General features: G+C 68.7%; 57 protein-coding genes, 2 tRNA genes and 1 pseudogene (2 of these 60 only partly in view). 42 read left to right on the top strand and 18 right to left on the bottom strand.

The genetic code is table 11. The features are described 5' to 3' along the window. The 13 genes from ABD287_RS10870 to ABD287_RS10810 form a co-directional block, all read left to right on the top strand. Nucleotides 1-47, top strand: partial view of a nitrate reductase subunit alpha gene (locus ABD287_RS10870; protein WP_344171859.1) — the end only. Its footprint begins 3,643 nt before the window's first position; the window shows 47 of its 3,690 coding nt (coding positions 3,644-3,690); the start codon falls outside the window, past its left edge; the stop codon is at nt 45-47. Nucleotide 48: 1 nt separating this feature from the next. After that, nucleotides 49-1,803, top strand: coding sequence for a nitrate reductase subunit beta (gene narH, locus ABD287_RS10865; RefSeq protein WP_344171857.1), 1,755 nt, complete (start codon nt 49-51; stop codon nt 1,801-1,803). Then, nucleotides 1,796-2,416, top strand: a complete 621-nt coding sequence (gene narJ / locus ABD287_RS10860) for a nitrate reductase molybdenum cofactor assembly chaperone (RefSeq protein WP_344171855.1) — start codon at nt 1,796-1,798, stop codon at nt 2,414-2,416. The genes narH and narJ overlap by 8 nt, the downstream gene beginning before the upstream one ends. After that, nucleotides 2,413-3,165, top strand: a complete 753-nt coding sequence (gene narI, locus ABD287_RS10855; protein ID WP_344171853.1) for a respiratory nitrate reductase subunit gamma — start codon at nt 2,413-2,415, stop codon at nt 3,163-3,165. The genes narJ and narI overlap by 4 nt, the downstream gene beginning before the upstream one ends. A gap of 22 nt (nt 3,166-3,187) precedes the next feature. Beyond that, on the top strand, nt 3,188-4,579 hold the full coding sequence (locus tag ABD287_RS10850) for an MFS transporter (protein ID WP_344171851.1): 1,392 nt from the start codon (nt 3,188-3,190) through the stop codon (nt 4,577-4,579). Then, nucleotides 4,576-5,922: an MFS transporter gene (locus tag ABD287_RS10845; protein ID WP_425565592.1), complete on the top strand. Its 1,347-nt coding sequence runs from the start codon at nt 4,576-4,578 to the stop codon at nt 5,920-5,922. The genes ABD287_RS10850 and ABD287_RS10845 overlap by 4 nt, the downstream gene beginning before the upstream one ends. 105 nt (nt 5,923-6,027) lie before the next feature. Beyond that, nucleotides 6,028-6,486, top strand: a complete 459-nt coding sequence (locus ABD287_RS10840) for an NfeD family protein (protein ID WP_344171847.1) — start codon at nt 6,028-6,030, stop codon at nt 6,484-6,486. Next, nucleotides 6,483-7,532 (top strand): SPFH domain-containing protein, encoded by a 1,050-nt coding sequence (locus ABD287_RS10835; RefSeq protein ID WP_344171845.1) that lies wholly within the window; start codon nt 6,483-6,485, stop codon nt 7,530-7,532. The genes ABD287_RS10840 and ABD287_RS10835 overlap by 4 nt, the downstream gene beginning before the upstream one ends. Nucleotides 7,533-7,534: 2 nt before the next feature. Continuing rightward, on the top strand, nt 7,535-8,335 hold the full coding sequence (locus ABD287_RS10830) for a TrmH family RNA methyltransferase (protein WP_425565591.1): 801 nt from the start codon (nt 7,535-7,537) through the stop codon (nt 8,333-8,335). Between the two features lie 168 nt (nt 8,336-8,503). Continuing rightward, on the top strand, nt 8,504-9,313 hold the full coding sequence (locus ABD287_RS10825) for a metal-dependent hydrolase (RefSeq protein ID WP_344171843.1): 810 nt from the start codon (nt 8,504-8,506) through the stop codon (nt 9,311-9,313). Between the two features lie 110 nt (nt 9,314-9,423). Continuing rightward, complete coding sequence (locus ABD287_RS10820; RefSeq protein WP_344171841.1) at nt 9,424-10,443, top strand: iron ABC transporter substrate-binding protein; 1,020 nt, start codon at nt 9,424-9,426, stop codon at nt 10,441-10,443. Between the two features lie 80 nt (nt 10,444-10,523). Continuing rightward, nucleotides 10,524-12,047: an ABC transporter permease gene (locus ABD287_RS10815; RefSeq protein WP_344171839.1), complete on the top strand. Its 1,524-nt coding sequence runs from the start codon at nt 10,524-10,526 to the stop codon at nt 12,045-12,047. Then, nucleotides 12,047-13,078 carry an ABC transporter ATP-binding protein gene (locus ABD287_RS10810; RefSeq protein ID WP_344171837.1) on the top strand — a complete coding sequence of 344 codons (1,032 nt, stop codon included), beginning with the start codon at nt 12,047-12,049 and terminating at the stop codon, nt 13,076-13,078. Before ABD287_RS10815 ends, ABD287_RS10810 begins: the two co-directional genes overlap by 1 nt. Nucleotides 13,079-13,111: 33 nt before the next feature. Here ABD287_RS10810 and ABD287_RS10805 read toward each other — a convergent pair whose 3' ends face one another. Further along, nucleotides 13,112-13,348 (bottom strand): hypothetical protein, encoded by a 237-nt coding sequence (locus ABD287_RS10805; RefSeq protein ID WP_344171835.1) that lies wholly within the window; start codon nt 13,346-13,348, stop codon nt 13,112-13,114. Nucleotides 13,349-13,467: 119 nt separating this feature from the next. Between ABD287_RS10805 and ABD287_RS10800 the strand changes: the two genes are divergently transcribed. Beyond that, nucleotides 13,468-14,328 carry a sensor histidine kinase gene (locus ABD287_RS10800; RefSeq protein ID WP_344171833.1) on the top strand — a complete coding sequence of 287 codons (861 nt, stop codon included), beginning with the start codon at nt 13,468-13,470 and terminating at the stop codon, nt 14,326-14,328. Here ABD287_RS10800 and ABD287_RS10795 read toward each other — a convergent pair. The 5 genes from ABD287_RS10795 to ABD287_RS10775 form a co-directional block, all read right to left on the bottom strand. Further along, nucleotides 14,275-16,539 (bottom strand): transglutaminase TgpA family protein, encoded by a 2,265-nt coding sequence (locus tag ABD287_RS10795; RefSeq protein WP_344171831.1) that lies wholly within the window; start codon nt 16,537-16,539, stop codon nt 14,275-14,277. The genes ABD287_RS10800 and ABD287_RS10795 overlap by 54 nt on opposite strands. Further along, on the bottom strand, nt 16,533-17,657 hold the full coding sequence (locus ABD287_RS10790) for a DUF58 domain-containing protein (protein ID WP_344171829.1): 1,125 nt from the start codon (nt 17,655-17,657) through the stop codon (nt 16,533-16,535). Before ABD287_RS10790 ends, ABD287_RS10795 begins: the two co-directional genes overlap by 7 nt. A gap of 44 nt (nt 17,658-17,701) precedes the next feature. Beyond that, nucleotides 17,702-18,679, bottom strand: coding sequence for an AAA family ATPase (locus ABD287_RS10785; RefSeq protein WP_344171827.1), 978 nt, complete (start codon nt 18,677-18,679; stop codon nt 17,702-17,704). A gap of 15 nt (nt 18,680-18,694) precedes the next feature. Continuing rightward, a complete protein-coding gene (locus tag ABD287_RS10780) occupies nt 18,695-21,208 on the bottom strand; it encodes a fibronectin type III domain-containing protein (RefSeq protein WP_425565590.1) in 2,514 nt (837 codons plus the stop codon). Nucleotides 21,209-21,455: 247 nt separating this feature from the next. Then, complete coding sequence (locus ABD287_RS10775; RefSeq protein WP_344171825.1) at nt 21,456-22,574, bottom strand: fibronectin type III domain-containing protein; 1,119 nt, start codon at nt 22,572-22,574, stop codon at nt 21,456-21,458. Between the two features lie 212 nt (nt 22,575-22,786). Between ABD287_RS10775 and ABD287_RS10770 the strand changes: the two genes are divergently transcribed. From ABD287_RS10770 to ABD287_RS10760, 3 genes are all read left to right on the top strand, one after another. Further along, nucleotides 22,787-22,874 (top strand) — tRNA-Leu (locus ABD287_RS10770). A gap of 308 nt (nt 22,875-23,182) precedes the next feature. Then, complete coding sequence (locus tag ABD287_RS10765) at nt 23,183-23,467, top strand: AbrB/MazE/SpoVT family DNA-binding domain-containing protein (RefSeq protein ID WP_344171823.1); 285 nt, start codon at nt 23,183-23,185, stop codon at nt 23,465-23,467. Continuing rightward, nucleotides 23,464-24,504, top strand: coding sequence for a tyrosine-type recombinase/integrase (locus ABD287_RS10760; RefSeq protein ID WP_344171821.1), 1,041 nt, complete (start codon nt 23,464-23,466; stop codon nt 24,502-24,504). The genes ABD287_RS10765 and ABD287_RS10760 overlap by 4 nt, the downstream gene beginning before the upstream one ends. Nucleotides 24,505-25,136: 632 nt before the next feature. Here ABD287_RS10760 and ABD287_RS10755 read toward each other — a convergent pair. Continuing rightward, nucleotides 25,137-25,985 carry a hypothetical protein gene (locus ABD287_RS10755; protein ID WP_344171819.1) on the bottom strand — a complete coding sequence of 283 codons (849 nt, stop codon included), beginning with the start codon at nt 25,983-25,985 and terminating at the stop codon, nt 25,137-25,139. 632 nt (nt 25,986-26,617) lie between these two features. Here ABD287_RS10755 and ABD287_RS10750 point away from each other — a divergent pair. Then, nucleotides 26,618-27,655, top strand: coding sequence for an HNH endonuclease (locus ABD287_RS10750; protein WP_344171817.1), 1,038 nt, complete (start codon nt 26,618-26,620; stop codon nt 27,653-27,655). Here the strand turns inward: ABD287_RS10750 and ABD287_RS10745 are convergent. Beyond that, nucleotides 27,648-28,774, bottom strand: a protein-coding gene (locus tag ABD287_RS10745; RefSeq protein ID WP_425565589.1) for an IS3 family transposase whose coding sequence is annotated in 2 segments (ribosomal slippage) — nt 27,648-28,510 and nt 28,510-28,774 — 1,128 coding nt in all. Because the reading frame shifts where the segments join, the coding sequence is not laid out codon by codon here. The genes ABD287_RS10750 and ABD287_RS10745 overlap by 8 nt on opposite strands. Nucleotides 28,775-29,218: 444 nt before the next feature. On the opposite strand from ABD287_RS10745, the gene ABD287_RS10740 reads away from it, so the two are divergent. The 5 genes from ABD287_RS10740 to ABD287_RS10720 all read left to right on the top strand — a co-directional run bounded on the left by ABD287_RS10740 (nt 29,219) and on the right by ABD287_RS10720 (nt 35,989). Next, nucleotides 29,219-32,254 (top strand): hypothetical protein, encoded by a 3,036-nt coding sequence (locus ABD287_RS10740; RefSeq protein WP_344171815.1) that lies wholly within the window; start codon nt 29,219-29,221, stop codon nt 32,252-32,254. Nucleotides 32,255-32,421: 167 nt separating this feature from the next. After that, nucleotides 32,422-33,363, top strand: a complete 942-nt coding sequence (locus ABD287_RS10735; protein ID WP_344171813.1) for a hypothetical protein — start codon at nt 32,422-32,424, stop codon at nt 33,361-33,363. 221 nt (nt 33,364-33,584) lie between these two features. Beyond that, nucleotides 33,585-34,289 (top strand): GAP family protein, encoded by a 705-nt coding sequence (locus ABD287_RS10730; protein WP_344171811.1) that lies wholly within the window; start codon nt 33,585-33,587, stop codon nt 34,287-34,289. 804 nt (nt 34,290-35,093) lie between these two features. Then, the gene (locus ABD287_RS10725; RefSeq protein ID WP_344171809.1) at nt 35,094-35,468 is read left to right on the top strand and encodes a hypothetical protein; all 375 of its coding nucleotides are present in this window, start codon (nt 35,094-35,096) and stop codon (nt 35,466-35,468) included. A gap of 299 nt (nt 35,469-35,767) precedes the next feature. Further along, nucleotides 35,768-35,989: a DUF7660 family protein gene (locus tag ABD287_RS10720; protein WP_344171807.1), complete on the top strand. Its 222-nt coding sequence runs from the start codon at nt 35,768-35,770 to the stop codon at nt 35,987-35,989. 23 nt (nt 35,990-36,012) lie between these two features. Here ABD287_RS10720 and ABD287_RS10715 read toward each other — a convergent pair whose 3' ends face one another. The 3 genes from ABD287_RS10715 to ABD287_RS10705 are packed head-to-tail and all read right to left on the bottom strand — an operon-like array spanning nt 36,013 to nt 37,791. After that, on the bottom strand, nt 36,013-37,044 hold the full coding sequence (locus ABD287_RS10715; protein ID WP_344171805.1) for a tyrosine-type recombinase/integrase: 1,032 nt from the start codon (nt 37,042-37,044) through the stop codon (nt 36,013-36,015). Then, nucleotides 37,022-37,597: a hypothetical protein gene (locus tag ABD287_RS10710; protein WP_344171803.1), complete on the bottom strand. Its 576-nt coding sequence runs from the start codon at nt 37,595-37,597 to the stop codon at nt 37,022-37,024. The genes ABD287_RS10715 and ABD287_RS10710 overlap by 23 nt, the downstream gene beginning before the upstream one ends. Further along, nucleotides 37,594-37,791: a helix-turn-helix domain-containing protein gene (locus ABD287_RS10705; RefSeq protein WP_344171923.1), complete on the bottom strand. Its 198-nt coding sequence runs from the start codon at nt 37,789-37,791 to the stop codon at nt 37,594-37,596. Before ABD287_RS10705 ends, ABD287_RS10710 begins: the two co-directional genes overlap by 4 nt. Before the next feature lie 113 nt (nt 37,792-37,904). Here ABD287_RS10705 and ABD287_RS10700 point away from each other — a divergent pair, with 113 nt between their 5' ends. Then, on the top strand, nt 37,905-38,549 hold the full coding sequence (locus ABD287_RS10700; protein ID WP_344171801.1) for a helix-turn-helix domain-containing protein: 645 nt from the start codon (nt 37,905-37,907) through the stop codon (nt 38,547-38,549). Between the two features lie 618 nt (nt 38,550-39,167). After that, complete coding sequence (locus ABD287_RS10695) at nt 39,168-39,707, top strand: DUF4241 domain-containing protein (RefSeq protein WP_344171799.1); 540 nt, start codon at nt 39,168-39,170, stop codon at nt 39,705-39,707. A 32-nt stretch (nt 39,708-39,739) separates the two neighbouring features. Here the strand turns inward: ABD287_RS10695 and ABD287_RS10690 are convergent, their stop codons facing one another. Next, the gene (locus tag ABD287_RS10690; RefSeq protein WP_344171797.1) at nt 39,740-40,087 is read right to left on the bottom strand and encodes a hypothetical protein; all 348 of its coding nucleotides are present in this window, start codon (nt 40,085-40,087) and stop codon (nt 39,740-39,742) included. 135 nt (nt 40,088-40,222) lie between these two features. Here ABD287_RS10690 and ABD287_RS10685 point away from each other — a divergent pair. From ABD287_RS10685 to ABD287_RS10670, 4 genes and pseudogenes are all read left to right on the top strand, one after another. Beyond that, nucleotides 40,223-40,355: transfer RNA gene (locus ABD287_RS10685), tRNA-OTHER, on the top strand. 54 nt (nt 40,356-40,409) lie between these two features. Beyond that, on the top strand, nt 40,410-42,569 hold the full coding sequence (locus ABD287_RS10680) for a TerD family protein (protein ID WP_344171795.1): 2,160 nt from the start codon (nt 40,410-40,412) through the stop codon (nt 42,567-42,569). 231 nt (nt 42,570-42,800) lie between these two features. Then, nucleotides 42,801-43,685, top strand: a pseudogene (locus ABD287_RS10675) (ADP-ribosylglycohydrolase family protein); the annotation flags it as partial. A 353-nt stretch (nt 43,686-44,038) separates the two neighbouring features. After that, the gene (locus tag ABD287_RS10670) at nt 44,039-45,133 is read left to right on the top strand and encodes an NUDIX domain-containing protein (RefSeq protein WP_344171791.1); all 1,095 of its coding nucleotides are present in this window, start codon (nt 44,039-44,041) and stop codon (nt 45,131-45,133) included. 85 nt (nt 45,134-45,218) lie between these two features. Here ABD287_RS10670 and ABD287_RS10665 read toward each other — a convergent pair whose 3' ends face one another. Further along, nucleotides 45,219-45,605, bottom strand: coding sequence for a hypothetical protein (locus ABD287_RS10665; protein WP_344171789.1), 387 nt, complete (start codon nt 45,603-45,605; stop codon nt 45,219-45,221). Nucleotides 45,606-45,670: 65 nt separating this feature from the next. After that, the gene (locus tag ABD287_RS10660) at nt 45,671-45,928 is read right to left on the bottom strand and encodes a VOC family protein (RefSeq protein WP_344171787.1); all 258 of its coding nucleotides are present in this window, start codon (nt 45,926-45,928) and stop codon (nt 45,671-45,673) included. Between the two features lie 88 nt (nt 45,929-46,016). Between ABD287_RS10660 and ABD287_RS10655 the strand changes: the two genes are divergently transcribed. Continuing rightward, a complete protein-coding gene (locus ABD287_RS10655; RefSeq protein ID WP_344171785.1) occupies nt 46,017-46,790 on the top strand; it encodes a DUF932 domain-containing protein in 774 nt (257 codons plus the stop codon). Between the two features lie 175 nt (nt 46,791-46,965). Further along, nucleotides 46,966-47,652: a GGDEF domain-containing protein gene (locus ABD287_RS10650; RefSeq protein WP_344171783.1), complete on the top strand. Its 687-nt coding sequence runs from the start codon at nt 46,966-46,968 to the stop codon at nt 47,650-47,652. Nucleotides 47,653-47,700: 48 nt separating this feature from the next. Here ABD287_RS10650 and ABD287_RS10645 read toward each other — a convergent pair whose 3' ends face one another. Beyond that, nucleotides 47,701-48,081, bottom strand: a complete 381-nt coding sequence (locus ABD287_RS10645) for a hypothetical protein (RefSeq protein WP_344171781.1) — start codon at nt 48,079-48,081, stop codon at nt 47,701-47,703. A 403-nt stretch (nt 48,082-48,484) separates the two neighbouring features. Here ABD287_RS10645 and ABD287_RS10640 point away from each other — a divergent pair, with 403 nt between their 5' ends. Next, on the top strand, nt 48,485-48,835 hold the full coding sequence (locus ABD287_RS10640) for a hypothetical protein (protein ID WP_344171779.1): 351 nt from the start codon (nt 48,485-48,487) through the stop codon (nt 48,833-48,835). A gap of 32 nt (nt 48,836-48,867) precedes the next feature. Continuing rightward, nucleotides 48,868-49,011, top strand: a complete 144-nt coding sequence (locus ABD287_RS10635; protein WP_344171777.1) for a hypothetical protein — start codon at nt 48,868-48,870, stop codon at nt 49,009-49,011. A 9-nt stretch (nt 49,012-49,020) separates the two neighbouring features. On the opposite strand, the gene ABD287_RS10630 is transcribed toward ABD287_RS10635, so the two are convergent. Beyond that, nucleotides 49,021-49,554 (bottom strand): RNA 2'-phosphotransferase, encoded by a 534-nt coding sequence (locus ABD287_RS10630; RefSeq protein WP_344171775.1) that lies wholly within the window; start codon nt 49,552-49,554, stop codon nt 49,021-49,023. A gap of 113 nt (nt 49,555-49,667) precedes the next feature. On the opposite strand from ABD287_RS10630, the gene ABD287_RS10625 reads away from it, so the two are divergent. Genes ABD287_RS10625 through ABD287_RS10610 form a run of 4 tightly spaced genes read left to right on the top strand, consistent with a single transcriptional unit; the run spans nt 49,668 to nt 51,318 of the window. Then, entirely contained in the window at nt 49,668-49,955 is a 288-nt protein-coding gene (locus ABD287_RS10625; protein ID WP_344171773.1) for a DUF7710 domain-containing protein, read from the top strand. Beyond that, a complete protein-coding gene (locus tag ABD287_RS10620) occupies nt 49,948-50,571 on the top strand; it encodes an SMI1/KNR4 family protein (protein ID WP_344171771.1) in 624 nt (207 codons plus the stop codon). The genes ABD287_RS10625 and ABD287_RS10620 overlap by 8 nt, the downstream gene beginning before the upstream one ends. Before the next feature lie 31 nt (nt 50,572-50,602). Then, the gene (locus tag ABD287_RS10615) at nt 50,603-50,917 is read left to right on the top strand and encodes a hypothetical protein (RefSeq protein WP_344171769.1); all 315 of its coding nucleotides are present in this window, start codon (nt 50,603-50,605) and stop codon (nt 50,915-50,917) included. Next, a complete protein-coding gene (locus tag ABD287_RS10610; protein WP_344171767.1) occupies nt 50,914-51,318 on the top strand; it encodes a hypothetical protein in 405 nt (134 codons plus the stop codon). Before ABD287_RS10615 ends, ABD287_RS10610 begins: the two co-directional genes overlap by 4 nt. On the opposite strand, the gene ABD287_RS10605 is transcribed toward ABD287_RS10610, so the two are convergent. Together ABD287_RS10605 and ABD287_RS10600 are read right to left on the bottom strand one after the other, a co-directional pair. After that, entirely contained in the window at nt 51,315-52,061 is a 747-nt protein-coding gene (locus tag ABD287_RS10605) for a hypothetical protein (RefSeq protein ID WP_344171765.1), read from the bottom strand. The genes ABD287_RS10610 and ABD287_RS10605 overlap by 4 nt on opposite strands. Then, complete coding sequence (locus tag ABD287_RS10600) at nt 52,048-52,389, bottom strand: hypothetical protein (protein ID WP_344171763.1); 342 nt, start codon at nt 52,387-52,389, stop codon at nt 52,048-52,050. The genes ABD287_RS10605 and ABD287_RS10600 overlap by 14 nt, the downstream gene beginning before the upstream one ends. Nucleotides 52,390-52,707: 318 nt before the next feature. Here ABD287_RS10600 and ABD287_RS10595 point away from each other — a divergent pair, with 318 nt between their 5' ends. From ABD287_RS10595 to ABD287_RS10575, 5 genes are all read left to right on the top strand, one after another. After that, complete coding sequence (locus ABD287_RS10595) at nt 52,708-54,249, top strand: ParB/RepB/Spo0J family partition protein (protein ID WP_344171761.1); 1,542 nt, start codon at nt 52,708-52,710, stop codon at nt 54,247-54,249. A 111-nt stretch (nt 54,250-54,360) separates the two neighbouring features. Then, nucleotides 54,361-54,933: an antirestriction protein ArdA gene (locus ABD287_RS10590; RefSeq protein ID WP_344171759.1), complete on the top strand. Its 573-nt coding sequence runs from the start codon at nt 54,361-54,363 to the stop codon at nt 54,931-54,933. A gap of 112 nt (nt 54,934-55,045) precedes the next feature. Continuing rightward, complete coding sequence (locus ABD287_RS10585) at nt 55,046-55,738, top strand: hypothetical protein (RefSeq protein ID WP_344171757.1); 693 nt, start codon at nt 55,046-55,048, stop codon at nt 55,736-55,738. Between the two features lie 11 nt (nt 55,739-55,749). Continuing rightward, nucleotides 55,750-56,085, top strand: coding sequence for a DUF5983 family protein (locus ABD287_RS10580; RefSeq protein ID WP_344171755.1), 336 nt, complete (start codon nt 55,750-55,752; stop codon nt 56,083-56,085). 118 nt (nt 56,086-56,203) lie between these two features. Beyond that, nucleotides 56,204-56,617, top strand: the 5' portion of a protein-coding gene (locus ABD287_RS10575; RefSeq protein ID WP_344171753.1) for a hypothetical protein. Its footprint extends 45 nt past the window's final position; only the first 414 of its 459 coding nucleotides appear in the window; the start codon lies at nt 56,204-56,206; its stop codon lies beyond the right edge, outside the window.

The following is a 56,617-nucleotide window of genomic DNA, read 5'->3' as shown; positions in this document are numbered from 1 at the left end:
ACGAGGTCACCGTGATCCGTCGCCGCTCCCAGGATGTGGAGTACTGACGTGCGAGTAATGGCGCAGATGTCGATGGTGATGAACCTCGACAAGTGCATCGGCTGCCACACCTGCACGGTGACGTGCAAGCAGGCGTGGACGAACCGGTCGGGCGTCGAGTACGTGTGGTTCAACAACGTGGAGTCCCGGCCGGGCCAGGGTTACCCGCGCACCTACCAGGACCAGGACAAGTGGCAGGGCGGCTGGACCCGCACCCGCACCGGCAAGCTCAAGCCGCGCGCCGGCGGCCGGGTGAAGAAGCTGTTCAGTATCTTCGCCAATCCGAAACTGCCCTCGATCCAGGACTACTACGAGCCCTGGACCTACGACTACGAACACCTGCTGACCGCCCCGGCCGGGGAGCACAGCCCGGTGGCCCGGCCCAAGTCGCTGCTCACCGGCGAGGACACCAAGGTCACCTGGTCGGCGAACTGGGACGACTCGCTGGCCGGCGGCAACGAGATCGCCGCTGGCGACCCGGTCCTGGCCCAGATCGCCGACAAGGTCAGGCAGGAGTACGAGAAGTCGTTCCTGTTCTTCCTGCCGCGGATCTGCGAGCACTGCCTCAACCCGGCCTGCGCCGCGTCCTGCCCGTCGGGGGCGATCTACAAGCGGGCCGAGGACGGCATCGTCCTGGTCGATCAGGACCGCTGCCGGGGCTGGCGGATGTGCATCACCGGCTGTCCGTACAAGAAGGTCTACTTCAACCACCGCACCGGCAAGGCCGAGAAGTGCACGATGTGCTTCCCGCGCATCGAGATCGGCCAGCCGACGATCTGTTCGGAGACCTGCGTCGGTCGGCTGCGCTACCTCGGGCTGATGCTCTACGACGCCGACAGGGTCACCAAGGCCGCGTCGGTCAAGGATGAGAAGGACCTGTACCAGGCGCAGCGTGGCTGCTTCCTAGACCCGTTCGACCCGCTCGTGGTCGCCGCGGCGCGGGCCGAGGGCATCCCGGACGACTGGATCGCCGCCGCCCAACGCTCCCCGGTCTGGGATCTGATCATGCGGCACGAGGTGGCGCTGCCGCTGCACCCGGAGTATCGGACCATGCCGATGGTCTGGTACATCCCGCCGCTGTCGCCGGTGGTGGACGTGCTGCGCGACACCGGCCACGACGGCGAGGATGTCGGCAACCTGTTCGGCGCCGTCGACGCTCTGCGCATTCCGGTCGAGTACCTGGCCGGACTCTTCACCGCCGGCGATGTCGCCCCGGTCGACGCGGTGCTGCGCAAGCTGGCGGCGATGCGTTCCTACCAGCGCCGGATCAACCTCGGCGAGGAGCGCGACGAGTCGATCGCCGCGGCCGTCGGCATGACCGGCCAGCAGATGGACGAGATGTACCGGCTGCTGGCCATCGCCAAGTACGAGGACCGGTACGTCATCCCCGCCGCGCACGCCGAGGACGCCCACAACCTGGCGGCCCTGGGCGCGGAGTGCTCGCTGGAGTTCGAGGGCGGCCCCGGCATGGGCGGCGGCTACGACACCTCGGGGCCGTTCGGCGAGGCGTCCGGGGCCCCGCAGCCGATCTCGGTGGAGAACTTCCACATGCTGCGCAACCGGCAGACCGCCGACACGGTCGCCGGTCCGGAGGACAAGACCGGCCGGGTCAACCTGCTCAACTGGGACGGCAAGGGCCAGCCGTCGGGGCTGTTCCCGCCCCGCACCGGCCCTGATGCCCCGGACGAGCCAACCGGCGAGGTGACCACCCCGGAAACCGGCGCCGGCGGGCTCGGCGCCGCGATGGAGGCCCGCAATGACTGAGCCCCACCTGGACTGGCGCGCGGTCGCCGCCCGGGCGGCGTCGCTGCTGCTGCGCTACCCGGACGAGCAGACCCTCGACGCGTTGCCGCTCATCGAGGCAGCCTTGCCGGAGCTTCCCGCCGAGGTCGCCGACCCGATCGCGACGCTGGCCGGGTACCGCGCCAGCGTCCACCCGCGAGAGTTGGCCGCCGAGTACGTGCAGCTGTTCGACTTCCGCCGCCGCAGCGCCCTGCACCTGAGCTACTACACCGCCGGGGACACCCGCAGACGGGGCGAGGCGCTCGTCGGCTTCGTCGCCGCGTACAAGGCGGCCGGGGTGGAGGTCGTCGGCGGGGAGCTGCCGGACTACCTGCCCGCGGTGCTCGACCTGGCGGCCGTCCACGTCGGCGGCTGGCGCCTGCTGCGGGCCAACCGGATCGGCCTGGACCTGCTCGACAAGGCGCTGGCCGGCTCGCCCTATCGCCACGCCATCGCCGCGGTGCGGGCGATGCTGCCGCCGCCGGACGCCGCCGACCTGGCCGCCGCGGCGACACTGGCCCGCACCGGCCCGCCGATGGAGCAGGTCGGGCTGGAAGGGTTCGGACTCGTCGACACGACCGGAGGTCGTCGGTGAACACGTTGCTGTGGGTGGTCTTCCCCTACCTGGCCATCGCCACCCTGATCGGGGGGACCATCTGGCGGCACCGGTACGACAAGTTCGGCTGGACGACCCGCTCCTCCCAGCTGTACGAGTCGGCGGTGTTGCGCTGGGGCTCCCCGCTGTTCCACTTCGGCATCATCTTCGTGGTGCTGGGCCACTTCAGCGGTCTGGTGATCCCCAAGTCGTGGACCGAGGGCGTCGGGATCACCGAGCACGCCTACCACCTGACGGCGGTGTTCGTCGGCACGTTCGCCGGCGTCTGCACCGTCATCGGCCTGGCGATCCTCATCCTGCGCCGCCGGCTCACCGGCCCGGTGTTCGCCGCCACCACCAAGAACGACAAGACCATGTACGTCCTGCTCGGCGGCGCCATCGTCATCGGCCTGTGGGCGACGGCGAAGGCGAACATCCTCGGCGACGGCTACGACTACCGGGAGACCATCTCGCCCTGGTTCCGGTCCCTGTTCGTCTTTCAGCCCAGGCCCGAGCTGATGGCCGACGTGCCGCTGTCGTTCCAGATCCACGTGCTGTCGGCGTTCCTGCTGTTCGCCTTCTGGCCGTTCACCCGGCTGGTGCACGCCTTCAGCGCCCCGATCGGCTACACCACCCGCCCGTACGTGGTGTACCGCTCCCGGGACACCCCCAGCCGCACCGGGTTGCGCGCGGCCCGTCCGGGCTGGGAGGGACCGCCGAAGCGTCCGGTCAAGTCAGGGCGCTCCTGATCCCGCTCGGGAGGATTTGGTCATGACAGCCGCACAGCAGGCCCAGACCCCGCCCCCTGGCGCGGGCGTCCCGGCCGACGACCGACAGGGCGCCCGGCGCGTCCTCGGTTTCTCCACAGCCGGCTTCACCCTCATGTTCGCCGTCTGGTTGATGTTCGGCGTGCTCGGCATTCCGATCCGGGACGAGTTCGGTCTCACCGACGTCCAGCTCTCCTGGCTGAGCGCGGTGGCCATTCTCAACGGCTCCATCTGGCGCCTGCTCGCCGGCGTCTACGCCGACCGGGTCGGCGGGCGGGTCGTCTTCACCGGAATGCTGCTGGTGACCGCGATCCCCGCCTACCTGGTCTCCCAGGCCGCCGGGTACACCGAGCTGCTCGTCTACGCCTTCCTCGTCGGCTTCGCCGGCAACGCGTTCTCGGTCGGCGTCTCCTGGGTGGCCGCCTGGACGCCGCGTGAGCACCAGGGGTTCGCCCTGGGCCTGTTCGGCGCCGGGAACGTCGGCGCCTCGGTCACCAAATTCATCGGCCCGGCGCTCATCGCCGCGGTCCCGGCCGCCGGCTACCTCGGCGGCGCCATCCCGGGCGGGTGGCGGTTCGTGCCTTTCCTGTACGCGGCGTTGCTGGTCATCATGGGACTGCTCATGTGGATCGGCACCCCCAGCCAGGACCGCAAGCCCGGCCAGGGCCGACCGTTGAAGGAGATGTTCCGGCCGCTGGGCGAGCTGCGGGTGTGGCGCTTCAGCCTGTACTACGTGACGGTCTTCGGCGCGTACGTGGCGCTGTCGGCCTGGCTGCCCAAGTACTACGTCGACGTCTTCGACCTGCCGCTGTACCAGGCGGCGCTGCTCACCGCGCTGTTCATCTTCCCGGCCAGCCTGCTGCGCCCGGTCGGCGGTTCGTTGTCGGACCGGTTCGGCGCCCGCCGGGTCATGTACTGGACCTTCGGGGTCATGGCGGCCTCGACCCTGTTCCTGTCCATGCCGTACGGACACATCGTCCTGCACGTGCCCACCAGGTACGAGCCGGACGGCCTGCGCGAGGTGCTCCCGTACGAACTGGGCGTCATCCCGTTCACCATTGGCGTGTTCCTGGTCGGGGTGGCGATGGGCGTCGGCAAGGCCGCCGTCTACAAGCACATCCCGGAGTACTTCCCCGGCGACGTCGGCGCGGTCGGCGGCCTGGTCGGCATGCTCGGCGCCCTCGGCGGGTTCTTCCTGCCCCCGATGTTCGCCTACACCCAGTCCTGGACGGCGCTGCCGCAGAGCACCTTCTTCATCCTCTTCCTGCTCACTGTCGCCAGCGCCGCCTGGATGCACCTGACCGTGTACCGGATGCTGCACGCCGGCAGCCCCGAGCTGGCCGGCGACCTCGAACCACGTCCGGCCAAGGCGGCCGGCGCAGCCAACGGGAGTTGACACCAATGACCACCGCGGCCGACGCGCCCCTACGGCGCGGCAAAGAGTGGCTGACCGACTGGAACCCCGAGGACGAGAAGACCTGGGACTCCCGGCTGGCCTGGCGCACCCTGACGATCACCACCTACAACCTGACCCTGGCGTTCATCACCTGGTTCCTGGTGTCGGCGATCGCTCCGCGACTCAACAACATCGGCTTCACCCTCAGCACCGACCAGCTCTACTGGCTCACCGCCATGCCCGGCCTGGCCGGCGGCCTGCTCCGCATGATCTGGATGTTCCTGCCGCCGATCATGGGCACCCGCAGGATGGTCACCCTGTCGACCCTGCTGTTGATCATTCCGATGGCCGGCTGGGGCTGGGCGGTGCGGGACGAGCAGACCCCGTACTGGATCCTGATGACGCTGTCGTTCCTATGCGGCATCGGCGGCGGCGCGTTCTCCGGCTTCATGCCCAGCACCTCCTACTTCTTCCCCAAACGCAAGCAGGGCGTGGCCCTGGGCATCCAGGCCGGCGTCGGCAACTTCGGCGTCAGCATCGTCCAGTTCCTCATCCCGTGGGTGATCGGGTTCGCGCTGCTGGGCACCACCGCGATCACCCCGCAGGACGTGGTCAAGCCAGACCCCGGACTGGGCGGCAACATCTGGCTGCACAACGCCGGCATCGTGTTCATCCCGTGGGTCATCGCCGGGGCGGCGCTGGCCTGGATGTTCCTGCGCAGCGTCCCGATCCAGGCCAACTTCCGGCAGCAGCTGGACATCTTCCGCGAAAAGCACACCTGGATCATGACCGCGCTCTACCTGATGACCTTCGGCGCGTTCTCAGGTTTCTCGGCCCAGTTCGGTCTGCTCATCAAGAACCTCTACGGGGCCTTCCCGGACGCCCCGGACCCGCTCAGGTACGCCTTCCTCGGTCCGCTGGTCGGTTCGGCGGCCCGGGTCGCCTGGGGGCCGCTGTGCGACAAGTACGGCGGGGCGGTCTGGACGGTCATCTCGGGAGTCGGGATGACCATGGCGACTGTGTTCACCGCCTTCTACCTGAGTCCCGAGTCGATGGCCGAGTTCGCGCCGTTCGTCTGGGGCATGCTGGCGATCTTCTTCTTCGCCGGGGTCGGCAACGCCTCGACCTTCAAACAGATGCCGATGATCTTCGAGCGCCGGCAGGCCGGCGGCGTCATCGGCTGGACGGCGGCCATCGCGGCGTTCGGGCCGTTCCTGTTCGGCATCGGCCTGGCCAGCTTCCCGGCGGTCGGCTTCTTCGCCTTCTGGGCGGCGTTCTTCGCCGCCTGCGTGGCGCTGGCCTGGTGGTTCTACGCGCGCAAGGGCGCCGAACGACCCTCCTGACCTGGCGCCCGCGGGGTGGCCTGGGCTGATTGAGCCCGGGCCGCCCCCGTTTCCACGCCGATGACGGGTTCGCTTAGCTTGCGTGGCCATGCCACGATCAGAGGCATGGATGCTCTCGTCTGGGTCGCGCTCGGCGTCGTGCTCGCCGTCGCCGAGCTGTTCACCGTGACGCTGGTGCTGGCCATGTTCTCGGTCGGCGCGTTCGCGGCGGCGCTCGCCTCCGGGCTGGGCGCGAACACGCCGATCCAACTGGGCGTCTTCGCCGCGGTGTCAGCGCTGGGCGCGCTGGCCGCGCGTCCGGTCATCCAACGCCACCGGCGTCGGGCCGCCGCGCTGCCGGCGCGGTTCGGGGTGGACGCCGTCGAGGGATCGCTGGGCATCGTCATCGAGCCGGTCGACGACGAGTCCGGTCTGATCAAGGTGGCCGGGGAGCTGTGGTCGGCGCGGGTGCCCCTGGGCGTCGCGCCGATCGACGTGGGGTCACATGTGCGGGTGGTGAGCGTGAGCGGGGCGACCGTTATGGTTCGGGAGCACGCGGGCGAGGACAAGGAGCTGAGTCAGTGACCGAGATTCTCATCGGGGCGGTCGCGCTGATCGTCATCGTCGTCCTGGCGCGTTCGGTGCGGATCGTGCCGCAGCAGCGCATGGACGTCGTCGAACGGCTGGGCCGTTACCAGCGCACCCTCGGCCCCGGCCTCAACTTCCTGGTGCCGTTCATCGAGGCGGTACGCACGAAGGTCGACATGCGTGAGCAGGTCGTCAGCTTCGAGCCCCAGCCGGTGATCACCAGCGACAACCTCGTCGTCTCCATCGACACCGTCCTGTACTTCAAGGTCGTCGACCCGGTGCGCGCCACCTACGAGATCTCCAACTTCCTCCAGGCCATCGAGCAGCTCACCGTCACCACGTTGCGTAACGTCATCGGCTCGCTCGACCTGGAGCGTGCGCTGACGAGCCGGGACCAGATCAACCAGCACCTGTCCAGCGTGCTCGACGAGACCACCGGCCGCTGGGGCATCAAGGTCACCCGGGTCGAGCTGAAGGCGATCGAGCCGCCGGCGAGCATCCGGGACTCGATGGAGAAGCAGATGCGGGCCGAGCGGGACCGCCGCGCCGCGATCCTCAACGCCGAGGGCCACAAGCAGTCGCAGATCCTCACCGCCGAGGGCGAGAAGCAGGCGGCGGTGCTGCGCGCCGACGGCGACCGGCAAGCCCGGATCCTCCAGGCGGAGGGCCAGGCCAAGGCCATCCGCACCGTCTTCGAGGCCATCCACACCGCCAACCCGAGCCAGAAGGTGCTGGCGTACCAGTACCTTCAGGCGCTGCCGCAGATCGCCAACGGTCAGGCCAGCAAGATCTGGATCGTGCCGGCCGAGCTGACGAAGGCCCTGGAAGGCATGGGCGGCGCCCTGGGCGGGCTGGCCAACATGGTCGGCGACCTCCCGGTCGCCCCGCTCACCGACGCCGAGGCCAGCGCCGAGGCCAGCCAGGCAGCCGAGGCCGCCGCGGCCGCCGCCCGGGAGGTCGATGACGCCGTCCGCGCCGCCGAGCGGCAGGTCACCGGCGCGAGCGTCACTCCCGTCATCGACCCGGAACCGCCCCGCGGCTGACGGTGTTCACGATCGACGAACCCGTCGACCCCCGGGTCGGCGACTACCGCGAGCTGACCGACGTCGCCCTGCGGACCCGCTGGGAACCGCCGCACGGCCTGTTCATCGCCGAGGGGGAGCTGGTGCTCCGGCGCGCGCTGCGCGCCGGGTACCGGCCCCGTTCGTTTCTCATCGACGCCAAGCGCGCCGGGCAGCTGGCTGACCTGGCCCAGCACGACGCCCCCGTCTACACCGGCACGCCGGAGCTGCTGGAACAGGTGACCGGCTTCCACGTGCACCGGGGAGTGCTCGCCTCGTTCCACCGCCGCCCCCTGCCAAGCGTCGCCGAGGCGATGGCCGGGGCGCGGCGCCTGGCGGTGCTGGAGGACCTCAACAACCACACCAATCTCGGGGCGGTGTTCCGGGCGGCCGCCGCGCTGGGCGTCGACGCGGTGCTGCTGTCACCGTCGTGCGCCGACCCGCTCTACCGCCGCAGCGTCCGGGTGAGCATGGGCGAGGTGTTCGCCGTCCCGTACGCCCGACTGGAGACCTGGCCGGACGGGCTGGGCGAGGTCCGGGCAGCCGGGTTCACCGTGTTGGCGATGACCCCCGCGCCGGACGCCGCCCCGATCCACCGGCTGCCGGCCGTCGACCGGGACCGCACCGCCCTGCTCATCGGCGCCGAGGGCCCCGGCCTGTCACCGGCGGCGATGCGCGCCAGCGACCGCCGGGTGGTCATTCCGATGCGCCGCGGCGTCGACTCGCTCAACGCCGCATCCGCGGCCGCCGTAGCGTTCTGGGAGCTGTCCCGCGACGACGGCTGAGCGCGGCGCGCTCAGCCGCGGGTACGGCCACGGCCATGCGCCGTCTCGTGCTCGCCGACTGCCGAACGTCTTCCACTGTGGCGTGGCGGTCGTTGCGCCCGGGCGCCTGCTTTGGCATGGTGCGGATGCCGGCGCGTGGCGCGCCGACGCTCGGAGGTGGACGGACAGGTGATGGGCCCATCACACGCCCTGTCGGGGGCGGCCGTGTGGCTGGCGGGATCGTGGGCGGCCGACCACTTCTGGGGCTTCCACCAGCGGCCGGCGGCGCTGGCAGTCGGCGCCGCGGTGTGCGCCGGGGCGGCGCTGCTGCCCGACCTGGACATGTCCGGGAAGGTGACGGCGAATCGGGGCGGCGCCACCGTGGCCCGGGCGTTCGGGATCTTCACCCTCTTCCTGGCGGAGGTCGTGGAGAAGCTGTGCCTGTTCATGTACCACGCCACCAAGATGAAGAAAGATCCACATCGGCGTAACGGGCACCGCACCTTCACCCACACGCTGCCATTCGTCGCCCTGGTCGGTTGGGGGACCACCTGGCTGTGCGTGCGGTACGGCAAGCCGGCGGTGATCGCCATCCTGTTCGTCATGATGGGTCTGGCGTTGCGCGGGTTGTTCGACCGGTGGGCCGAGCGATCGGGGTGGCTGGCCGTCACCGCGGCCTCGGCGGTCGCGGCGTACGCGGCGTACCTCACGCTGCCGGGGGAGCGGTCCTACCCGGAGCTGGGGTTCGCGGTCGCCGTCGGCTGCCTCACCCACCTGCTCGGCGACCTCATCACCAGCGCCGGCATCCCGATCCTGTGGCCGCTGCCGCTGGGCCGCCGCACCTGGCGGATGATCGGGCTGCCGAAGGCGGTGGCGGTACGGGCCGGCGGCCCCGTCGAGGTGGTGGTGCTCCGCGGCGCGATGCTGATCGTCACCGGGCTCGCGGCGTTGGCGCTGCTCGCGCCGGCCGCGGCCCAACGCTGGCTGCCCAACCTGTAGGGCCGCGCAGGGCGCCGATTCGGGCCGTTTGGCCTGCCCTGAGCGTGTTGATTGCCGACGCCGCCGCCAGTAAGGTCAGCCTCGCCTAAACGACCATCCTAGGAGACGCCATGCGCAACCCGCGCGCCCTGGCGCTGGCGGTAGCCGGCGCTCTCGTGCTCAGCCTCGCGACCGCCTGCACCGACGGGGGCGACGACAAGGCGCTCACCGTGTACAGCGGCCGCAGCGAGAAGCTCGTCAAGCCGATCCTGGAGCAGTTCACCAAGTCCACCGGCATCAAGCTCAACGTGCGCTACGGCGACACCGCGCAGATGGCCGCCCAGCTCCTGGAAGAAGGCGACAAGAGCCCCGCCTCGGTCTTCCTCGCCCAGGACGCCGGCGCGCTCGGCGCCGTCAGCAAGAAGGGCCTGTTCACGGAGCTACCCGACACCGTTCTCAACAAGGTGTCGGCCCAGTACCGGGCGAACAACAAGCAGTGGGTCGGCCTCACCGGCCGGGCTCGGGTGCTGACCTTCAACCCGACCAGGGCCCCCTACCAGAAGCTGCCGAAGTCAGTGTTCGAGCTGACCGGTCCGCTGTGGAAGAACAAGGTCGCCATCGCCCCGACCAACGCCTCGTTCCAGTCGTTCGTCACCGCGATGCGCCTCCAGCACGGCGACGACCGCACCCGCAAGTTCCTCACCGACCTCAAGGCCAACGGCGTCCAGATCCGGCCCAACAACGACGCGATCGTCAACGACGTGCACGACCAGAAGGTCGCCGCCGGTCTGGTCAACCACTACTACCTGTTCGAAAAGTCCAAAGAGGTCGGCGTGGCCGTCCACCTCCAGCCGGCCCGGATGCACTTCTTCGCCCCCGGCGACGTCGGGTCGCTGGTCAACGTCTCGGGCATCGGCGTGCTGAAGACGTCCACCGGCGAGGACGCGGTCAAACTCGTCGACTACCTGCTCGGCGCCGACGCGCAGACCTACTTCGCCAACAACACCTACGAGTACCCGATGGCGCCCGGCATCCCGCTGGCCGAGGGCATGCCGGCGCTCGACACCCTCAAGGGACCGGCGATCGACCTCAACAACCTCGACGACCTGGCCGGCACGGTCGCCATGCTCAAGGAAGTTGGCCTGGCCTGACCGCGACCGCTGACAGCGCCGGGCGGGGCCGACCCAACGGCTCCGCCCGGCGCTCGCGCGCTCGCACGAACCTCCGCCGGTTGGCGCCCCGACCGGCGCTGCTCCTCGCCTCGACCGCCGCCGTCGCCGTCGGCGTGCTCCCGCTCCTATACCTTGCCGTCCGCGCCCACGACGCCGGCTGGGAACGCATCCTTGACGAGATCGCCACGGCGCGCACTCTCACTCTCAGCCTGCGTAGCGTCGCGTTGGCGGGCGTCGTCACCGCGGCCAGCGTCGTCGCCGGACTGACAGCCGCGTACCTGGTCACCCGGACCGACCTTCCCGGACGCCGGGCGTTCGGAGTCCTCGCCGCCCTGCCGCTGGCCGTCCCCACCTACGTCGCCGCGTTCGCCTGGACCTCCACCATCGACGGCTTCGCCGGTTTCTGGGCCGCCGCGCTGGTCCTCACCCTGGCCTGCTACCCGTACGTCTACCTGCCCGTCGCCGCGGCCCTCGCCGGCGCCGACCCGGCCGCCGAGGAAGTCGCCCGGTCCCTGGGACGCGGCCCCTGGCAGGTCTTCGTCGGGGTCACCCTGAGGCTGGCCCGCCCCGCGCTCGCCGCTGGGGCGCTGCTGGTGGCGCTCTACGTCTTCTCCGACTTCGGCGCGGTGTCGCTGCTGCGTGTCGACACCTTCACCCGGGCCATCTTCACCGCCTTCAGCCTCGGCTTCGACAGCACCGGCGCCCTCGTCCTGTCGACGGTTCTCGTGGCGCTCACAGCGCTGCTCGTCGGCGGCGAACTGGCCACCCGCGCCCGCGGCGCCCGATACGCCCGGCTCGCCGGATCAGCCCGCCCACAGACCCGGATCAGGCTCGGCCGCTGGCGTTGGTCGGCGCTGGCCGCGAGCGCCGCGCTGGCGGCGCTCGCCCTGGGCGTCCCCGCGTTCAGCCTGCTGCGCTGGTCGGTCGCCGGGGTATCCCGGCCCGGGACGATCGCCGAGATCGGCCAGGCCGCCGGAGCGTCCCTGGCGGTGGCCGCCGCCGGCGCCGGCCTGACGGTGCTGCTGGCGTTGCCGGTCGGGCTGCTCAGCGCCCGCGCTCCCGGCGTCGTCGCCACGGTCCTGGACCGGATCACCTACCTGGCGCACGCCCTGCCCGGCCTCGTCATCGGGCTGTCGCTGGTCTACTTCGGCATCAACGTCGCCTACCCGCTCTACCAGACGGTGTGGTTGCTGGCGCTGGCCTACGCCACGCTATTCCTGCCGTTGGCAGTCGGCTCGATCGCCAGCGCCGCCGGCCAGAGCCCGCCCCGGCTGGAGGAGGTCGCCCGGTCGTTGGGGCGCGGGCCGTGGGCGGTGCTGCGCACCGTCACCCTCCCACTGACCCTGCCCGGAGTCGGCGCGGCGGCGGCGCTGGTGTTCCTGGCCGGGATGAAAGAGCTGCCGGCGACCTTGTTGCTGCGCCCCACCGGCATGGACACCCTGGCCACGCAGCTGTGGACCCAGACCGCCGTCTCCGCCTACGCCGCCGCCGCCCCCTACGCAGCCCTGCTGGTCGCCCTCTCGGCGATCCCCACCTGGGTCCTCGCGGCCCGCACCGGAGTGCTCGAACGTGGAGCTGCCTGATGGCTGAGCTGACAATGACCGACGTCCGTAAGTCCTACGGTCCGGTATCCGCGCTGACCGGGGTCGACCTGCGCGCGCCCGAAGGCTCGTTGACCGCGGTGCTCGGCCCCTCAGGCTGCGGCAAGACGACCCTGCTGCGCTGCGTCGCTGGGTTCGAACGAGTCGACGCCGGCGCCATCACCGTCGCCGACCGGACCGTCGCCGGCCCCGGCACGCACGTCCCGCCGCACCGGCGCCGGGTGGCCGTCGTGCCCCAGGAGGGCGCGCTGTTCCCGCACCTGAGCGTCGCCGCGAACGTCGCCTACGGGCTGGACCGGCCCGCTCGCCGCAGCGGTCGGGTCGAGGAGGTCCTGGCCCTGGTCGGCCTCGCCGGATACGGCGCCCGGATGCCCCACCAGCTGTCCGGCGGTCAGCAGCAGCGGGTGGCCGTCGCCCGCGCGCTTGCCCCACGGCCGCCGCTGGTGCTTCTCGACGAGCCGTTCAGCGCCCTCGACGCCGCCCTGCGCGGCGGTCTGCGCCGCGACGTCCGGGAGGCGCTGCGCGCCGACGGCGCCACCGGCATCCTGGTCACCCACGACCAGGGCGAGGCGCTGTCGATGGCCGACCAGGTCGCCGTCATGCGCGCCGGAGTGATCGTGCAGGCCGGCGCCCCCGCCGCTGTGTACCGCGACCCGGTCGACGCCTGGGTGGCCAACTTCCTCGGCGAGGCGGTGCTGCTGCCGGCCACCGTCGCCGGCAACGCCGCGCAGTCCGCCCTCGGGCCGCTGGCGCTGGCCGCCGCGACCACTGCCGGTGGGCACGTCACCGTCCTGGTGCGGCCCGAACAGATCCGCCTCGACCGCCCAGGCGCCACCGGGGTGCCCGGGGTGGTCCTGCGCCAGGACTTCCACGGGCACGACGCGCTCGTCGTCATCGGTCTCGCCGACGACGTCACCGTGACCGCCCGGGTGCTCGACGCCGTCCCCGCGGTGGCCATCGGCGACAGGGTCAGCCTCACCGTCGTCGGCCCGGTCCGGGCCTTCGCGGCCTGACCCCGCCACAACCGCGACGTGGCGCGGGACCGTTCACGCCGGGTAGGCGTCGTGGACAGCCGTCAACGCCCACCTCATCCGGGACGCCGCCGTCTCCGGGTGCTCGCCGTACTCCTGGGCCACCAGCGCCGCGCAGCCCACGACGCCGAACGCGTCGATGCTGTCACTCACCGCCGCCCGCACCGCCTGCGCGCTCGGCTGCTCCGAGCGTTGCGCCGCGGACACGAACAACGCCTCGACCCTGGTCTCATCGATGGTCTGGGTAGACATCCTCGTCACCTTCCGAACCTTGCCTTCGCTGTGCCGTCAAGAGCGCCGAACGACCCGACTGATACCCGGCCCCGCGTTATGGTGGCGGCGGTTCGACCTCACCACGGACGGGAGTCACCGTGACCGACCAACGACCGGCCCCACGCCGCGGCCGGCTCTCCGCCGCGGGCGCCGGCGTCGCTGTCGGGGTGCTTACCAGCCTGGCGGCGTTCGGTTGGCGGCGCTCGCATCGCCCGGCGACCACGCCGCCGGGCGATGTCGACGACGATCTGCGGCGGCGCGAACGGGATCTGGACCGGGCCCGCACCGAGTTCATGACGACCGTCTCACACGAGCTGCGCACCCCGCTGACGAACATCTGCGGTTTCCTGAGCATGTTGCGCGATCCGGAGACCGGCCCGCTGACGTCGTCGCAGGACCACATGCTCGAGGTGGCCGAGCGCAACGCGAACCGACTGCGGTCGATCGTCGACGATCTGCTCGTGCTCACCCGGGTCGAGGTCGGCGCGTTGCATGGCAGCCGGCAGGAGGTCGACTACGCCTGGCTCATCAGCTCCGCGGTGGCGGCCAACGCCTCGGCCGCCGGCGCCGCCGGCGTCACCGTGCACACCGGGGTCGCCCCTGGGCTCACCGGCCGGGCCGACCCCGAACAGATCGATAAACTGTTGGCCAACCTGCTCAACAACGCGGTCAAGTTCACGCCACGCGGCGGCCGGGTGGACCTCACGGCGTCCCTGGACGGGGACCGGGTCGTCATCACGGTCGCCGACACCGGCATCGGAGTCCCGCCAGCCGACCAGGACGCCCTGTTCACCAGGTTCTTCCGCGCCAGCAACGCCGTAGAGAAAGCGATCCCTGGGACGGGCCTGGGCCTGCCGATCGTGCGGGCCATCGTCGACGAGCACGGCGGCGAGGTGCGGCTGACCTCAACGCTCGGCGCGGGCGCCGCCGTCACGGTGCGGCTGCCGGTCGACGCCTGACTGCCGCCACCGCAGCGGTCCCGGGTGGATTGTCCACCACCAGCGACGCCACCAGGACAGCTGGGAGCGCGCCCAGGCGACGTGCCCGACGGCCTGCGCGACGGCGATGTCCGCGTCCGGGGCGCTGACCGCGCCCGAGCCCGGCGGGGCGAAGGCCACCAAGTTCGCGGCGTCGGCGAGCCGCGTCACGGCGGGCCCGCCGGCGCACGCTGTCAGCTCCGCGACCGCGGTGGCGGTCAGGTGGGGCGCGGGCGCCCGGCCGCTGAGCCGCAGGGCGTCGTGCAGCTCCTGCCAGGCGCCGGCGACCCGGGCCCGGGGGTCAGCCGTTCCGAGGCGGCGACGGGTCAGCCGCCGCCTCGCCACCATCGACGCTCCCGCCGCCACGGCCAGCGCCGCCACGGCCAGCGGCGCCGCCAGGGCGCCGGTGGGAACACCGTCGCCCGCCGGCGCGGCGGCCGTGGCCGGCGGGGCGCCGGGCGTCGGCTGGGGCGGCTCCGCCGGCGACGGGGGCGCCGAGGGCGGGGGAGTGGTGGGCTCGGGCCTGGGGCGGATGTCCGACTCGGGCCGGCGTGGCGGCTGGTCGGCGCGCGGCAACGGGTCGAACGGCGTCCAGCCGACGCCGTCGAAGAGCACTTCGGGCCAGGCCACCGCGTCGGCGCCGCGCACGGGGCCGCCGCCGGCGGGGACGCGGAACCCGACCACCACCCGCGTGGGCAGCCCCATCAGCCTGGCCAGCACCGCGAACGCGGCCGCGAACTGCTCGGACGCGCCGCGCCGCCCGCCCGCGTGGGCCGGTCCGAACAGGAAGAACGACAGGTTCGGGTACGCGTGCCCGCTCGGGGCGTCGGCGGCCAGCCGGTACCGCCCGCTCAGGTGCCGCTCCAGCGCTGTCGCCCGCTCATACGCAGTGACGGCGTCGGCGCCGATCCGGTCGGCAAGCTCGGTCAACTCGGCGGGCGCCCCGTCGCCGACGGTCATCAGCGCCGCCGCCCGCTCGTCCTGCGGGACGGCGGCGTCCGGCAGCAGGCCGGCTGGGACCGGCCGCACCGCCGACCGGGCGGTGTAGCGCACCCCGGGGCTGAGCGGCTCAGGACACAGCAGGGCGCCGCCGTCCGGATCGAACGCCACCCGCACCCCTTCGACCGAGCGCGGCGCAGCGGCGGCCGGCAGCAGCCGTCCGTCCAGGCCGGTGATCGTGAACTCCTGGGCGACGGCGCCCGTCGGGTCCGAGACTTCGTCGGCAGGTGGCGGCAACGCCCTCCCCGCCGTGCGGAACGTGGCTCCCAGCTGCCAGGTCACCCCGTCGTAACGGGACAGTGTGGCCAGGCGCAGCCGGTTCGGGGCGTCGGCGCCGCCGGTGAGGCGCACCTCGAACAGGCTCTGTTCCGGCCGCAACGCCCAGCCGGAGAGGCGAACCAGCGGGTTCGCCTCCAGCGCGTCCAGCCGCGGCGGGGTGACATGCCGGCGCGGGTCGCCGGGCCGGTTGTCGACGAGTCCGGCCGCGGGAACCGCCACCGCCGCCGCTGCGCCAAGCGCCGCCCCTGCGGCGACCAACCGGCCCCAACCGGCTCGCTGCCGCGCCGCGCGCAACAACCCCGAACCGCCATCACCCGCCACCCGGACGTCCCCGGCCGCCGGCCCGCCCCCCACGGTGGCATGCCCGCTGGCGACCCCCGCCAGGGCCACGTTCAGGCCGAGCACGCCCACGACGGCGACGGTCAACGGCATCGCCGGCGCCGCGTTCGGCCCAACCAGATACAACGCGCCGCCGAACAGCGCGAGGGCCGGCACGGCGCTCAGCAGCGTCCGGCCGCCGCGGATCGCCAGCTCAGAGCCCACCAGCGCCGCCAGCCAGGTCGCCATCACGGGAATGACGACAGTGTCCGGCTGCGGGGTCACCGGGATCATCGCCGTAAGCATTCGTGGCGCCCCGTTGGCCAGCGCGTCGCCGGTGATCTCGACCAGCGGGCCGGGCACGTCGGCGCGGGCAGCGCTGACCGCCGCGGCCACCAGCACATAACCGACCATCGCCACTACTGACACTGGGCCCACCGACCAGGTGGCGGCCCGCCGCAGCGCGACGCTCACCCCGGCCGCCCCAAGCGCCGCGCCGGCCACGAGGAAACTCAGCAGCGAGCCGTCATAGACGCGATCGAGGCTCAGCCCGGCCAGGACAGCGACGGCGACCAGGGCGGCCAGACGTATCACCACTGGCGTCGCTGCCAGGCCGCCGCGAACTGCTCGCTGTCGCGTACCCGAATCACCGAGGCGTCCGCGCCACCGTCGGCGGCGGCTCGGTCGTCGGTGAGCCGTTCGTCGAACAGGACGGTGAGGGTCGTCGGGAAACGACGGCCGGCGGCGGTTGCCTGCGCCGCCGCGTCCTCGCCGCCCGGTCCGGTGAACACGACCAGCGTGTCGCCGCCGCGCCGCCACCGCAGCCGAGCGACCGCCTCGCCGATCCCGGCGCCACCATCCGGGGCGGCCTCCGCGAGCAGATCCAGCTGGCCGCGCAGATCGCTGTGTCGGCCCCGCCCGCCGACGCTCGCGCCGGTCACCGTGCTAAGCGTCGCCGCGATCCCGTCACCGCACGCGGCTGCGACCACCGACGCCGCCGCCTCACAGGCCGCCTCAAAGTCCACTGAGACCCCGACGCGCGGGCCAGGGTAAGCCGAGCGACGGTCGTCGAGCAGCAGCATCAGGTGCGGCAGGCTCGCATCGACGTGTTCGCGGACCATGAGCCGGCCGATCCGGGCGCTGGTGCGCCAGTGCACCCGGCGCAACTCGTCGCCGACCACATAGTCGCGCAGCGCGGCGAAGGTGATGCTGCCGTGCTGGGCGCCGTCGGCCAGTCCGTCCAGACTGCGCGTCGAGCCAGCCGGCCCGCCGACCAGCGAGCGCCGCCGCGGGTAGACCCACACCGGGGTCGTGCCGCCAAAGTCCTGCCAGGACGCCAGCAGGCCGAGCGGGTCGCCGCGGCGGACCCGCAGCGGCCCCACCCACTGCCGACCGCGTTGGTCGGTGACCACCGGGTAGCTCACCTCGGCGACGGCGCCGGGGCGCAGGCCGACCACCGGCGCCGGCGTCAGCGTGTCGCCGCAGCGGTCCCAGGCGACCATGGTCGCCGGGCGCCACCGGCTGACGTTGCGCACCGTCAGCTCAACCGCGCACCGCTCTCCCCGGTCCACCCGCTGCGGGCTGACCTGGCGGTCGACCTGGAGCGCCGGCCGGCACGCCGCCTGCGCCGACGCCAACGCCAGGGTTGCCGTCGCCGCCAGCCCGAGCGCCACCAACTCCACGTAGTCCAGCCCCAGGCCGGCCGTCAATGCCACGGCCGCTCCCGCGCCAACGCCCCACCCGCGTGCCGTCAGCCGCATCAGGCCGCGGCCGGGGCGGGCGCCGGGAGCGCGGCCACCACCTCCTGCAACACCGCCTCGGCGGTCGCGCCGCGCAGGTGGGCGTCCGGGGTGAGGAGCAGCCGGTGCGCGAACACAGCCGGGACCAGCGCCTGAAGGTCCTCGGGGACGACGTAGCCGCGGCCGTGCAACAGCGCGTAGACGCCAGCGGCGCGGGTCAGCGCGATGACCCCGCGCGGGCTCACGCCCAACCTGGTCTGCGGGTGCCGTCTCGTCGCCGCCGCCAGCCGGACCGCGTACGTGTAGAGCGGGTCGGCGATGTGGACGCCGGCGGCGAACGCGCCCATCTCGGCAATCGCCGCGGTGTCGGTAACCGGGCTCAGGCTCTCCGGCGAACGCCCGGCCGCCCCGCGTAGCACCTCAACCTCGGTCGACTCGTCGGGATAGCCCACCGACAGCCGCATGAGGAACCGGTCGAGCTGAGCCTCGGGCAGTCGGTAGGTGCCGTCCATCTCGACCGGATTCTGGGTGGCCACCACCAGGAACGGCCGAGGCACCGGGTGCCGCGCCCCGTCCACGGTGACCAGTCCCTCCTCCATCACCTCCAGCAATGCCGCCTGCGTCTTCGGCGAGGCCCGGTTGATCTCGTCGGCGATGACGATGTTGGCGAACACCGGCCCGGGATGGAATTCGAACTCGCCGGCGCCCTGGTGGAACACGGTCACGCCGGTGACGTCCGAGGGCAGCAGGTCCGGCGTGAACTGCACCCGACGCCACTTCCCCCGCACCGCCGCGGCCAACGCCCGCGCCAAAGTCGTCTTGCCGACGCCGGGTACGTCCTCCAGCAGCAGATGCCCCTGGGCCAGCAGGGCGGTGACGGCGAGCCGAACCACCTCAGGCTTGCCCAGCACAACCTGCCCTACACTGTGGCACAGCCGGGCGCCGACCTCGGCGAACGCGTGAACGTGGGCGTCTGGCAGCGGATCGGTCGGTGTCACGGTGGTCCCTATTGCTCAGCAGCTCGGAAGATCGTTGATCTTGTCGCCGTTCTCCAGGTTCAACCAGATGAACGGGATGTAGCGCCTGGCGTCCCCGAAGGTGATCTGTACCCACATGTCGCTACGCTTGTCGTTGTTGTAGCCGGTGGCGCTCAGCGTCGCCCCGTCGCTCTGGTCACCGTCGCTGCCCCTGCGCTTGCAGAACGCGCGGAACCGGTCCCCGGACCTCACCGTCCCCACACCCTCCGAACCGTGTTGACGGGCCCCCGAATACACGCCGATGCCGCGGTCGCAGTACCCGCGGTTCGGTCCGGCGCTGTCGTCGCACGCCACCTTCCCGAACAGGGCCAGGGTTCTGCGTTCGCCCTTGATGGAGACCTCGCCAGCGGCATTACGGGCAAAGACCTGGTACCTGTACGTCTCACCCGGCGTCAGTTCCCTCACCGGCCCACCCCGGCAGTCGAACTCCTTCCGCGCCCCGCCGTTGAGACTCACCTGGCAGGTGGCCGCATTCGTCGTCCGCAATGGAATGGTGATGACGCTGTAGGCGTTGCTGACCTTCAGGGGCACGATCGTCGGCTGTGGAAGGGTCTGCGCCAGGGCGCTCGCAGCCCTGCCGGCTCCGGCCTCGTTACGCGCCAGGACCCGCACGCTCACCCGCTCCCCGTCGCCGAAGCCGTCGACCTGCGCTGACAGCCCCGCGACCTCGACCCTGCGCCCATTCGCCGCCACCTCGTACCCGGTGATCGGTTTGCCGTTCTCCTCAGCCGCGCCCCAGGTCAGCGCGATCGTCCCCTTCTTGTCGCTGACAGTGCGGGCCCGCAGCTGCTTCGGTTGCCCGGGCACGCTGAACGGACTCACCGAACCGCTCTGCGGCGACGCCTTCGAGCTGGCGCCCCTGTCATTGACCGCGGCCACCGTGAACGAATACTGCCGGCCGTACTCCAGCCCCTTGACCCGCAGCGACATCGTCCGGCTGGCGCCGACCTGCTCCGAGGCCCCCTCGGTGACCGCCGTCACCGAGTACCGGACGATCCGCCGGCCCTGGCCGTTGGCCCTCGGCCAGCCCACGGTCACCGTGCCGTCCGGTCTCGGGGACGCCGTCACCGACTCCGGCGGGTCCGGAACGTCCCGGGTGGGCATCACCGGGTTGCCGAACCGCTTCGGGCCCGGGCCCTTGGCATTCACCGCATGCACCGCGAACCGGTACGACTCTCCGTTGGTCAAGCCCTCCACCGTCAACTCGCGCTGCCGGGCGCTCACCTCGCGCGGCCCGCCCACCCCGGTCACCACGTACTTGAGCACCGGCCAGCCGTTCGGCTTCGCAGCCCGCCACGACACCCGAGCCTGCTCATCCCCGGCGGTCGCCGCCACTGCCGCCGGCGCGTCCGGCGGACCACGGCGTGGCTTCGGCGGAGGAGGGGGCCGCGGCGGGTCCGGCGGGGGGTCAGCGCCCAGGACCCCGTCGGCGTACTTATCCACCTCGGTGGCCTGATGCTGGTCGTTGACCACCTGCGCCGTCGACCCGTCCGGCGCGTTGATGAAGAGGCGACGCTCACGCACCTCCAGTTCCAACGGCCCGTTCGCGCCCGTGACCGACAGACTCGGCGCCGCCGAGCCCGCGGCGTCGAGCACATGCACCCGGCCGGCAGCGTCGTCCGGGCAGTAGAACCGTCCAGCCCACGGCACCGCCGGACGTAGCCGGTCGCCAGCGCCCGGGACAGTGAAGCTGCGCACCTGAGCGTCGGGGGTGACCACATGCACCGTCCGGGTGTCCGCGATGGTGACCGCGATCGTGTCGCCGACGATCCGCGGCGGCAGGGCCGCCGGGCCGTCAAGCGTCAACGGGGTCTCCCTGCGCTCGCCTCCGCGCAGCGACGTCAGCCGAGCGGACGTGCGGTTCAACACGGCCACCCCGTCGTCGAGGGCCGCCACCGCCAGGTCCTGCTGCGGCGAGGCGACCGCCTCGGTGCGCGTCACCGCCGGGCTGGCGTCGGCCCCGGCGGGCGTCACCGACACGACGGTGCCCTCGCTGGGCACGCCCACCCACAGTCGACCCGCTCCGTCGAAGACCCCGCCGGTGACGCCAGGCGGGAGACGCACGGGCTCGCCCACCGGCGTCAGCGTCGACGGATCGAGCTGACGGACGATGCCCTGCACCGAGTCCACGACGAACGCGCCGTCCTCATGCAAAGCCACCGTGACGCCGATTCCTGAGGTCGTGGGGGTTGTGGCGGTGGCCCGTAACGTCGCGAGATCAAGGGCGCTGACCCGCCCGGTGCTGATATCTCGCAGCAGGATGAGCCGGTCGGTCTGCGCGATCTGCACCCGGTGTCCGGCGGCGCCGGCCAGGTCCTGCCGGGTGTCTACCCTTCCGGTGACGCCGTTGACCCGGGCCAGCTCGCCCTTGACCGAGCTCCACAGCCAGGAACTGGCATCGAAGTTCGCCGCAGCGTGATCAGTCAGGCCCAGACCCAGCAAGGTCAGGCCCATCGCCGCCGTCACCGCCAGCGCCGTCGCTGCGGTCACCGCTCCGCCGCGCGGCCGCCACCGATGTGGACGTGCCTCGTTGATGGGGTTGTGCGTTTCCACACCGCCTCCGCAGGCTGAGCGTCGAAGTATTCAATGCATACGCCGCCGGCTCGTGCGCGACGCCTGGCCGGTTCGTGCGACGCGCTGCCGAGCCGCACGTGGGAATTCGGGTCGGCCAGGCGTCATCATAGGCGCGTCGTGGCGTTGACGGGAGCCCGAAGCCGAATGCCTGTCAACCGGTGAATCAACTGTCCGATGTGCATACCGGCGACGCCACGCCGAACCGCGTCGTCGAATAGATCGCCGCAACCTGGAAACAGTAGTCGCGGTCCGGGTTGAAGCCGGCAGCCGTATACCGCGCCGGCGCGCCGGCCGGAAGCTGGGCCAACAGCCGCAGCTCCTCCTCGGCGCCGCCTCCAGTGACCACATAGGTCGCCTGCCCGTCCGAGGGGTCTGACCAGGTCACCACAATCACGCCGTCGGCGCGGCGGACCGTGACGTCCGTCGGCGGCTCGCCTGTCGGAACGACGTTGCCCTGGCCGGCCGGGCTGCCCTGGCTGCCTTGGCTGGCCAGGCCGGCCGTGGTCGGCGCGGGCGTCACCCCACGGACCAGGGCCACGCCCGCCAACATTACTGCCGTGACAGCCGCCACGACAGCCGCCGACCCGATCACCACCCCGGCCCGCGCAGTACGTGCAGCCCTGCCAACATCCTCCCGCGGCGCATTGACCTGAGCCTGGCTAGGCTGGTATTGCCCAGGCTGAACCAGGTCAAGTTGGACTGGGGCGAGCTGGTCCTCAGCTGGTCTGCCCCGGTCGGGGAGACCTGGTTCAGGGCGCGCCAAGGGTTCTCGCGACGGCACCGCGAGCTCCGATGACCCGCCGCCGGCCGTCGGGCGACCGGCGGCCGGCAGGGCCTGCGGCGTCGTCCCGTAGCCTCCGTGGCGGGAAATGGCGTCCAGAACGGCAGGGTGGTGGGCGCCCAGCGCCGCTGGGCCGAACCGGGCTACCAGGCCGAAACTGCGCTTCGCCTCATGCCGGTTACCCAGCTCCTGTGCGACCAGACCCAACTCGTACGTCATCGTCAGCAACATCGGATGCTCGTCCCCGAGCGCTCGCTGAGCACTGCCGATCGCGTCCTCCAGCACTCGGCGTGCGCCCATCGGGTCGCCGGCGCCCCGATGGGCCTCGGCCAGACGCGCCGCCACGGCCAACACCCCAGGGTGCTCCGGCCCCAGTTCCGCGGTTCCGCTTTCGAATGCGGCGTCGAGCAGCGCGATCGCTTCGCCGAACCGGTTACCTGCGATGAGCCGGCGGGCGTGGGCGTCAGCGGCGGCGAGCTTTGCCGGGGTGGGGTCGGACACCCCTCACATGCTGCCGTCCGGGCGCTCGGCCCGCCAGCCCGGTCACGGTCGTGCCCATGCCCCGCCACGCCATAGGGCGCCGCGCGGCATGGGCATCAGAGGGTGTAATGTCATGGCTCGTGCGACTGAGCCGGCTGCCCGGCTGAGTTCCATTGGTGGCCCGGCGTGTTTATCCATATGTGGTCAGCAAAGGGCGAGAATCATCGCACAATGTCCGAGTGGCGGAATGGCAGACGCGCTAGCTTGAGGTGCTAGTGTCCTTTATCGGACGTGGGGGTTCAAGTCCCCCCTCGGACACCAGTTTGTGTCATCGGTGACACATCAAAGTGTATTACTTGGACACCTGTCGGGCGCGCTGACGTCCCCCGCAGGTGTCCCTCGACTCCCTCCCGGTGGTTGGGGTGGTCGGCATGAGGGCCGCTGCGGTGGCTCCGCTGATCCCACCCACGCGTGACCCTGATCGCCTTGCTGAGTGTGGTCCGCGCCGTGCGCCAGTACCTGCCGGGTTCCGCAAGATCCCCATGCCGCCGTTGCCGCCATCGCGTGAGCGGCGGTCGGTCTACGGGTTCACGGCGGTCAACGATCGGGGTCGGATCGCCGGGCAGGCGGTGATCGACGCGCTCGGCTGGCCGCCGGGGACGGCTGTGGCTGTCGCCGAGGCATCCGGGCTGATCGTCGTCACCGCCGATCCCGGTGGTGCCACTCGGGTGACCGCGCAGCGGCACATCCGGATACCGGCGGTGGTCCGCGCCTGGTGCGGGCTGGTCTCCGGCAGCTGGGCGCTGCTGGTGGCCGACCCCGACCACGGCCGGCTGGTGATCTATCCGCCGCCGGCGCTGGATGCGCTGATCAACCGCGTAGCCGCAGCGGCCTTTGGCGGTGACCCCTCATGAACGCAACGCCGAACGCGGGCCGGGCGCAGGTGGACGCGGCGTTGGTTTTGCTGGCAGGGCTCGGGCTCACGCCTGAGGACCTGGTCGCCAGCTCAGCGGTCGCGGGCAAGCCGGTGCCGACGTTCGCCGAGTACGTGCCGCAGGTGGTGGCGGCGACGAACCCTGGAAGTTTGAAGACGTACGGGTCCTACTGGAACAAGGTCGTGGACCAGTGGGGGAGTCGAGCGTTGACTGAGCCGACCCCGTTGGAGATCCAGGAGCTCGGAAAGCGGCTACGCGCCGCCCGGTTACGTCGACGCAACGGCAGGGGCGGAGCCAGCAGTGAGGAGAACTACGTCGCCGCGATGCGCTGCCTATACAAGCGGGCGGTCGCCGACGGGTACCTCACTGAGGCCCAGAACCCGGCCGCGAAAGTGACCAAACCCCGCCGGCAGCCCAGCACCCGCCGGGCGTTACCCGACGCACGGCTCGCGGAGATCAACAAGGTCGCGTCCACGACAGGAGACGACCCCGCGTTGGACAGTCTGCTGCTGCGGCTGCACACCGAGACCGCATGCCGGCGCGGGGGAGCCCTCGCCGTCCGCCGCTGCGACCTGGATCCCAAACAGTGCCTCATCCGCCTACACGAAAAGGGCGGCACCCAACGCTGGCAGCCGGTGTCACCGACGCTGATGCGCTCGCTGCTGGCCCACTGGAACGAGCGCGGCAACCTCGACGACCGCAGCACAGAGCAGCTGCTGCGCTACAAGGATCGCCGGCCGCTCACCTACCGGCGGTATGACCACATGTGGGTTCGCATCGGCCAGCACCTGGACTGGGTGGACATCCAGGGGATCTCCACGCACTGGCTCCGTCACACCATCATCACTTGGGTCGAACGCTCCTTCGGCTATGCCGTCGCGCGAGCATTCGCAGGCCACAGTCAAGAGTCCGGCGACGTCGGAGCGACCGCCACTTACATCAAAGCCGAACTACACGAGATCGCGGCAGCAGTCGCCGCCCTAACCGGAGAGCCACATCCGTTAGCTGAAAACTAACCTCGCGACACCTTCGCGCTGAACCGGCTGCCTCAGAAAACGAGGCAGCCGGTTCAGCGTCCATGAAGGAGGCATCCTGCTGCCTCACCTCCCTAACAACCCGCTGCGTGTGAATCTACGGCTCGCCGCGGAAGAGTAAGTACTACTAGCAGGCCCGGTAGCCGACATGACCATCTTGGCGGAGAGCTGCCAGCTGGCGAGTTCCTGCACGTCCCTCGGGAACCCCGATCGATCGCGACTCCGCCGCCGCTGTGAACGCCGCGAGGAAGCGTCGAGTGTCCCGTCCTCCCACTCAGACGCCCTGTCGCCCAAGACCGTGGGCAGAAAGGCGGCGAAGTCTGCGCGTGACGAAACAGGGTGTAGTCGGCACTCGTCTCGCGCCCAGTCTCGTAGTCCATATCATCTGATGCCACCCTCGCTAACCTGCATGGGGCCCAGGAACGTCTGGGCGCGCTCTGCGGCAGAAGAGGAGACGGCTCGGGGAGGGAGTGGCTCAGTCAGCTACGCATCCATCGCGATGGCTCAGGCAACGAAGCCGGTAGCGGCAGCTACACCGCGTCGGCTCGCAGCGGGTCGCGGTGCAGCGGTCCAAGTACGAGTACCGTTCACTATCAGAGCTTGATGGCGCCCATCTACTTTCCTCGTTGAATATCGGCAAGCATCTCTATTTCATGATCGATGCGTTCGGCGAGGTCACTGACGAGTATCTCCAGCGGCTCAAATGTGTTTTCGATTTCAGCAAAAGCCGCGAACAGGTGAAACTTATCGGTGATGACTTGCATGCCTTCGACGGCGTGCCGCAATCTGTCGAGATCGGCGGCTTGGTACGTCAGCTCGAGGGCGTGGAGTTGATGTGGCGAGTCCGGCAGCGCGTTCTCATGGACCTGTGCGAGGCGAATCACCAAGTCCCGGTCAAAGCCCGCGAGCATTTCGCTGACCCACTCGACGTCCTCGTCGACTTTGTTTAGTCGGCTTGTTAGATGCGCACGGAGCGCTTCGTTGAGGCTGATCCCGTCTAGACCGATATCGTGTCGAAGTTTCGCGGCTATCGTAACGGATGAAGGCACGCCGCCCTTGTCGCCGGGATCGTTGTAGCGATCCAATTGAGGTGAGGCCCTTGGCCCGATGGGGTCATTAATCGGGTAGCCGTCGCCTCGCTCGAATAGGGAGCAGGCGAGCTCAAAGTAGAGCAAACCCGCAGTGTGGACGGTATCCTCACGGAGACGGTCACGGTGATATAGTTCGTTCCGGTAGCCATGCAGCTTCTTGAGTACCTTGCCCTCGACACCTTCGATTCGGCCATTTTCGATAAGGTAGTCGACCTTGGCATCGAAATAGCGCTCTAGCTTCGACCGCTTCGTTCTTGAAACGATAAGCGCCTTCACCCTATCGTGCTGTCTGCGCGCTTCCGGGTCATCGATGTGCGGGAGGACCTCCTGCCAGCGCTTAAGTAGCCGCTCATACATCGGGTTGTGGAACAACAGTGCTTCGACGTTAACGGAACATCATGATCTCAGCCGCGTTGTCCAGCAGGACGAAGGCCAGACGGGCGTGAACCGCTGTCTCGCGCTCCAACAAGTCCTTCGCCTCCTGAAGTTGCACCGCCATCAACTCGACTCGCGGTACTTCTGGACGGATGCCTGGCCAACTCATGAGTTGCTCCCTGCTAGCTGCTTGGTTGTTCGTCGCGTCAAGAAAGGGTGGCGCGCGCATCGCTCATGCCGAGGCGCGGCCGGCCGACCCACCAACATCACACGGCGCTTCCGAGCCGCCATCCATAGGGGATATTAGGTGTGTCCCAGCACAGGACGACGCTGAAGGGGCCTCACCACTGCCGCTGAGCCCGTGATCTTCAGTCCTTTTCCGTGGACTCGCAGGCTTCGACATCATCACTCGCGGTGCCCATCCCGTCAGAACCCACGCCCGCGTGTCGGGCCGAAACACCGCCCACGGCACAGTCCCCGTGCGTAGTTGCAGGTCGAGCAGCGTGCGCGCAAGCTCGATGGAGCAGGCGTCCATCGAGCCAGACATCGGCCGAGGCGCTGTGCTACCGATCTTGGTCGGTGGTGGGACAGGATGTTGGCCTGAGCCGGCCCGCCTAGCGAGAGTTCCTGTGACGTATACCGAGAAGACCCTGAGGATCGTCTGGACCGAAGCGGCGGGGAGGTGCTGCATCTGCCGCGTGCTGGTGCTGACGCCCGGCACCGAGACTGACGACCCGTCGGTCTTTGGTGAACTGGCACACATCGTCGCCAGGAAGTCAGGCGGCCCCCGGGCCGGCGGTCTTGACCCGTCCAAGCTCGACAGCCACGAGAACCTCATGTTGCTGTGCAACAAGCATCACAAGCAGGTAGATGACCAGCCGAACCACTTCACCGTGGAGAAGCTCCACCAGATCAAACGTGACCATGCCATTTGGGTGGCTTCGCAAGACAGCGATGAACGGCCGACGAGGTTCATCCCGGATCCGGCGTACCCGGCACCTAGGCAGTTGCTGGTCATCTTCAATGGGAACCAGCTCTGGCCGATGGTCCAAGCGTGCGTAGCGACCAGCTACATCGTCCCCGACCAAATCCCGGCAGAGGACGAAGACCTGATGGTCGAGTTCTTGGACCTGGTGAAGGACTACGGCGACATCGCGGAGGACCTTCACTCGATCCGCGAACAACGTGACGCAGCCAAAGCCCTCGGCGAGTACATCAGCCAACTCGCGGAGCGACACTACTTCGTTGGCGCATACATGAGGCGGCTCCTGCTGACCGGCGGGGCGAAGAAGGAGTCGTCCCCGTGGCCGGAACTTCACATCGAGATCCAACCCGCCGACCAGGCCCAGATTATGGACAAGAACGGCAAGTCGATCGGTACTACGGTTGGAGCTGTGAACCGTGAGGTCGCGCGCCTGATGTTCTTGCGGTGGCTTGAGGACTATGGCTCGGAGCATCCGGGCGAGCCGGCGCCGCTGGCCAAGTTCTTCCAAGAGGGCCGACCTGCAGGACGCCAGGAAGCGATGTGGCGGGACCTCATCCGGAGCCTGCGCACTGAGGGCTTGATCCTTTGCTTCGAGAGTCTGGAGTTTTGGTCGAGCAGCGCCACCCTCACCGACAAGGGCCGAGTGGTGACGGGAACCCGTGATTTGGTCCGGGTCATGTGAGAGTCATCGATGTGTGGGTGCAGCCGGCAGCGTAGCTGGCCGGGGTTTTGTAGCCCAGGGCTGAGTGCCTGCGCTGTTGGTTGTACTCGTGTTTCCAGTCGCCGATGATGACCTGGGCGTGGGTCAGGGACCAGAAGATGTTGATGTTGAGGCATTCGTCGCGTAGGCGCCCGTTGAACGACTCGATGTATCCGTTGCGCCAGGGCTGGCCTGGGGGTATGTAGGTCAGGCCGACGCGCTGGCCGGCCCAGTCGGCCATGACGGCGGACACGAACTCTGGCCCGTTGTCCGAGCGCAGTGCTGTGGGGTAGCCGCGGGTGGCGGCGATGCGGTCGAGTTCGGTGGCGAGGGTGTCGGCGGTGATGGATCTGGCGACCAGCCCGCCGAGGCATTCGCGGGTGTGTTCGTCCACGATCGACACGATCTTCACTGGTCGGCCGTCGGTGGTCGAGTCGAACTGGAAGTCGACAGCCCACACCCGGTTCGGGGCGTCGGCGGTGACGGGCTCGATGGTGCTGTGACCGGCGCGTTTACGGCGTCGGCGTTGCGGCACCCGTAGGCCTTCATCACGCCACAGCCGTTGGATCTTCTTGTGGTTGACCATCCAGCCTTCACCTCGGGCGTCGTGGTAGGCCCGCCGGAACCCCCACCGGGGATGTTTGCCGGCCCAGGCGCGTAGCCAGGACCGCAGCCCGGCGTCCGGTTCCGCGACTGTGTCGGCGGCCCGCTGGTGGCGTTGGGTCGATCGGTGCTGCCCGACCACCCGGCAGGCCAACCGCTGCGAGATCCCCAGCACACGCTGCAGATGTTCCACCGCGGCCCGCCGGCGGGTCGGGCTCAGAGGTTTCCCTTCGCGACCTCCCGCAACGCCGCTTTCTCCAGCTCAGCCTCGGCCAGCAACCTTTTGAGCGTGGAGTTCTCCCGCTCCAGATCCTTGAGCCGCTTGGCGTCGTCGGCCTTCAGCCCACCGAACTGGTTGCGCCACCGGTAGTAGGTCTGCTCGGAAACCTGCAGCTGCCGGCACACCTCGGGGATGTCCTTGCCCTCGGCCAGGAGCCGATCGGCGGTCTGCAGCTTGCGCACAACCTGCTCAGGGGTGTGCCGCTTCCTGATAGCCATAGTCCTCAAGCCTTCCTGCCCGCATCAGCGGGCCGCAAGACTCCCACACCACCCGGACCAAAATCACGGGGTCAGGTCAACCCACCGCCGACGCATGAGTAACGGCCAGGCATCAACCGCCGCTGACGGGTTACTGACGAGCGGGCTTCGCCTTGAGCGGTCAGGCGGGTCGGCGCATAGTCCGCGGCAAGAGAGTGAGTTGATCAATCCCTATGCGACTGCGGATGTCTTCGTTGTGCCCATTTGACGCCTGCGTTGTGCCGGCGGTGATGGCGACCTGAATCGTAAACAGGCTCGCCGGTGAGGGAGTATCCGTCTCGGTGTCACCGCGAGGTCACGGACTTGGTCTATCGTTGTGGTGCACGCCAGGTCCAAGAGCGCTGGCCCTCTCGTTTGTCCTAGCGAGAATAGGGACCAAGCACACTGAACCTAGGAGCCGCCGCCTTGTGGAACCAGGTACCACTTGACGCCTCTCTATACCGCAGCCCGTCGCAGGTCACGCCGGCCAGGGTCATCGGAAAGCTCGAGTTCCTGCCTTTGAATGAACTGCCGTGGGAGGACTTCGAGCGCATCCAGTGGCGCATCCTGCGTGATGTGGAAGGGCTGCGCTACGCCCAAATCTACGGCGAGCGCGGTCAGGCACAAGAGGGCCTGGACGTCGTCGCGCTGGCGCCGGACGGCGGTGGTGTCGGCCTGCAGAGCAAGAAATACAAGCGCTTCGGCCCGGCTGACCTCAAAGCCGCCGTGAAGAAGTTCCGGGATACCGAGCGACCCTTCACGATCGACCGCCTGATTATCGGCGTGAGCATCGACGTCAAGAGCAAGACCGTGCCGCCGGTGCTGGCAGCACTCCGCAAGGATCTCCATCCTATCGAGCTGGACCTGTGGGACCGGCAGGAGCTGTCGCTTCTGCTTCGCACAAGCCCGAACATCGTCGTGGAGTTCTTCGGGGAGGAGACGGCTCGGGCATTCTGCCTCCCGTTCGAGTTGGAGTCCGTGGTGGTGCCGTCCGTGGAGACGGTCGCTATCCGAGAGGCTTTGGCGCGGACGCCGGAGGAGACGACCGGCGCGGCCGAACTGCTGCGGGAGGCGCGAGCGCTAACCAACGATCCTGTGCGGGCGCTGGCCCTGATCGAGGAGGCTCAGGGAAAGCTGCGCGCGACGCCGTTCGGCGCCTACGCTGCGCAGTACGACGTGGAGCGAGGCCGGCTACTCGCGCGTGTCGGCCGCGCCGACGAGGCGGCGCGCCAGTGCCTCGACGAGTTCTGGGCGGCACTCGATCTCGGGCTGACGTCCACCGCCGATGTCGCTCACCGGCGACTGCGCGAACTCGTACGTGCTGGTGCGGCACCGTGGTTCACGCAGGTGGCGGGCGCGGCGTCGAACCTCTACTTCAACCCGCTCGGTGCCGTGGCGGACGTCGCGGGTATCGGCGAGGACGTCGATAGGGCACGCCTCGCAGCCCTGGCAGGAGAGGTCGCCGTCGCCAATGACGACCTGGCCGCGCTCTCCTCGCTGAGCGAGACACTCGCGTCCGCGATCGAGAGCGACTTCCGTGACCCTGTCCTCCGGACGCGGCTGCGCATGCTCGCCGCCGAGGCGACAGGCGACTGGACGGCGATTCTCGCCGACGCACGAAAACTGAAGCTGGGGTACGACCTGCTCGCCCTGGTGACGGCTCGTTACGCACGGCACCGGGCGCTGAACCAGAAGTTTAAGGACGCCGAGGCGCTTTGGGACGACGCCACCGGCGACGCTTCCTTGGCGCGGCGCTGGACCGACGCTACGACCTGGACGATGAGCCGCCGGGCTTTCCGCGAGTACTGGAATCCCTTCACTTCGGACGAGGCGCTGCCGTTGCAGAAGGCGCTGCTTGAGCTCGGACCTGCGCCGCGAATACTCGCGATCGCCGAGTCGGCATACGAGTCAGCCCTCGATGCGCTGCGGGCCGACCAGTTGCGCTCGGCAGCGATCTTCGCCCAGCGAGCCCTAAGGGACGCCGTCTCGGCTGGTGATTGGGAGGGCGAACGCGAGGCGAGGCGGGTCCTGGCGGCCGCGCTGGCGAAGGCGGACGAACCCGGCCTCGCGGCGGGACACCTCGCGCGGGCGGGTGCCGTCAAGGAGATCAAGGAGCTGGGCAGACAGTTCGCCGACAGGTTCATCGACGTCACGCCGGAGCTGTCGGCGCCGAACTATTGGACGGTCGGCACCGCGTTCCGGCTGATCGAGCAGCAAGCCGACCTGGTGCCCGACGACGTGGTCGAGGTGATCTCCGAGCGGATCCTGATCGAGATCGCCGGTGCCGAGGCGAACGAACTGCCCGACATCCGCATGCTCGCGGTGTCGCGCTACAACGGAGCGATCGGCGCGCTAGCCGGCCTCGCTCACCGGCTCACGCCCGACCGCGCTGAGAAGGCGCTCGCGCACTTCGAGCAGCAGCCGCTCTTGGACGGCGAGCATTACCGGTTCCATGACCAGAACGAGGCCGTCGCGGTAGCCCGCATCGCCCTAGCGAGGCCGGAATTCGCGGAACGTGCCTGTACGCACCTGGTGAAGCTGCTCGCACGGTCGCAATCCGCGCGCAAACAGGTCGCGCAGCAAGCCGTGGACAGGTTCCTCGACGTCACGCGGCCGCTCCTCGCAGCGCTCGCGGCGAACGGCAACCACTGGGCGCGGGAGACGCTGGCGTTTCACGACACCGAAAGCGTGCCGCCGGAGCAAGCCGCGGCGGCCTTGGCCAGGCTCACGACCCCGCTCGTCCACAAACCCGGTGTCTTCACCGAGGGGACCAGCGCCGTCGGGGATTCGCTTCTCGTGCTGGGTCTGCCGGGCGATCGGCTCGACCCCGCCGTGTCGGAACTGCTGCGAAGGGCGGACGACAAACACGTCGGCGCCGCCGATCGGGGGGACTACCTCATCGCGGCCGCCAATCTCGCCCCGCAGCTATCCGCGGCGGATCGTAGCGAGCATTTCGCGGCGGCGATTCACGGTGCCTCGGCACCGCGGTCGTCGCTGCACGACGAGTGGGAGCAGAGGTTCTCTCACCGCCTCGGCGGCATGCGGGTGGTCCGGAACGACATGGACAGCCGCGAGCGGGCGCTCTTTCTCGCCGCGTGCCTGGCCGGCACCGATGGGCAGCGGGCGGTGGTGCGCGACCAGGCATACGAGCTGCTCGTTGACGCCAGCGAGTCCGGCTACTGGGTCACACGAGCACTCCAGCAGCTGGGCGACGCCATGCGCGAGGACGTCGGCTATCTGCTGACCCAGGGGTGGGCGCTGAGGTCGTTCGCCGCGATTCTCTGGGCGAGGCACGGGACGCCGGTTCAGACCGGGATGCGGCTTGCAACCGATTCCGACGTCAGGGTCCGGCGGACCTTGGCCGAGGCGCTCAGCGGTACGGAGCCGGACGAGGTCCGGCGGCCCGTTCGTGATCGTCTCGCCCAAGACCCAAGCTACAGCGTGCGAAGCGTGCTGGCCTGACATGCGGGACGAGCGCTCGGACTCGACGTCAACGCCCAGGCGAGCGAGTAGGAGCCAACAACCGGAGAGCAGCTGCGACGTTGCGTCGCGATCGAATCGCGGCAGTTGAGTGCCTGCCGAAGTACCACCAGTCCTAAATCTGCAATCTGCACTTGTACGCTGTATGGATGGCCATAGAACAGAGTGTTCCAGTACTTCGAACGGCGGTCCGATCAATTGATCAGGAGCTCGCCGCATTTGACACGGAGCTGCAGCAATACCGAAATAGGCCAAAGGACGGCAGCCCGTACCTGGCGGATGAGGCTGAATGGAACGGGTCTGACAATGTCGTTAGCGCGGCTCGTCGGGAGATACATTCGGAAGGGCTACACCACCTGGCTCTGATGGTGGAGAACGTCAAAGACCACCTCGTGGCACTGCGGGCGGTACTCGACGTAGGCGATAAAGCCGCACGGACGCCACTCTATGCCCATATGACTATCGGCCGCGTTGCCTACGAGGCTGCCGCCAAGATCGCGTATCTCCTGGACCCGAAACTGGATAGTCGCCAACGTCTACTCCGGGCGGCCATCATCGCCCGCGAGGACGCGATCAATGGCGCCAAAGCAGCGAGGACAGTCCCAGATCGCCTGTTGCACATTGCAAAGCCCGGTATCGACGCAGCCATGAAGCGTGTCCAAGATCTTTCCGATCGTCTCAGCCGAGCGGAAGTCAGTGAGCTAACCGGTAAGGACCAAAAAACGGTTGCGTATCTGGGAATCAACGGGGGCGTCCAGCAGCCAGTAAGTGTCAAGAATGCCAACTTGGTCGCGGACGCCTTTCCCGAAAAGGCCGGACTGTACCAATACGGTTCTGGAGTAACCCACAGCTGGCGGTGGATGCTCGGCGATGCCGAGGTGGGCGATGGCCTACTGGGCCCAGATCTTCTTGGCATTGGTGCGCTTGTGCAGACTTGCGTCAAGGCAGCTGGCATCGTGTCTACTGCCTACGCGACGTATTTCGGGTACAACTCGGAGGAATCCGATTCACGGCGTCGATTGCGAGTACGGGCGCTGGAGGTTTGGATGGAAGAGCACGTCCAGCAACAGGGCTTCCGGTGGGAGCGCTAATTTCTTGAGAAATATGGGTGGCCGCATAGCATAAGCAATCCGGACCCAAACTTCAACACTATGTTAGGTGGCCGAACCACCGCCAGGAGCCGGCATCGGCATCGGCATCGATTACCCAGATGCAGACTGATCAGCCGACCGCCCGCACCGTCGGCGGCAGTTGAGGGCGTTCGTTGGGGCGGGGTCGCCCGCGGGCCGCCGATCTTGTCATGATGGCTGCCATGTCGGTCATCTTCGTGCTGTCGCTTGCTGGTCTAGCCATCATCGACAGCACCAGCATCGGGACGCTATTCATCCCGGTTTGGTTACTACTCACCCCCGGCGGCATACAGGTCAGGCGCTTACTGGCCTACCTGGGGACGATCACGGCGTTCTACTTCGTCGTGGGTATGGTCCTCGTCGCCGGTGGCCCCCGCATCGCATCCGCCCTTGAGGTCCTGTGGACGCACCGGCTGTTGCTGATCGGCCAGCTCGTGGTCGGTGGTGCCCTGTTCGTGTTGAGCTTCTGGGTGGAGAAGCGCAAGGCCGCCGCGACCGCCCGCATCCTGCGGTGGCGGGACCGAGCCGTGACCGGCGCCGCCGCCGGGCCGGGTGGCCTCACTGGCTTGGCTCTACTGGCGGCCCTGGCTGAGGTAGCGACCATGCTGCCCTACCTGGGCGCGATCGGGCTGATCTCCACAGCCGACCTGCCGAACTGGTCCACCCTGATCCTGGTGGGCGGATACTGCGTGGTGATGATCCTGCCGGCGCTGGCGCTCTACTCGCTGCGTACCGCGGGCTTCGCCCGGATCGACAGGATTTTGGAACGCCTCAACACCTGGGTCGTGACCAAGGGCAGCGGCCTGTTGGGCTGGCTACTGGCCATAGCCGGGTTCCTGGTCGCCCGAGACGCCGCCGCCCGCCTATGGTTCCCCCAGCTCCTGTAGCGCTTCGCCTACGGCGATCCTGCTCGTCAGCAGATTTCGGCGCCAATCACCCTACAGTCGGCGTTGGCCAGCCATCACCACAGGTCCCGGACCCCACTCGCGGCCCGCGACGATGCGATGCGCTGAGCACTCTGCGGCAGGAGCGGACGTCCGCCGAGCGGGACAGTCGGCACCCTTTCGGTTTAGGTCCGCTCCTTTTCCTTGCTGTTCTACAGTTAACACATGTCGCCATCTATTACCGCTCAGCTCCGTCGCTACAACTTCCCGGCTGGTGCGATGCCAAACGGGCAAGACATGAGCTTTACCATGAGCGACTTGGCCCGGGCGCTATTCGTTACAGGCAGAGCCCCGGGCGATCGTTGGCGCTACGGGATGTCCTCGGTTCATGAGTTTCTGCATCGTACATCGCTCATGAGGGCGTACCTTCGCCGAACCTATAGGGGAACACTTGCTCGATCACGTCTTGCGCTTGAGCTAGATCGGTCGGAAAAGGTTGGGCTTTCGTATGCCTTGGGTCAGGCCGTAACCGGCATTCTTTGCACGGATGTCCTTAGAGCCGATTTTCTAATGCACGTGGATAGATACCAGAATCACTGGTCAATACAGTTTGGCCAGACTCGTCGACGCTCTGATCTCTTCGGCTTGACGCCATCGGGTTATCTGGTTGCCGAAGCTAAGGGGCGCTCTCGCAGTATGGAGAGTTCGATAATCCAAACCCTCCAAGCACAAAAGCGGTCCGTGCTTTCCATCGCTGGGCAGCCTCCGTACCTCGCCCTTGGGTGCGTTGCGTCGTTCCCAAATACGGTGGACCTTGAGGTTGACGCTTTTGATCCTGAAGAGATGGAACCCGAAGGGGTTCATTTAGAAATCAATGAGGACATGATGTTTCAGGCATTCTATGCGCCATACGCCCGAGCCGTAGAATTTGCATCTCACAGTCTCGATGGCCAGGAAGTGGTCTTGTCGGGCGATCTGTCCAATGGCACTCAGGTTCGACTACATAAAGCCATCTACTTGCGTACGACAGAGGCTGACGATGGTCGGATAGAGGGGATGGCAGAGGACATCCGGGACATCCATGCAGCGATTCAAACGCAGGAACTAGGACTGCGACCTGATGGCACGGCACTTGTGGCCGATTGGGTCAAAGAGCTATCGCTATCGGATTGGGAGGGCTGACCCAATCGTGGCCTTTTGTCTACTCGCATCGGCACGCGAGATCGCACTCAATTCGGCACGAGCGCGCATCCCACCGGTTGTCGGCTGCCTGTGGGACAACAACAGAGAGTGAGGGCCGGGCCTGAGCCTAGGCGCCGTCAGGTAGTCGCTCGCGCGCGAATGTCGAGAAACGGCCGCTTCTAACAACCTCTGGCGTTCGTGTTCGCGGACGTCATCATGCAAGTCCGCGCGTTGTCGGTGTCAACATGGGACACGTGAGTCATGAGACTGGTCGTTCGACCTACGCCGACCCTCGCGGTGTGCGGACGCGGGACGACTTCGCCACGTTCCTCGATGAGGTCTCAGCTGACCTCCGCGGCTCCGGTGCCGCGGAGTGGGAGAACGGAACGCTGGAGCGCTTCCTGGACGCTTTCGCTGCGGTGGCCGGGGCCTGCACCGTGGACCCGCCGGGGCAGGTGCAGGAGCGGCCGTCCTGGGCGCTGTTCGCTGAGCTGGTGAGGGCCGCGACCTACTACGAGTAGGGCCTTCCAGGTGCTGATTCTTGTCAGCGGGTCGTCGCGGCAGGGGCCAGTAGGGGATGGTGTTCGCCGGTGAGGGCTGCCAGGGCGGTGGTGATCTCGTACAGGTCGGCGCGAATGTAGGTGGTGGTCGAGCCGTGGGTGGTGTGGTCGTCGTGGCCGGCGTAGGCGCGGGCGACTCCGTAACCGAAGTGGCGCTCGACCCAGGTGAGGGTGGTGTGGCGTAGCCAGTGGGTGCTGATCTGTTGGGCAGCGACCCACGGGAGGTGTTGGCCGACTCGGTTCCACAGATGGTCGTAGCGGCGGGCGGTGAGCGGGCGCCCGTTGCGGTATCGCAGCAGTGCCCCGGTTTGGTCTGTGTCTCCGCGCTGGTTGCTGTGGTGGCGCAGCGCTCGCAGCAGGGTAGGGGATACCGGCTGCCAGCGGTCGGTGGCTCCCTTCTCCCGCAGCCGGACGAGGCACTGCTGGTGGTCGAGGTCGCAAGGGCGTAGCGCGAGGGCCCCACCGCGGCGGCAGGCGGTCTCCAGGTGCAGGCGTAGCAGCAGACTGTCCAGGTCGGGGTCGTTGCCGGTGGTGCAGACGATGGTGTTGATGTCGGCGAGTTGGCTGTCGAGCAGCGCCCGGCGGGCGTTGGTGCGTCGGCGGGGTTTGGGTACCCGGATGGCCGGGTTGGCTCGTACGGAGATGAGGCCGTCGGCGACGGCGTGACGGTAGAGGCAGCGTAGGGCGGCGATCATGTGTTCGGCGGCGTGGTGGCCGCCGCGGGCGTTGCGTCGCACGACCACGGTGTTGCGGGTGTGTTCGGCGAGCTGTTTGACCTCGAGCGCGGTGGCTTCGTCGAGGCGACGCTGTCCCCAGGCATCGCGTACGCGGTTCCAGTAGGGACCGTAGACCCGTACGGTTCCAACTGTCACCGCGGTCGACACGCGAGCGATGTAGGCGTCGAAGGTGGGGACGTCAACGCCGGCTGGTGCTGCGGTGAGGTCTTCGACGGTGACGCCGAGGCGGTCCAGCAGCAGTCGGGCAGCATCAACCTCAGCGGCGGAGGTGTTGTTCATGGCGGTTCTCCTGTGTAGGGCGGCCGGCGGGGGGCTCTGAGCTGATGGTCTGGTGGTAGGTCGCGGTCATCGCGGCCACCGCACGCGGGGTGTAGATGGTCAGCAGCGCGGCTTGGTGGTGCGCAGCCATCAACAGTCGATCGCCAGCCCGAAGGCGGCAGAGATGTCGGGTGGCAGCCGGCAGGCGGAGGTGACCTTGGCGTGAGATCGCTTCCAAACCGCCGGCGGTGACCAACAGGATGCCCGCGTCGGCCATCGCGGTAATGGTGATCCTGGCGTCAGGCGCCCAGCCCAATACGCGTAGCGGGCTGCGGTCGGCAAGCCGACCGCGGTCGTTCATGACGGTGCTCACATGCTCTACGAGCTGGGGCGTCTGCGTTGTGGGAGTCAACAGCGGCAGCGCGACCAGGGCCCGAGGTTGAATCAGTTTGTCAGCGTCGGCGTCAGCGGCGGCGATCCCGGCAGCGTGCAGCAGCCCCCGCAGAGCTCGGTTCTCGGGATCAGGCGTGTGTTGACTGACCAATCGCCCCACTGCGTCCTTGTGCGGGGTCATCGGTCCTCACCGCCGGGGGTCGTAGTGGTGCTGCGTAGCCACCTCACGACCTCCGTCGGGTCGTACCGGCGGTGCTTTCCGACCTTGTAGCGGGTCGGGCCGGTGCCGGTGGTGCAGAGGTGGTGCAGCGTCCATGCGGAGATGTGCAGGAACGCGGCGGTTTCGTCATGCGTCCACAACCGCTGAACTGTCATATCCACAGCCCGTCCTCCTCTGCTGGCCTGGCGATCTGTTAGATCAACACCAGGAGCACTAGAGTGCGGATTCGACAGTTGCCTGTCAACACGACAGTGGCTAAGTTGTCAATATGGCAGATCGACCCGGTGCACGTGGCCGTCAAGCGGCAATGAATCGGGCATCCGACCTGATCGCAGCCACGATCAAGCGGTTACGTGCCGCTCGTGGGATGACGGTCAAGGACTTGGCGGCCCGCTGCGAGCAGCTCGGTGGTGTCGAGTTGACAGCCAACGTCTTGACCAACGTCGAGGTCCGCCGTCGCGATGTCGGCGTGGAGGAGTTGCTCATCCTCGCCCTCGCCCTGGACGTGCCCCCGTTCTACCTGCTGACCCCGCCGCCGGACTTCGGCGATCTGCAGGTCACATCGACCGTGGCCGTCGCGCCGGAGATCGCCGGTCGGTGGATCGTGGGGCGGCAGCCGCTGCCGCAGTCCAGCCCGGGCCTGTACGAGGCAGCAGCGGCAGAGCACAGCGGCTCGGTACCAGCCACCGGTGACGCTGGCGCGGTAGTGGCGTTGCAGCGGCAGGCTGCTGGGCTCCTCGCGCAGTACGAGGACGAGGCGCAGGCGTTCATCACCAACGTGCGCGGCCAGGTCCGCAGCCTGGTCGACGGGTTACAACAATCTGTGCGCGAGGGCATGTCCCCGGAGGAAATCCAGCAAGTGCTGGCCTCTGTTCGCAGTCAGGTCCCCGAGCCCACCGACGTCGACGCATAGGCTCGCCGGATTGGGTGCCATCGGCGTTGCTGCTGCTTGGGTGCGGTGGTTAGCCTTGCCCGCATGTGCCGGTATGCCCAGACCTTCTACAGGGTTCACTACGTGTGCGTACCGTGCCGGCGCAGCAGCAAGCAGCCTTGGGACGGGGTGGTACATCGGTGTACGCGGTGCCGTGCACCGATGGTGTTCGCCGGCCACGACTTCGCCGCACCTCGGCGCCGGAATAGTTCCGCCTGGGCCGCCGTCGCAGCGGTGCTCGCGGCTGGCCTGCGATACGACGGGTTCGAGATGTGCAGCTGCGGGCGTGAGCCGAAGTTCCGGCCGCGTACAAGGGCGCAGGTGCGTCAGCGGCGGCGGCTGGCGACTCGTCGTGGCGTCACGGTTGCGGACATGCTGGCCGCCCGCGACCCCTATGGTGCTGACTGAGCATTCTCGACGGTTTTGGGCAGCCGTCTCCTACGCCGTGATTGCACGCGCTCCGGGCCTCCAATGCGGGAGGGATGCGGATACGCTGCCCGCCATGCCGTACGTGCCGGATCTTGATGTGCTGTTGACCGCTGGGTACCGGGTCGAGCGTGACGGGGTCGTCTATGTTGTCGAGCCTACGAGCTTGGGTCGGTGGTGCTGCCGACGGGCAAGGTCGTGGGATGTGACCCGCTGGTTCCGCACGCCACGCCGTTCGTTGATTCTGTGGTGCCTGGCCGGTATCAGCTGCGTGCCTGGGTGGCGGTGTTGCACAAGGATGGCTCCGAATGGCAGCGCCGGATTACTGCCCTGCAGTTGGTGATCGCGGACGAGCGGGCCGCATCTTGGACGATGGCGCTGCTCCCCGACCAGGACGTGACCTCGCTCGACGAGGACGACTTCTTCGGCTACGGGGTCGATTCCGGTACCGGGACGCTGGCCGACCAGGTCGCGCTCGAAGCGTTGAGCGACTGGGAGTACGAGCAGGTGGAGGATGTGTTCATCCCGGCGCAGATCCCGGATGACCCGATCGAGGCAGTTATCGCCGCGGTCGTCGAGGAGTCGACCGGAGCTAACGTGTACGTCGTCGGTTCAGGGTGGGGCGACGGCGTGTACGCGACCTACGTGGGCCGTACCGGAGACGGACGCATTGCCAGCTTCGTAACCGACTTCCAGGTCGCGCCGGTTGGATAACCGGCAGACGGGAGCGAGATCCGCTTCCGCCGTCAGCGCGTTGGTCGGCTCCGGTCGACGACCGCGGCGTCGGGGACCTGGTCGTTGACGAGCAGGTCAACCAGCTCGTCGAGCATCTTTTCGAGATCGCCTTCATCGGCAAGCTCATAGTGCTTGTTGAACATTGTGTCGTCGCGCGTGCGGATGCTCGACATCTCTGCTTCGCCGGTACTCCAGATGGCGAGGTCGACCAGCCACGATGCGGACTCCATCTCGGCCCCAGCGACTGGCTTGCCGTAGTTCGGCTGGGCTGGGCGCAGCTGCCAACGTCCGCCCAGGCGTAACCATGATTCAGTTCGGCTTGCCAGCGCGGTGGCGAGGGCATCGAGTGGGAACGTCATCACCGGACTATCGCAGCTCCGACCGGCCCGGCGAACCAGCGACTGACCTTGCCGGGACGACCAACGGGTCGGTCGTCACGACCGACTCGGGAAGTCCGTGGCGGTTCTGACTCTTCGATGCGATGATCGGCGACTGGGTCGTTAGCTCAATGGCAGAGCATCCGACTGAGTAGCACGTCCGCTCGCCGCCTCTGGCGGTCATGGGCGCGCTTCCTTCTTCTCCTTGTGGATCGGAAGGTTCGGGGTTCGATTCCTCGGCGACCCACCATGCTGCGAGGTTGCACCCTGGCAGCCCGCTGTGTCGACTGGGTTGGGGGACCGGATGCTCGAGAAGCTGATCATCCAGAAGACGCTGCGTGTGCCGGCCGGCGCTGGTCCGGCTGGCGATGGGTCGGCGGTGGCTCGGCAGCTGGACGCGGCGCTGCTCGATGTGGGCTTCTCGGCGTCACGTGCGCTGTTGGACCACATTGGCGCCCTGGCTTCCGGGCCGGCGATGGATGTGGCCGCAACGGTGGTGGCGGCGGTGCGGGAGCTGGTAGGTGACCACGTCGCGCACAATGCCTACTTCATCGGGTTCCCACACGACGTGCCGGACACGGTCGAGTTCTGGACCGATCGTCTACGGGCAGCGGTGCTCACCGGCGGCGGGACCGCGTCCGACGCGCAGCTGCGCGACATCGCCGCCGCTGGCGGGGTGAATCTTCTTGACCTGCCGGAGTACGGGACCTATCAGCACACCTACGCGGAGCTGCTGGCAGCGCATGACGCTTTGATCGCGGCGGCCGGTGATCGGGTGACCGTGCTGCATCTCGGCGATGCCGTCGAGGTGGAGGCCGGACGGCTCTACCTAGCCCTGGCGGGGAGTACGACGCCGCTCGGCGAAGCAGATCTTGGGCTACTTCATGAACTCGCGGTGGCTTGCGCGGACAGGCCGCAGCCCACCGAGATCCCAGTACGCGAGAACCGTTCGGTTCTTAACGGGGTTCGGCTGACCCTTGGCCGGCCGCTGCTCGGTGTGGACACGGTGACCGATGTGTTGCGCCTGGCCTGCCAGGTCTCCGGCGGAGATCCGTCACTGGCGGCGCCCACACGTTTTCGTGCCTTCGGCCGTCCGCAGCGGCGGGCGCTGCTGGCCTCGCTCGACCGGGTCGTCGGCGCGAACCCGGCCAAGCTTGCCGACGTTGCCCGCTATGCGGAGCGGTGGAAACGGCTCGGCGAGCGGCTTCATCCGCACGAGTACCCGCAGTGGCCTCACGCGCAGGAGGTGTTCGCGGTGGCACGCGGCGAGCGTCGGGTACCCGGCTTCGCTGGTCGGGCGGAGGCTGCGTTGCGGGCGGGGAACGTCGCTTCGGCGGCGTCGGTGCTGTCGAACGCGCCCGGTCTACTGCTGCGATCCGCGGACCGGCTGCTGCGGCTGGCGCCTGTGGACGAGCAGGCCGCCGTCGTCAAGGCAGTCACCGGTGCGCTCAGCTCGGCGTCGGGTCGGGTGCTCCTATCGCTGCGGGAGCATGTCGGCAACCGGCTGACGCCCGCATCTGCCCGGATGTACGCGAGTCGCTCGCGTAATTCATGGGTCGGTCCCGACGATCGGCCACCACTACCAGCCGAGCTGGTTGCGGAGATGTCGTCTCTGCTGGATGCGGAGATCAGCGCACGCATGACGCCGCCGCAGCGACCTTTGCTGGTCGACCCCGCTGTGCTCGACGTCGCGCTGCCGCTGTCTGGCAAGGCGACCGAAGGCGGCTTCGCGGTGCTGCCTCGCGGTTCACGGGCATCGGTCTCCGGTGACCTGCTGCGCTTTTTCACGTACTGGCGTCAGAAGGCCCGTAGAACCGATTACGACCTGTCGGCGCTGCTGCTCGATGACGAGTTCCACCACGTCGGTCAGGTGTCGTGGACGAACTACCGCCACGAAGGAGTGGTGTATTCCGGTGACATCACTGAGGCGGCGGACGGCGCGACCGAGTTCATCGATGTCCCCCTGTCGCTGCCCGGGCACTATGTGGTTCCGCAGGTCAACATCTACTCCGGCGAGTCGTTCGACGAGGTCGCCGAGTCGATGTTCGGCTACCAGACCCGCGCCCAGGACCAGCAGGGTGCCCCGTTCGACGCACGGACCGTCCGGGCGCGTTCTGACCTGCGCGGTCCAGGCCGGGTTGCGTTGCCGGTGGTGTTCGTCAAGGGCGAGGGCGGCTGGGAGGCGGTGTGGCTGCACCTCTACCTGACTGGCACACCGTCGTTCAATCGCGTCGAAGCGAACACGGTCACCACGGCTGACCGCGTACGGGCGCTGATGGAGCGGCGCTACCTCACCATGGCCTACCTGATCGACCGTTGGCGTGGACAGACTGAGGTGACGATGTGGGACGGCGAGGTGCCAGACGAGCCGGTCACGTACATCGGCATCGAGGCGCCCGACGGCCTGCCAGAGGGATCGGCGACCTATACACTCAATCGGCTCACTGAGCTGATACCAGGTTGACGGCGAAAGCCGAGGCCATGCGGGCGCTTCCTCCCACATTCCCGTTCGATTCGGGAACCTCCGCGAAAGCGGAGGATCCGGTGCATATCAGCACCCGCGCTTTCCTCGGCTCCACGCTCGCAAGCCGCCATGAGGCGCCCTGTGACAGTGCCCTACCCGCCGGAACCAACCCAGTTCGGTCCCGCGTTGGCAGCGCATATGGGTGGACGGGATCACAGCCAGGTTGGGAGCATGGCGGGGATGACTTCTGACTCTCTGTTGCAGGCGATGGCGTCGCTGCGGGGCCTAGCCGTTGGCGACGCGTTGGGTTCGCAGTTCTTCGTCCCGGACAACCGGCCGCACTTCGATGAGCGGACGCTGCCGCCGGGGCGGTGGCAGTGGACTGACGACACCGAGATGGCCTGCTCGGTGATCCATGTCCTGAACACGCATGGTCGGATCGACCAGGACGTGTTGGCGGCGAGTTTCGCTGCCAGGCATGACTTCGACCGCGGGTACGGCCCTGCGGCGAATCGGCTGTTGCGCCTGGTCCGTGAGGGTGGCGATTGGCGGCAGTTGGCTGGTGCCCTGTTCGAGGGGCAGGGTTCGTACGGCAACGGCGCTGCGATGCGGGTGGCGCCGTTGGGCGCCTGGTACGCCGGCGATCTTGACGCGGCGGCAGAGCAGGCTGGCCTGTCGTCGCTGGTGACGCACACCCATCCGGAAGCGGTCGCTGGTGCGGTGGCGGTAGCGGTGGCCGCTGCGCTGGTCGCCGGCGGTGACGATCCGGCGGATCCGGTCGAGTTCCTGGCCGCGGTGGCTGATCGGACGCCCGCTGGATCCGTGCACGCCGGTATCCGGACGGCGGCAGCGATTCCCAACGAGACCGATCCGCGTCAGGCGGGTCGGGTGTTGGGGAACGGGTCTGCGGTCAGCGCCGTCGACACGGTGCCGTTCACGCTGTGGGTGGCCGCCCACCACCGTGATGACTTCACCCGGGCGTTCTGGGCCACGGCGGCTGCCGGCGGCGATATCGACACCACCTGCGCGATCGTCGGTGGGATCCTCGCCGCGCGTGGCGGCCCTCACCGGCCGCCGAAGGCGTGGTGGGAGCAGACCGAGTCCCTGCCCCGCTGGGCCGGTCGTCGCGCCTGGCCGATCACCATGCCCCGACCGATCCCGGCGCCGCAGCGCGTCTACAGCGACGAGCAGTGGCAGCAGATGCAGTCCGGCTACACCGCCCGCGGCATGGACGAGAAGTGGGACCTGCACGTTCGTGACGGGTGGCTGTACGCGCATCGGTCCTGGACCGGTAACGGCATGTACGCCGCCAGATTCGTCCGCGACGAGCGCGGCTGGTCGATCGCAGAGCTGCACGTCGAACGCAACCAGGACCTGTACCGAGCCGACGACGACGCCCACGACACCAGACTGTTGGAGACGATCGTCGACGCCCACCTGCTTGGCCTCGGCTGGAACAGCACCCCGCGATGATTGATCTGGCCGTCATCCTCCTGGTCGACCGGGCCGGTCGGCTGTTGCTGCAGCTACGCGACGAACACGCCCCGAACCATCCGGGCATCTGGTGCCTACCTGGCGGTCACTGCGAACCAGGCGAGCCCCCGGCGACCGCCGCTGTGCGGGAACTGTGGGAGGAGACCCGTCTCGTCGCCGACGACGGCCTGCACTTCCACACCCGCCAGGAGCTGCCCGACCTGTGCCGGGTCAAGCACTACTTCTACGGGAGCACCAGCGCACAGCCGCAGGATGTCGTCGTCGGGGAAGGCGCCGACATTCTCTTCCTCCCGCCAGCCGAGGTGCTCGACGGTCGGCCGCTGACCCCCGGCACCGCCGAGACCATCGCCGGGTTCCTCGAATCACCCGCCTACCGCCACTTGTCCGACGGGACTCTCGCCCCGTATGCCGGCGACGAGGACTACCCGGACTGGGCGTACCTCGGCGACAGGTACGTCTGCGACCTGGCCGACCCGCACCGCACCTGCCACCGCCGCGCCAACCTGCTGCGCCGCCAAGGCAACGCCGCCACACTGCGGGCGTTGGTCGACGACGGGCACCGCTGCGCGTTCGTCCAACTCATGCGCCTGTTTGTGGAGGAAGATCGGGTCGACGAGCTGCGCGCGATCGCCTTAGCCGGTGACGGTCGGGCCGAGTTCACCCTCTACGAGTACCTCACCCGCCACCACCATGGCGAAACCCTGACCGCCGCGCTACGCGCCGAGACCGCGCACGAGCTGCCCCGGGCACCGATCTGGCTGGCCGAACACCTGGCCGACGCCGGCCACACCGACGAGGCGCTGGCCGCGTTGACCCTCGTCGCCGCCGACTCCTGGCATGCGCAGGAGGCACAGTCGGCGCAGTACCGCATCCGCAACATGCGGTGGACCGTGTGGCGGCAGGACGACAACGGCAACCGCTACACCGCGTCCATCCACACCACCAAACCCTCCGCCGACACCGCGGCGGCCGTGTTGGAAACGCGCGGCCACAAACAGACCTACGGCGTCCGGCCCACCCGCAGGGGCGACGCCCCAGGCACACCGCTCACAGCCGACGACGATCAGTGACGCTCCGCGGCGCGATCGGTTCGCCGACTACGCGACGTCCCCACTCGAACTGCAGCGGCTGATTGCCGCCGCCGTCGGTGGTTCGTCACGGGGTCGAGTCCGCCCACTGCGCGGCTGTGATGAGCGTTCCGTCAAGTAGCAGCGTGGCGATCGTCGTCTTCTCCGCCCGGCTCAACGACTCGGGAATCCGGTCGAACGTCGGTGGCCACACGTCGAGGAGCGAGAACACCTGCTGGACGTCGCGCATCTGCAGCAGCAGGGCACAACGCCAGTGCGGGGAGTATTCAGGGCGGCGTGTCAGGCGATGCACCAGGACTGGGTGCAGGTAGTGCGCGGCGGACAGGGCTGCGTACTCGGCGAGCCAGCCGGACCCGTGGTGGCGGTTGTAACGACGACTGCGCGCCTCGTCGTCCAGGGCCAGCAACTCGTCGGATGTGACGGCCTTCACCGTGCGCGGTACCTGCACAGACATGTGGCCATGCTGCCACGCCTCAGTTGTTCCTCCGCTTGGCATGCGCTGACAGGTAGCAGTCGCTTCTACGGGAGGTCGGTGCTCGGCGGTCCGACCAGTTCGACTTGGTACCCGTCAGCGTCAGCCAGATAGCCGGCATAAATGTCGGGACCGCCTGCGTGTGGATGCCGGTCGGGGAACAACAACGCCCAGCCGTTCTCCGGCGCTGCGGACACGATGTCATCGAGCTCGGCGCGGCTGGTGACGTGGAAGGCGAGATGGTTCAGACCCGGCCGGCAGCGGTCGTGCACCTGGGCGGTCAATGCCGGGGACTGCTCGAACACCAGGTAGGTGGCGCCGAATTCCTAGCAGACGCCGCCGGTCCAGTCCCGGATGCGTATGTAACCGAGTCTGGGTGAGGCGGGGTTCGGGGTGGCGCGGGCGTTCCTGTCCGACCGGTACAACCGCATCGAGAACCTCGATGTGCTCCTGGCCGCCCTCGACGGTATCCGCGCCTCCGGCGCTGCCGGTCAGGCGGCGCGGGTCGTCGGCGGGGACCTGTCGGAGCGGCGCATGTACCTGCGGGTCACCTCCCCGGAGGTCCAGGTGCTGGCCCCGAAGCTTCTAGAAAACTATCGGTCGCCGTTCGACGGGCGCCGCGGTGCGGACCTGCCGGTGATCTCGGGCGGGTTCATCATCTCCAACAGCGAGACCGGCTGCGGGGCGTTCTTCGTCGCGCCGTGGTTGCAGTTCGAGGTCTGCCGCAACGGCCTGGTCGTCAAGCAGAATCAGCTGCGCCGCGCGCACCTCGGCGCGCAGTTGACCGACGAGGACGGGGTGATCGAGGCGTCCCCAGAGACGCAGCGCAAGAACTTGGAGCTGATCACTGCCAAGACAACCGACGCTGTCCGCAGCTTCTTGGACGTCGACTACGTCACCCGCATCGTCCGCGAACTCGAAGCCGAGGCCGGGGTGGAGATCCGAGACCCGGACACGACGATCAAGCTGGTCGGACAGAAGCTGCGCTACTCCGAGGAGCAGCAGCACGACATCCTGAACCACTTCATCCGCGGCGGCGACCCGAGCGCCGGCGGGATCATGCACGCGGTGACCTCCGTCGCCCAGACGTTGACCGACGCGGACTCGGCGTTCGAACTGGAGTCCACTGCGATCGGCGCGATGCGCCTGGCCGCCGCCACCGCCTGACCCACCGGTACGGATCCTTACCCGTCCGGCCCGGCCGCCATCGGGCGGCTGGCCGCATTACCGCGTTTCACCCCGACTTCCAGCCCGGAGGTCGGGGCTTTCGCCATGGCCCAGGGCGGTCGTCAAGCCGGGAAGCTACGACCGCCCTGGCGCTCCTGCACAGAGGAGCTTTTCGATGTTAGCTGTCCAGCTCATCCTGACCGCCACAGCCGGAGTACTCACCGGACTCGCCTTGGCCCTCATCCCGATCAACACGCTGCGCCGCCGCCTACGCGAGGTCACCCACCAGGCCCGCCACGACGAGCTGACCGGACTGCCCAACCGCCGCCACCTGATGACCCACCTGCGCCAGGCCGTCAGCGCGGGCGAGCAGGTGGCTGTGGCGGTGCTGGACCTCGATGGGTTCAAGACCATCAACGACCGGTACGGGCACGGCGCCGGCGACGACATCCTCACCGAGACCGCGCGGCGCCTGAACACCACCGCAGGCGTGCGGCTGGCGGCCCGACTGGCCGGGGACGAGTTCGCGCTCGTGATCGACCAGAGCAGCGTCGAGCAGGTCCAGGCCGTGGTCGTGGACGCGGCGAACCGGGTGCTCGCCAAGCCGGTGTTCCTCGGTCCCCGCAATGGCTGGATCTCCGTTCCCGGAATGTCAGCCGGTGTCACCGCCGCCGATCCGGCCGCCACGCATCGGCTGTTGTTGCACCGCGCCGACCTGGCCATGTTCACGGCCAAGACCCAGGGGTGTGGCCTGGCCTGGCACGACGCCGCCGCTGAGACCGGCGCAGGTGCAGTGCCGGAAAGGCCTGACGTGCGGCAACGCGACCGGCGCACCAGCAGCGCTGCCCCACCAGCCCGCTGATGCGTAGATGTGGGGGCCGCTCCGCCAGCGACCCCCACATTGCGGTGGCTACCGGTGAGGCTGGACCGGCACCCCGAAACGGGCCAGGTAGCGGCGGTGAGCCTCAGCATCCGCTGACGTGACCGGAATGTTCGACCGCGGGCGGTGCCGGCCGGTGTAGATCCGGTGGGTGATCGTCAGGTCCGCGACTTTGATCGCCAGCAGTGGCCTGCCGTTGACGGTGCCGCAGTGCGCGGTCTCGGCGGTGACCACGACCCGGTCGCCGGTGCCCAGCCCAGCCGCGGTGTCAGCGAGCGGGCCGGTACAAGTGATCTGCAGGGCCAGCGCCGGGCCGGGACTGCGAAAGTGCAGTGCGCGGAGGGTGACGGTACCGTCGGCGTGGCGGGTCGGTGTGCCGGTGATTGTGGCGTCGATGGTGATGATGAACATGAGCTGCCTCCCGTCGTATGGGGCGACCGGCCCCGGGGCGCCGGATGGGGCTACCGGGGTGTGGGCCGCGGTGACGGTCGACGGCAAGGACTCGCCCTCGGGCGGGTCGGCCAGGGTTCAAGCGGGGGCGAGTTCTGAGAGCCGGGAGCACGCGGGCGTGCCGCCCCTGTTCTGGGGGCGCGGCGCTTGGGGCTGGTTCGTGCGGCCCTTGCCGCCGCGTACGCGGGTGGGTCAACGCTGTGACGTCAACGCTCCACCCCTGGGCCCCAGGCCAGGCAGAGGCGCTGGCCGGGCGGCGAAGCACCGAAGCAGTACGGGCACCCGCCAGCACACCGCGGGTCTTGGCCGCGACGCCGATCCCGCGACCGGATGACGGCGAAGGACGTTCTAGTTGGACCGATCCATGACCGCTGCCGACGCCCACGGCATGCCGGTCCGGGAGGGCTATAGGGAAGCCGACCGGCGGGATGGACGACGAAACATGATCTTGCGCAGCTTCGACAAGTACGCCGACCTCGGCGACTACGACCCAGTGTCCGGCGAACTCCATCCGGCAAGCTGCCACCCGGAGAGCAGGTCACATGGCTGGTACGCCGCACTTGGCGACGAGCGTGCTGTGCTCTACCGGGATGACCGCGGTGTCTACCTGCGGATCGGCGACCGTCTGTGGACGGTGTGGCCGCAGGAGGGCCTCAGCGTGACCTGGCGGCCGGCTCGGGGCTGGACCCCGTACGGCGGCGGTACCGCGACTTGACCGTCACCGCGCCGGGATGTCCGGTGTACAGGGTGCGCTACCACCGTGACGTCCCGATGTTCGAGGGCGACCCGACGCCCTTTGTCGAGCTCGAAGATTTCGAGTTCGGCGTCTTCTTGCGGAACCTGCTCGGCGACCCTGAGCGGATGGAGCGGATCTTCAGGGCCGAGCCGTGATCGTGGCGGTCATGCGTCGTGGCCGAGGAAGGCTGCTGGTACGGCGTCGGTGAGCCAGACTCCGTTGGCGCTGCGGTAGAACGCGTGTCCGGCGGTGGTCATGGCGGCGGCGTCGACGCGTAGGACGACGGGGGTGCCGTGGCGTGCACCGACTCGCAGCGCGGTGTCGATATCGGCGCTGAGGTGGACGTGCTGCCGCCGTCCCCTGATCAGACCATCACGCAGAATCGATCGAAGGTGCCGTATGGCGGTGCCGTGGTAGAGCGTGTCCGGCGGCGGGACGCTCGCCAATCCCAGGTCCACGTCGATCGAGTGGCCCTGGTTGGCGCGGATGCGCTCACCGTCGATGGTGAACCGTTGCTTGTCGTTGTTGGCGACCACGCGGGCGAGCTGATCGCGGCTGACAGTGGTGCCGTGCTCGGCGAACGCGGCGAGGAGTTCGCCGATGGTGGTCCAACCGTCGTCGGTGAGGGTCAGGCCGATGCTGTCGGGGCGGTGCCGAAGCACGTAGGAGAGGCGTTTGCTGATGGTGGTGTCGTTCATGTCCGCTGACGGTAGCGCTCGGCTCCGCTGGGAAGCGTGCGATTTTCTGGCGCCCCGGGCTGCGGCAGAAATGGGGTCAACCGTTCCGACCGGGTCCAGGGATACTGGCGCCTGTGAATGACGACCAGGCTGTCGGCGGCGAGGTATGGGTGTTCCAGGGGTCCGGAGCGCGCTTCCCCGCTGGCGTTTTCACCGACCGCGCCAGCGCGATGGCCTGGGTCGAGCGTCACCGCCTGACGGGTGTGCTGACCCGGTACCCGGTGGGTGACGGCTGCTACGACATCGCCGTCAAGGCCGGGCGTTTCACGCCGTCGAAGACCCACCACGGCTCGGCGGACCACGTCGCCAACTTCTCGCCCGCTGGGCCGCACATTCACGTCCGGGACGGCCGCCGTGACTGACAGTCCAGCCACTCACAGCCCAGCGCCAGAGACCGGTGATCTTCAGGTCAGGCTCCGGGCAGTCGCGGGCAGAATCCGCCAGGCGGCTGCCGACGACGTGGCGTTGAAACGGTTCGGGGCCAGTAGTCATCGGTACCAGTTGGGTGCGCCGCTGAGTGGGGCGGAGGTGGCGCAGTTCGAAGCCGCCCATCGGGTCCGCCTGCCGGAGGCGTACCGGGCTTTCATCACGACCGTCGGTCACGGCGGTCCCGGCCGATACGGCGGCGCTGGCCCCTACTACGGGCTGCTGCCCCTGCAACGTTGGGACGAGGCCCTGTGGCAGCCGAGGGCCGAAGGGGTCCTCGCCGCCCCGTTTCGGGTCGACCCGGGCCGGTCCTACCAGGACTGGTGGCCGGAGGTGGGCCTCGGCGAGGACGACGAACCGTACACCGGCGTCGTCGCCTTGTCCGAGTGCGGCTGCGGGATCATGGTCGTTCTCGTCGTCACCGGTCCCGGCCGGGGCCGGGTCGCCTTCACCGCCGAGTTCGACGAAGCACCTCAGTACAGCCATGACGACTTCCTGACCTGGTACGAACATTGGCTCGACATAGTGAACCCACGTGACCACATCAGCTGAGCGGCCCGGCAGCGCGGTCAGCGTTGACCAGATGCGCGCTGCCGTGACCCGCGTCCTCGATGCCATAGAAGACGACTACGGCGCGGTCATCGACGTCGCCGCACTCGGCGGCGGCCTCTACCGGGATCTACCCCTCGACGCCGCGTACGAGCCCGCACCGCCAACTGGGCGTCAACTGACCTGCGGCGACGTCTTGGACGACGCGGCATCCGTCAGCGACCTCACCGTCACCGGCCGGGAAATCACGCTCTGGCACGACGCTCATCACCTCGCCGGCCTGCTCCGGTTCATCGCCAATCTAGACGTACCGTCAGAGGCCCCGAGCGCCACCAGGCAGGCACCGTGAAGTACCAGTCTCCCGAATCCGACCTACCGCCCGACGATGTCCTCGCGGCGCTCGCGGTAGGTGATCCAAACGCCGGTGTCGCCCTCATCGCACTCGCCCTGACCTACCCCGATCCTGACGCGACGCTCGCCTGCATCGCGGTCGCGCTGTCCTCGCCAGCGCTGCCATTGCGGGCGCAGGGCCTCACTGCGCTGGCCCATACAGTCCGCTTACACCGGCGTGTTGATGCAGAAACTCTGCGGTTGCTGCGGGCCCTACCGCGTGGCAGCAGCGCCGATGATGACCTGTGGACCTTCGTTGCGTGGCGGCGGCTGCCGTGGTGGCTGTGGCGGTACCAGCTGCCGCGGCACCTGTGGTGGAGCATCCGCAATCGGATGCCCTACCGTCGAACAAGCGCCTAGATCAACGGGGCGCCGGCGGGCGTGGCGACCATGACGTACCGGCCGTCGCGGCCCCAATTCTCCGGATCCGCCAGCACGGCTGCGATCTGGCTCGCCGGGACTGTGTCGGCTGCCCATTGCGGCAGGCTCTCCGATACGTGGCGCAGCTCAGCCAAGCCTTCCGAGATGAGGTTAAGCAGCGCCGAGGTGAGGACCGGTAGGGCTGCAGGGGCCGCAACGCCGGTCGAGCACCGCCACGAGTCGACGATCTCCCACAGCCACGCCGCACCGTCCTCGGCGCTCAGTACGGCGTGCTCCACAGGCCCGAGTCCACCGGATGGATCACGCGACGACGGGTCCAGAAAGGCGGTGACCTCAGCCCGCAGCGATGGCAGGAAGGTCTGATCGGTCACCGACTCCGCGACCATCTCGCACTCCTGGCCGCTGTCGCGGACCATCACCTTGACCGCGACGTGCCCGCCACCGAGCATGTCCAGATTCAGCTGGAAGGCTGTGCCGTACTCGCCGACGAGTTCAGCGCGCCCGGTCAGGTCACGCCACATTGACTCCAGCGCTACCGCGAACCGGGAAAGGTCATCCTCCACCACCCACGTCTGGCAGGCTGCGGCGAAATCGCCCTGCCAGACGGCGAAATTGACCTGCCGGTTGTATCCGTCCAGAAGTTGGCCGGCTGTGACCTCCATTCGCAGGTCGACGGTGCGCCAGGTCAGCTGGTAGCCGACAGTCGGGTCAGCGGAACTCATGGACCACCTCGATCTGGCCGACGATGTGCTTGTTGAACTCGGCCAATTCCTCAGCCGGGACCCACAGTTCCAGAATCGTGTCGCCACCGGCCTGCCGAACCGGGTATCGGGAGACGTATTCGGCGTCGATCTCGAAGCGGGTCACGTAGCCGACGCCGGAGGCGGGCACGTTCCAGTCCCTGGCGATCCGGATCGCGTAGTCCTCGTTGAGGACGGGGTAGAAGATCGGCTGATCCGGGAGCCGGGGCGGCCACGCCCGCCAGTCGGCGGCGCGCACCAACTCCAGTTCTTGCGGACCAGTCGGCCGCCACAACGTCCGCGTCACCATCGATCCCTCCCAAGATCAGCCAGAGCCCACCATAGGCAGCGAGCGAACCCGGGGCGACTCAAATCTTGCGCCTATACGCGTCGGCCGGTGCGGGTGGCGGGTGGGCTGGCTGGTCACTGTGGCCGATCCGTCCTGGTCCGGCAAGGGGCCGGGAACAGTCTTGCCTGCGGCAAGATCTTCCCGGCTGGTTCCCTTGCCGGCCGGCGGCCGTGCTCGGCCGTCGTGCCCTTCTCGCCAGCCCACCTCGCGACACCCGGCCACAGCGCCGGTGCCGGTCGCGTAGGTGGGGTCCTGTTTGCATAGAAGGGGTTCCCCTTGATGACTATGACCGTTGAGCAGATCGATCCAAGGCTGCTGGTGCCCAACGAGGGCAACCTGCGCCGCGATGAGGGCGATGTCGAGGACCTGCGCGCCTCGATCCGTGCGGTGGGAATTCTGCAGCCGCTGGTGGTGACTCGCCGAGAGCCGGTAGACGGTGAGGCGCAGACGTACACGGTGGAGATCGGGCACCGGCGCCGTAAGGCCGCCCTCGCTGAGGAGCTGGACACGGTGCCGTGTCTGGTCGCTGAGGACGCTGGGGCGGCGTTGCGGATCATCCGGATGTTGGGTGAAAACGGCGCCCGCGTCGGTCTGACGGAGTCCGAGAACGCCGACGCCTACGCCCAGCTGCTGCTATTGGACTGGACGCCGGAGCAGATCACCGCCGCGACCGGCCGCCCCGTCGAGCAGGTCAAGGCTGCCGTCAGCCTGGCCAAGCTGCCGGCGAAGGCCCGGGCCGCTGCGGACCGGGGTGCGTTGACCCTGGAGGACGCCGCCCAACTTGAGGAGTTCGCCGACGACGAGAAGACCATCGGGCGGCTACTCAAGCGCGGTAGCCACGGCTGGGGTCTCAAACACGTCATCGCCGAAGAGAAGGCCAAGCGGGAGCGCAAGGAGACCGTGGCGCGATTGAAGGCGCAGCTGGTGCTGGACCGGGTGAAGCTGGTCTCGACCCCGCAGGGCTGGGGCTACGGCACTCATACGATGGTCGCCGCCAAAGACCTGGTTGACGCCGACGGGGTGCGGCTGAACCCGGAGCAGGTGAAGACCAAGCCGGGGTTCGCCGCGATCATCCGCGACCCCAGCACCGCACCGAGGGTGGAGATCGTCTGCACCGACCCGGCCGCGTGGGCTTATCGCACGGCCCGCGACGTGGAGGCCGAGCAGGCCGACCCCGGTCGGGCCGAGCGGGAGGCGAAGGCCGCCGCGCTGCGCGAGGCGCTGACGGTCGCTGCGCCGGTGCGGGAGCAGTTCGTCCGCGAATCCTTCGGTTCGGCGCGTGGGGCGAAGAAGGTCCTGGCCGAGGCGGTGCGGCTGGCGGTACTGGCCCCGAGGCTGCTGGACGTCGGCGGCAACGAGAGCGACCTGGTTTGCGCGCTGGCTGGTACGGCGTTGCACCCGGCCGCGCAGACGGCGAGCGCTGACAGGTTGAATCGGATGCTGGTGGCCCGCTGGGTCGGCGCCAATGAGACGAACCTGCGCCGTTACGAGGGCACGTACACGTACGCGGCGAACGAGACACAAGCGTTGTCCTACCTGGATGCGCTGACTGGGGTCGGCTACCAGCTCAGCGACGCCGAAACCGAGCTGTACGCGACCTTGTCCCAGCCGGGAGAGGACGACGAAGAGCAGGACGACGGCGGTGATGTGAACATCAGCTCTGCCGACGAGCTGACCGACGACAGCCACATCGATGCCGACGGCGACGGCGACGGTGAGACCTGTGGCGTAGACGCCGAGATCGATCCCGTCGAGGTGGCGGTTCCCGATGATCTGTCGAGTCTGGACGTTGTCGGCGCCCCTGTCGTCACCGGCGTTTGATCCTGCTCGGCCCGGCCACCCGGCCGGCTTTCGTTTCCGTTTCTTCGTGCCCTGGCATGACGTGTTCCAGCGTCGTGCCAGGGCACGACGCATTTGGTGAGGAGACTTTCGATGGATGAGCATGATGCGGCGGGTGAGGTGCCGCAGGTGTGGGTGGGGTGTCTGGGCTGCTACAACGACGGCGGCCTTGCCGGAGAGTGGTTCCCCGCCTCCGATGCGCCGACCAGCATGGCTGCCTTCAACGAGCGTGTCCGCTGCGTGGGCCGCTACCACTTGGTCGATGGGCATGAGGAGATCTGGTGCCTGGATCACGAGCACTTCGATGGTGTCCTTGATGGCGAGTTCGCGCCGTCCACCGGTGCCCGCGTCGCCGCCCTGATCACCGACTTGACCACCGGGCAGCGGCAGGCGCTGGCGGCGTGGATCGCCCACACTGACACCGCCGCCGCCGCGTTGACCGACGAGCACGTGCAGCGGTGGCGCCAGGAGTACGTGGGCCGGTTCGACAGCGAGCAGACCTTCGCTCAGCACCACGCCGTGGACACGCACGCCGAGGCGATGCAGGCGCCGCCGTGGCCGTTCGGGCACATCGACTGGCCAGCCGCCACCCTGCACCTGTTCTCCACCGACTACTGGTCGCACCCCGCCGGTGGTGGGGCGGTCGACGTGTTCGCCGAAGCATGAACACCGCAAAGGTCTTCGGCCCTGGCTCGTTCGGTCCGGCGCGGCAGCGCCACGCCACCACGGTCGCACTGCCGCCACCGCCATACCCGGCAGCGCAGATTGGGGGAGACAGATGACCAGTCCAAAGGCTGGCGAGGTTCAGCTGCTGTCGGGTTTGCGGTTAAAGGTGATCGCGCATCCGAGTGGCGACGGCGCGGCGCATCGCGGTTACTTCCAGCAGGTACCGCTGGCCGACTGGCTGGCGACGATCGCTGACCCCGACGACGACCTGACCGAGCATGCGCGGGCGTGGACGGTTGAACACGCCCGCCTGGGCGGGCTCGGCTGGGCCGGTGCCGACGAGCTGAACGCGTGGCTGCTCGCCCGGTTCGGCGACGCCGGCGCGTCCGGCGCGTACGGGGAGGGGGAGCCGTGGGCGCTGTCGACGCAGATAGCCGCAAGCCTGCTGGCGGAGGAAGCTGCGGCGTTCGTTTGGGCGCACACCACCGCCGGTGAGCTGGTGATCGTCTACGCAGACCGGTTCGGCCGACTGCACTCGCCCGAGGTGTGGCGGGTGCGTGACCAGGCGCGCGAGTCGGCGGTCAACGATTTCACCCGCGCCACCGGCACATGCCCGTCCGGGCACCTGCTCGGCTACGACGGGGACCGTCACCGCATCACCGCAGGCCGCGACGAAGACCTAGATGTGGGGTTCAACGACCAGTTGCGGGTCGAGGTCGACGAGTTCGGCGACCTCGACCCGGACACCGCCTGGCTGTCCTGCCCTCTTTGCGGGCAGCGAGCCACGTTCACCACCATCACCTGACAGGAGATCGCATGTCCACACCCGAACCGAGCCCGGACGATGAGGGTCCGCGGATCATTCGCATGCTCGATGCCAGCACCGAGCATCTCCCGACCGCGCTGCGGCACCCGACGACCGGGCTGACGGCGGTGACCGGCGTGATCGCCGACGCCCGGGAGCACGGATTCCTGCTGTGGGTCCCGTGCGACCCCGATGCCCACGCCGCGGACTACGGGGATGTTCCACCGGAGTTGCTGGCGTTGCAGCGCTACGCCCGCGCGCTGGGCTGTGACTACGTGCTGCTGGACTCCGACGCCGCCCCAGTGCCCGGGCTGACGGTGTTCGCGGAGCCGCTGACCGAGCCGTAGCCCCCTGTCGCACTATCGCTCGGATTTCTCGTGGGCCGCCCGAGGTGGGCGGCCGTTGTCATGCCCGCGCCCCGCCCCGGGGTTGCGGGCTTTTTCGTTTCCTGAGATCGGAGAACTGATGTCCGCGTTCATGGTTTCGACCTTGCACATCGATCTACTGGTGTCCGCCGCTGTTGGGCACAACAGGACTGAGCAGCTGCGCTGGTTCGCCTCGGCTGCCGACGACAATGCGCGCAGCATGCAGGACATGCGGCGGGCTGGTACGGACAACGCTGACGCGATCGGCGCGATGCTGATCGCGGAGAACGCCGCCAGCCTCAACTACCGCTACCCCGGCGACGCCCCGCACGAGCTGGAGCCGTACCGGTGGAGCCCGGTCACGGATTGGCAGCCGCTGGTGGTGCTCAAAGCCATCGACTGTTTCGCCTACCAGGCGTGTGAGCATCCCGGGTGGGAGGCCAGTGAGGCGTGGCAGTTCTGTAACGCGCTGCGTCGCAGGATGGTCCGCCAGCTGCCCGGCTACGAGGCCGCC

The sequence above is a fragment of the Pilimelia columellifera subsp. columellifera genome (assembly GCF_039532605.1).
Taxonomy (GTDB): Bacteria; Actinomycetota; Actinomycetes; order Mycobacteriales; family Micromonosporaceae; genus Pilimelia; species Pilimelia columellifera.
The sequence above is the reverse complement of the archived record's forward strand: the minus strand, read 5'-3'. Positions and strand labels throughout refer to the sequence as shown.

Excerpts from the sequence above, each read along its gene's own strand:
- narJ (WP_344171855.1), top strand. The coding sequence starts at position 1,796 with ATGACTGAGCCCCACCTGGACTGGCGCGCGGTCGCCGCCCGGGCGGCG.
- ABD287_RS10850 (WP_344171851.1), top strand. The coding sequence starts at position 3,188 with ATGACAGCCGCACAGCAGGCCCAGACCCCGCCCCCTGGCGCGGGCGTC.
- ABD287_RS10840 (WP_344171847.1), top strand. The coding sequence starts at position 6,028 with ATGGATGCTCTCGTCTGGGTCGCGCTCGGCGTCGTGCTCGCCGTCGCC.
- ABD287_RS10820 (WP_344171841.1), top strand. The coding sequence starts at position 9,424 with ATGCGCAACCCGCGCGCCCTGGCGCTGGCGGTAGCCGGCGCTCTCGTG.
- ABD287_RS10810 (WP_344171837.1), top strand. The coding sequence starts at position 12,047 with ATGGCTGAGCTGACAATGACCGACGTCCGTAAGTCCTACGGTCCGGTA.
- ABD287_RS10805 (WP_344171835.1), bottom strand. The coding sequence starts at position 13,348 with ATGTCTACCCAGACCATCGATGAGACCAGGGTCGAGGCGTTGTTCGTG.
- ABD287_RS10760 (WP_344171821.1), top strand. The coding sequence starts at position 23,464 with ATGAACGCAACGCCGAACGCGGGCCGGGCGCAGGTGGACGCGGCGTTG.
- ABD287_RS10735 (WP_344171813.1), top strand. The coding sequence starts at position 32,422 with ATGGCCATAGAACAGAGTGTTCCAGTACTTCGAACGGCGGTCCGATCA.
- ABD287_RS10730 (WP_344171811.1), top strand. The coding sequence starts at position 33,585 with ATGTCGGTCATCTTCGTGCTGTCGCTTGCTGGTCTAGCCATCATCGAC.
- ABD287_RS10715 (WP_344171805.1), bottom strand. The coding sequence starts at position 37,044 with ATGAACAACACCTCCGCCGCTGAGGTTGATGCTGCCCGACTGCTGCTG.
- ABD287_RS10710 (WP_344171803.1), bottom strand. The coding sequence starts at position 37,597 with ATGACCCCGCACAAGGACGCAGTGGGGCGATTGGTCAGTCAACACACG.
- ABD287_RS10705 (WP_344171923.1), bottom strand. The coding sequence starts at position 37,791 with ATGACAGTTCAGCGGTTGTGGACGCATGACGAAACCGCCGCGTTCCTG.
- ABD287_RS10700 (WP_344171801.1), top strand. The coding sequence starts at position 37,905 with ATGGCAGATCGACCCGGTGCACGTGGCCGTCAAGCGGCAATGAATCGG.
- ABD287_RS10690 (WP_344171797.1), bottom strand. The coding sequence starts at position 40,087 with ATGACGTTCCCACTCGATGCCCTCGCCACCGCGCTGGCAAGCCGAACT.
- ABD287_RS10680 (WP_344171795.1), top strand. The coding sequence starts at position 40,410 with ATGCTCGAGAAGCTGATCATCCAGAAGACGCTGCGTGTGCCGGCCGGC.
- ABD287_RS10670 (WP_344171791.1), top strand. The coding sequence starts at position 44,039 with ATGATTGATCTGGCCGTCATCCTCCTGGTCGACCGGGCCGGTCGGCTG.
- ABD287_RS10665 (WP_344171789.1), bottom strand. The coding sequence starts at position 45,605 with ATGTCTGTGCAGGTACCGCGCACGGTGAAGGCCGTCACATCCGACGAG.
- ABD287_RS10650 (WP_344171783.1), top strand. The coding sequence starts at position 46,966 with ATGTTAGCTGTCCAGCTCATCCTGACCGCCACAGCCGGAGTACTCACC.
- ABD287_RS10645 (WP_344171781.1), bottom strand. The coding sequence starts at position 48,081 with ATGTTCATCATCACCATCGACGCCACAATCACCGGCACACCGACCCGC.
- ABD287_RS10640 (WP_344171779.1), top strand. The coding sequence starts at position 48,485 with ATGACCGCTGCCGACGCCCACGGCATGCCGGTCCGGGAGGGCTATAGG.
- ABD287_RS10630 (WP_344171775.1), bottom strand. The coding sequence starts at position 49,554 with ATGAACGACACCACCATCAGCAAACGCCTCTCCTACGTGCTTCGGCAC.
- ABD287_RS10615 (WP_344171769.1), top strand. The coding sequence starts at position 50,603 with ATGCGCGCTGCCGTGACCCGCGTCCTCGATGCCATAGAAGACGACTAC.
- ABD287_RS10605 (WP_344171765.1), bottom strand. The coding sequence starts at position 52,061 with ATGAGTTCCGCTGACCCGACTGTCGGCTACCAGCTGACCTGGCGCACC.
- ABD287_RS10600 (WP_344171763.1), bottom strand. The coding sequence starts at position 52,389 with ATGGTGACGCGGACGTTGTGGCGGCCGACTGGTCCGCAAGAACTGGAG.
- ABD287_RS10595 (WP_344171761.1), top strand. The coding sequence starts at position 52,708 with ATGACTATGACCGTTGAGCAGATCGATCCAAGGCTGCTGGTGCCCAAC.
- ABD287_RS10590 (WP_344171759.1), top strand. The coding sequence starts at position 54,361 with ATGGATGAGCATGATGCGGCGGGTGAGGTGCCGCAGGTGTGGGTGGGG.
- ABD287_RS10585 (WP_344171757.1), top strand. The coding sequence starts at position 55,046 with ATGACCAGTCCAAAGGCTGGCGAGGTTCAGCTGCTGTCGGGTTTGCGG.
- ABD287_RS10580 (WP_344171755.1), top strand. The coding sequence starts at position 55,750 with ATGTCCACACCCGAACCGAGCCCGGACGATGAGGGTCCGCGGATCATT.